This is a genomic window from Exiguobacterium acetylicum DSM 20416 (assembly GCF_000702605.1).
Classification (GTDB): Bacteria; Bacillota; Bacilli; order Exiguobacteriales; family Exiguobacteriaceae; genus Exiguobacterium_A; species Exiguobacterium_A acetylicum.
Genome location: NZ_JNIR01000001.1, coordinates 2,926,593 through 2,984,263, shown reverse-complemented (window position 1 = coordinate 2,984,263; position 57,671 = coordinate 2,926,593). Strand labels below are relative to the sequence as shown.

At 47.6% G+C, this 57,671-nt stretch carries 56 protein-coding genes and 2 riboswitches (2 of these 58 cut by a window edge); of the genes, 20 read left to right on the top strand and 36 right to left on the bottom strand.

Annotated features, from left to right (window positions below; translation table 11 throughout):
• Positions 1-1,292 carry the 5' portion of an HD domain-containing protein gene (locus P401_RS0115860; protein ID WP_029343206.1) on the bottom strand. Its footprint begins 16 nt before the window's first position, so only the first 1,292 of its 1,308 coding nucleotides appear in the window; the start codon lies at positions 1,290-1,292; its stop codon lies off the left edge, out of view.
• 145 nt (positions 1,293-1,437) lie between these two features.
• On the opposite strand from P401_RS0115860, the gene P401_RS0115855 reads away from it, so the two are divergent.
• Both P401_RS0115855 and P401_RS0115850 read left to right on the top strand, forming a co-directional pair.
• Positions 1,438-2,259, top strand: coding sequence for a lipoate--protein ligase family protein (locus tag P401_RS0115855; RefSeq protein WP_029343205.1), 822 nt, complete (start codon positions 1,438-1,440; stop codon positions 2,257-2,259).
• A gap of 16 nt (positions 2,260-2,275) precedes the next feature.
• Entirely contained in the window at positions 2,276-3,124 is an 849-nt protein-coding gene (locus P401_RS0115850) for a DegV family protein (protein WP_029343204.1), read from the top strand.
• A gap of 67 nt (positions 3,125-3,191) precedes the next feature.
• Here the strand turns inward: P401_RS0115850 and P401_RS0115845 are convergent, their stop codons facing one another.
• From P401_RS0115845 to P401_RS0115805, 9 genes are all read right to left on the bottom strand, one after another.
• Positions 3,192-3,407, bottom strand: a complete 216-nt coding sequence (locus P401_RS0115845; protein ID WP_029343203.1) for a hypothetical protein — start codon at positions 3,405-3,407, stop codon at positions 3,192-3,194.
• Positions 3,400-3,810, bottom strand: a complete 411-nt coding sequence (locus tag P401_RS0115840; protein WP_029343202.1) for a hypothetical protein — start codon at positions 3,808-3,810, stop codon at positions 3,400-3,402. The genes P401_RS0115845 and P401_RS0115840 overlap by 8 nt, the downstream gene beginning before the upstream one ends.
• A complete protein-coding gene (locus P401_RS0115835) occupies positions 3,810-5,330 on the bottom strand; it encodes a flotillin family protein (protein WP_029343201.1) in 1,521 nt (506 codons plus the stop codon). Before P401_RS0115835 ends, P401_RS0115840 begins: the two co-directional genes overlap by 1 nt.
• Entirely contained in the window at positions 5,327-5,848 is a 522-nt protein-coding gene (locus tag P401_RS0115830) for an NfeD family protein (RefSeq protein WP_029343200.1), read from the bottom strand. Before P401_RS0115830 ends, P401_RS0115835 begins: the two co-directional genes overlap by 4 nt.
• Positions 5,838-6,065 carry a hypothetical protein gene (locus tag P401_RS0115825; RefSeq protein WP_029343199.1) on the bottom strand — a complete coding sequence of 76 codons (228 nt, stop codon included), beginning with the start codon at positions 6,063-6,065 and terminating at the stop codon, positions 5,838-5,840. The genes P401_RS0115830 and P401_RS0115825 overlap by 11 nt, the downstream gene beginning before the upstream one ends.
• A gap of 152 nt (positions 6,066-6,217) precedes the next feature.
• Positions 6,218-7,420 carry a multidrug effflux MFS transporter gene (locus P401_RS0115820; protein WP_029343198.1) on the bottom strand — a complete coding sequence of 401 codons (1,203 nt, stop codon included), beginning with the start codon at positions 7,418-7,420 and terminating at the stop codon, positions 6,218-6,220.
• Positions 7,417-8,550, bottom strand: coding sequence for a YfbR-like 5'-deoxynucleotidase (locus tag P401_RS0115815; RefSeq protein ID WP_029343197.1), 1,134 nt, complete (start codon positions 8,548-8,550; stop codon positions 7,417-7,419). The genes P401_RS0115820 and P401_RS0115815 overlap by 4 nt, the downstream gene beginning before the upstream one ends.
• A gap of 51 nt (positions 8,551-8,601) precedes the next feature.
• On the bottom strand, positions 8,602-9,366 hold the full coding sequence (locus tag P401_RS0115810; RefSeq protein WP_029343196.1) for a TerC family protein: 765 nt from the start codon (positions 9,364-9,366) through the stop codon (positions 8,602-8,604).
• A 164-nt stretch (positions 9,367-9,530) separates the two neighbouring features.
• Complete coding sequence (locus P401_RS0115805; protein ID WP_029343195.1) at positions 9,531-10,388, bottom strand: TerC family protein; 858 nt, start codon at positions 10,386-10,388, stop codon at positions 9,531-9,533.
• Between the two features lie 329 nt (positions 10,389-10,717).
• Between P401_RS0115805 and folE2 the strand changes: the two genes are divergently transcribed.
• The 4 genes from folE2 (at position 10,718) to P401_RS0115785 (ending at position 16,108) form a co-directional block, all read left to right on the top strand.
• Positions 10,718-11,623: a GTP cyclohydrolase FolE2 gene (folE2, locus tag P401_RS0115800; protein ID WP_023466774.1), complete on the top strand. Its 906-nt coding sequence runs from the start codon at positions 10,718-10,720 to the stop codon at positions 11,621-11,623.
• Positions 11,624-11,732: 109 nt separating this feature from the next.
• On the top strand, positions 11,733-13,499 hold the full coding sequence (locus P401_RS0115795; RefSeq protein WP_029343194.1) for a LytS/YhcK type 5TM receptor domain-containing protein: 1,767 nt from the start codon (positions 11,733-11,735) through the stop codon (positions 13,497-13,499).
• Positions 13,480-14,175: a LytR/AlgR family response regulator transcription factor gene (locus P401_RS0115790; protein ID WP_029343193.1), complete on the top strand. Its 696-nt coding sequence runs from the start codon at positions 13,480-13,482 to the stop codon at positions 14,173-14,175. The genes P401_RS0115795 and P401_RS0115790 overlap by 20 nt, the downstream gene beginning before the upstream one ends.
• A gap of 139 nt (positions 14,176-14,314) precedes the next feature.
• The gene (locus tag P401_RS0115785; RefSeq protein WP_029343192.1) at positions 14,315-16,108 is read left to right on the top strand and encodes a carbon starvation CstA family protein; all 1,794 of its coding nucleotides are present in this window, start codon (positions 14,315-14,317) and stop codon (positions 16,106-16,108) included.
• Between the two features lie 61 nt (positions 16,109-16,169).
• Here the strand turns inward: P401_RS0115785 and P401_RS0115780 are convergent, their stop codons facing one another.
• From P401_RS0115780 to pta, 12 genes are all read right to left on the bottom strand, one after another.
• Positions 16,170-16,994 carry an energy-coupling factor transporter transmembrane component T family protein gene (locus tag P401_RS0115780; protein ID WP_029343191.1) on the bottom strand — a complete coding sequence of 275 codons (825 nt, stop codon included), beginning with the start codon at positions 16,992-16,994 and terminating at the stop codon, positions 16,170-16,172.
• Positions 16,985-18,688 (bottom strand): energy-coupling factor transporter ATPase, encoded by a 1,704-nt coding sequence (locus P401_RS0115775; RefSeq protein WP_029343190.1) that lies wholly within the window; start codon positions 18,686-18,688, stop codon positions 16,985-16,987. The genes P401_RS0115780 and P401_RS0115775 overlap by 10 nt, the downstream gene beginning before the upstream one ends.
• Before the next feature lie 71 nt (positions 18,689-18,759).
• Entirely contained in the window at positions 18,760-19,311 is a 552-nt protein-coding gene (locus tag P401_RS0115770) for an ECF-type riboflavin transporter substrate-binding protein (RefSeq protein WP_029343189.1), read from the bottom strand.
• On the bottom strand, positions 19,308-20,165 hold the full coding sequence (locus P401_RS0115765) for an SAM hydrolase/SAM-dependent halogenase family protein (protein ID WP_029343188.1): 858 nt from the start codon (positions 20,163-20,165) through the stop codon (positions 19,308-19,310). The genes P401_RS0115770 and P401_RS0115765 overlap by 4 nt, the downstream gene beginning before the upstream one ends.
• A 372-nt stretch (positions 20,166-20,537) precedes the next feature.
• Positions 20,538-20,981 carry a GDYXXLXY domain-containing protein gene (locus P401_RS0115760; protein ID WP_023466766.1) on the bottom strand — a complete coding sequence of 148 codons (444 nt, stop codon included), beginning with the start codon at positions 20,979-20,981 and terminating at the stop codon, positions 20,538-20,540.
• A complete protein-coding gene (locus P401_RS0115755; protein WP_029343187.1) occupies positions 20,978-22,165 on the bottom strand; it encodes a DUF2157 domain-containing protein in 1,188 nt (395 codons plus the stop codon). Before P401_RS0115755 ends, P401_RS0115760 begins: the two co-directional genes overlap by 4 nt.
• Positions 22,166-22,334: 169 nt before the next feature.
• Positions 22,335-24,314 (bottom strand): methyl-accepting chemotaxis protein, encoded by a 1,980-nt coding sequence (locus P401_RS0115750; protein WP_029343186.1) that lies wholly within the window; start codon positions 24,312-24,314, stop codon positions 22,335-22,337.
• Between the two features lie 154 nt (positions 24,315-24,468).
• Positions 24,469-24,768, bottom strand: a complete 300-nt coding sequence (locus P401_RS0115745) for a rhodanese-like domain-containing protein (protein WP_029343185.1) — start codon at positions 24,766-24,768, stop codon at positions 24,469-24,471.
• Positions 24,769-24,888: 120 nt separating this feature from the next.
• Entirely contained in the window at positions 24,889-26,265 is a 1,377-nt protein-coding gene (locus P401_RS0115740) for an amino acid permease (RefSeq protein ID WP_029343184.1), read from the bottom strand.
• Between the two features lie 221 nt (positions 26,266-26,486).
• Positions 26,487-27,788, bottom strand: coding sequence for a nucleobase:cation symporter-2 family protein (locus P401_RS0115735; RefSeq protein WP_029343183.1), 1,302 nt, complete (start codon positions 27,786-27,788; stop codon positions 26,487-26,489).
• Entirely contained in the window at positions 27,785-28,369 is a 585-nt protein-coding gene (locus P401_RS0115730; protein WP_029343182.1) for a xanthine phosphoribosyltransferase, read from the bottom strand. Before P401_RS0115730 ends, P401_RS0115735 begins: the two co-directional genes overlap by 4 nt.
• A 75-nt stretch (positions 28,370-28,444) precedes the next feature.
• Positions 28,445-28,544: riboswitch (purine riboswitch) on the bottom strand.
• Positions 28,545-28,614: 70 nt separating this feature from the next.
• Complete coding sequence (gene pta, locus P401_RS0115725; protein ID WP_029343181.1) at positions 28,615-29,601, bottom strand: phosphate acetyltransferase; 987 nt, start codon at positions 29,599-29,601, stop codon at positions 28,615-28,617.
• 345 nt (positions 29,602-29,946) lie between these two features.
• Between pta and hemQ the strand changes: the two genes are divergently transcribed.
• Positions 29,947-30,723, top strand: a complete 777-nt coding sequence (gene hemQ / locus P401_RS0115720) for a hydrogen peroxide-dependent heme synthase (RefSeq protein ID WP_029343180.1) — start codon at positions 29,947-29,949, stop codon at positions 30,721-30,723.
• 92 nt (positions 30,724-30,815) lie between these two features.
• The gene (locus tag P401_RS18715; protein ID WP_169738100.1) at positions 30,816-30,965 is read left to right on the top strand and encodes a hypothetical protein; all 150 of its coding nucleotides are present in this window, start codon (positions 30,816-30,818) and stop codon (positions 30,963-30,965) included.
• A gap of 100 nt (positions 30,966-31,065) precedes the next feature.
• Here P401_RS18715 and P401_RS0115710 read toward each other — a convergent pair whose 3' ends face one another.
• Complete coding sequence (locus tag P401_RS0115710; protein ID WP_029343179.1) at positions 31,066-31,434, bottom strand: DUF423 domain-containing protein; 369 nt, start codon at positions 31,432-31,434, stop codon at positions 31,066-31,068.
• 2 nt (positions 31,435-31,436) lie between these two features.
• A complete protein-coding gene (locus tag P401_RS0115705) occupies positions 31,437-32,042 on the bottom strand; it encodes a trimeric intracellular cation channel family protein (protein ID WP_023466752.1) in 606 nt (201 codons plus the stop codon).
• 165 nt (positions 32,043-32,207) lie between these two features.
• Here P401_RS0115705 and P401_RS0115700 point away from each other — a divergent pair, with 165 nt between their 5' ends.
• From P401_RS0115700 to P401_RS0115685, 4 genes are all read left to right on the top strand, one after another.
• Complete coding sequence (locus P401_RS0115700) at positions 32,208-33,836, top strand: ABC1 kinase family protein (protein ID WP_029343178.1); 1,629 nt, start codon at positions 32,208-32,210, stop codon at positions 33,834-33,836.
• 142 nt (positions 33,837-33,978) lie between these two features.
• Complete coding sequence (locus P401_RS0115695) at positions 33,979-34,830, top strand: GRP family sugar transporter (protein ID WP_029343177.1); 852 nt, start codon at positions 33,979-33,981, stop codon at positions 34,828-34,830.
• A 17-nt stretch (positions 34,831-34,847) separates the two neighbouring features.
• Positions 34,848-35,633 carry an SDR family oxidoreductase gene (locus tag P401_RS0115690; protein ID WP_029343176.1) on the top strand — a complete coding sequence of 262 codons (786 nt, stop codon included), beginning with the start codon at positions 34,848-34,850 and terminating at the stop codon, positions 35,631-35,633.
• A gap of 32 nt (positions 35,634-35,665) precedes the next feature.
• Positions 35,666-36,643, top strand: a complete 978-nt coding sequence (locus P401_RS0115685; protein WP_029343175.1) for a cation diffusion facilitator family transporter — start codon at positions 35,666-35,668, stop codon at positions 36,641-36,643.
• Positions 36,644-36,682: 39 nt separating this feature from the next.
• Here P401_RS0115685 and P401_RS0115680 read toward each other — a convergent pair whose 3' ends face one another.
• From P401_RS0115680 to P401_RS0115670, 3 genes are all read right to left on the bottom strand, one after another.
• Complete coding sequence (locus tag P401_RS0115680; RefSeq protein WP_236627127.1) at positions 36,683-37,393, bottom strand: thermonuclease family protein; 711 nt, start codon at positions 37,391-37,393, stop codon at positions 36,683-36,685.
• A gap of 75 nt (positions 37,394-37,468) precedes the next feature.
• Positions 37,469-38,119 (bottom strand): SDR family NAD(P)-dependent oxidoreductase, encoded by a 651-nt coding sequence (locus tag P401_RS0115675; RefSeq protein ID WP_029343173.1) that lies wholly within the window; start codon positions 38,117-38,119, stop codon positions 37,469-37,471.
• Positions 38,120-38,179: 60 nt separating this feature from the next.
• Entirely contained in the window at positions 38,180-38,446 is a 267-nt protein-coding gene (locus P401_RS0115670; protein ID WP_029343172.1) for a DUF5327 family protein, read from the bottom strand.
• A gap of 57 nt (positions 38,447-38,503) precedes the next feature.
• Here P401_RS0115670 and P401_RS0115665 point away from each other — a divergent pair, with 57 nt between their 5' ends.
• Both P401_RS0115665 and P401_RS0115660 read left to right on the top strand, forming a co-directional pair.
• Positions 38,504-39,472, top strand: coding sequence for a Gfo/Idh/MocA family oxidoreductase (locus P401_RS0115665; protein ID WP_029343171.1), 969 nt, complete (start codon positions 38,504-38,506; stop codon positions 39,470-39,472).
• 32 nt (positions 39,473-39,504) lie between these two features.
• Positions 39,505-41,166: a glycerol-3-phosphate dehydrogenase/oxidase gene (locus tag P401_RS0115660; RefSeq protein ID WP_029343170.1), complete on the top strand. Its 1,662-nt coding sequence runs from the start codon at positions 39,505-39,507 to the stop codon at positions 41,164-41,166.
• 46 nt (positions 41,167-41,212) lie between these two features.
• Here the strand turns inward: P401_RS0115660 and P401_RS0115655 are convergent, their stop codons facing one another.
• The 6 genes from P401_RS0115655 to P401_RS0115630 all read right to left on the bottom strand — a co-directional run bounded on the left by P401_RS0115655 (position 41,213) and on the right by P401_RS0115630 (position 48,892).
• Positions 41,213-42,649, bottom strand: coding sequence for an amino acid permease (locus P401_RS0115655; protein ID WP_029343169.1), 1,437 nt, complete (start codon positions 42,647-42,649; stop codon positions 41,213-41,215).
• Positions 42,650-42,874: 225 nt separating this feature from the next.
• A complete protein-coding gene (locus P401_RS0115650) occupies positions 42,875-44,170 on the bottom strand; it encodes a DUF2252 domain-containing protein (protein ID WP_029343168.1) in 1,296 nt (431 codons plus the stop codon).
• 67 nt (positions 44,171-44,237) lie between these two features.
• The gene (gene msrA, locus P401_RS0115645) at positions 44,238-45,185 is read right to left on the bottom strand and encodes a peptide-methionine (S)-S-oxide reductase MsrA (RefSeq protein WP_029343167.1); all 948 of its coding nucleotides are present in this window, start codon (positions 45,183-45,185) and stop codon (positions 44,238-44,240) included.
• A 69-nt stretch (positions 45,186-45,254) separates the two neighbouring features.
• Positions 45,255-45,437 (bottom strand): hypothetical protein, encoded by a 183-nt coding sequence (locus P401_RS0115640; protein WP_029343166.1) that lies wholly within the window; start codon positions 45,435-45,437, stop codon positions 45,255-45,257.
• Positions 45,438-45,497: 60 nt separating this feature from the next.
• Positions 45,498-47,258 carry a solute:sodium symporter family transporter gene (locus P401_RS0115635; RefSeq protein ID WP_029343165.1) on the bottom strand — a complete coding sequence of 587 codons (1,761 nt, stop codon included), beginning with the start codon at positions 47,256-47,258 and terminating at the stop codon, positions 45,498-45,500.
• Positions 47,259-47,410: 152 nt separating this feature from the next.
• Positions 47,411-48,892, bottom strand: coding sequence for an amino acid permease (locus P401_RS0115630; RefSeq protein WP_029343164.1), 1,482 nt, complete (start codon positions 48,890-48,892; stop codon positions 47,411-47,413).
• 131 nt (positions 48,893-49,023) lie between these two features.
• Positions 49,024-49,212, bottom strand: a riboswitch (Lysine riboswitch).
• 165 nt (positions 49,213-49,377) lie between these two features.
• Here P401_RS0115630 and P401_RS0115620 point away from each other — a divergent pair.
• A complete protein-coding gene (locus P401_RS0115620; protein ID WP_029343162.1) occupies positions 49,378-49,833 on the top strand; it encodes a MarR family winged helix-turn-helix transcriptional regulator in 456 nt (151 codons plus the stop codon).
• Positions 49,834-49,970: 137 nt separating this feature from the next.
• Positions 49,971-51,062, top strand: a complete 1,092-nt coding sequence (locus P401_RS0115615) for a diguanylate cyclase (RefSeq protein WP_231925676.1) — start codon at positions 49,971-49,973, stop codon at positions 51,060-51,062.
• A gap of 43 nt (positions 51,063-51,105) precedes the next feature.
• Here the strand turns inward: P401_RS0115615 and P401_RS0115610 are convergent, their stop codons facing one another.
• A complete protein-coding gene (locus tag P401_RS0115610; protein ID WP_051656326.1) occupies positions 51,106-51,711 on the bottom strand; it encodes a TetR/AcrR family transcriptional regulator in 606 nt (201 codons plus the stop codon).
• 192 nt (positions 51,712-51,903) lie between these two features.
• Between P401_RS0115610 and P401_RS0115605 the strand changes: the two genes are divergently transcribed.
• The 4 genes from P401_RS0115605 to P401_RS0115590 all read left to right on the top strand — a co-directional run bounded on the left by P401_RS0115605 (position 51,904) and on the right by P401_RS0115590 (position 55,634).
• Complete coding sequence (locus tag P401_RS0115605) at positions 51,904-52,560, top strand: HlyD family secretion protein (RefSeq protein ID WP_029343159.1); 657 nt, start codon at positions 51,904-51,906, stop codon at positions 52,558-52,560.
• 12 nt (positions 52,561-52,572) lie between these two features.
• Complete coding sequence (locus P401_RS0115600; RefSeq protein WP_029343158.1) at positions 52,573-54,264, top strand: DHA2 family efflux MFS transporter permease subunit; 1,692 nt, start codon at positions 52,573-52,575, stop codon at positions 54,262-54,264.
• Between the two features lie 130 nt (positions 54,265-54,394).
• Complete coding sequence (locus P401_RS0115595; RefSeq protein ID WP_023466728.1) at positions 54,395-54,952, top strand: hypothetical protein; 558 nt, start codon at positions 54,395-54,397, stop codon at positions 54,950-54,952.
• A 70-nt stretch (positions 54,953-55,022) separates the two neighbouring features.
• The gene (locus P401_RS0115590) at positions 55,023-55,634 is read left to right on the top strand and encodes a nitroreductase family protein (RefSeq protein WP_236627126.1); all 612 of its coding nucleotides are present in this window, start codon (positions 55,023-55,025) and stop codon (positions 55,632-55,634) included.
• Between the two features lie 120 nt (positions 55,635-55,754).
• Here the strand turns inward: P401_RS0115590 and P401_RS0115585 are convergent, their stop codons facing one another.
• On the bottom strand, positions 55,755-56,957 hold the full coding sequence (locus P401_RS0115585) for a CDP-glycerol--glycerophosphate glycerophosphotransferase (RefSeq protein WP_029343157.1): 1,203 nt from the start codon (positions 56,955-56,957) through the stop codon (positions 55,755-55,757).
• Positions 56,958-56,988: 31 nt separating this feature from the next.
• Positions 56,989-57,671, bottom strand: the 3' portion of a protein-coding gene (locus P401_RS0115580) for a ribitol-5-phosphate dehydrogenase (RefSeq protein WP_029343156.1). 343 nt of this gene lie beyond the right edge of the window; 683 of the gene's 1,026 nt are visible here — the last part of the coding sequence; the start codon falls outside the window, past its right edge; its stop codon occupies positions 56,989-56,991.

Below are 57,671 nucleotides of genomic sequence, written 5' to 3'. Positions count from 1 at the left end.
CCAGTCAATAATTGGTCGATTTGCATCTTCTCGTTCGCATGTTCGCGCAAGTCGTGCAGAATTTCTTGCGGGAAGAACAGCTTCTCATCAGTCTGGCGTGATGTGGCGATGGCTTGAACGAGTGGTGAGACTTGCGAAATTTCTTTCATCTGTCCATCCTTCATCTGTAACATGATCGGTTGTTTGCTGATTTCCCCGTTGTCTCCATATAAATCGTAAGGAAGACGACTGAGTTTATCTTCAAGCAGATAATAGGTCGGATTCAAGCCGATCGCCTCAAACAACTCACACAGTTTATCGTGGACGAGTTCACGTTTTTCAGCCGGATAATCAACATACTTGAACAACTTCCGGTCAACGAATCGCCTCGAGAGATCAGCAAGGATTGGATCCTGCTCATTCGCCCACTGCTGAAAATAAAAGTAGACGATCGTCTCATCGAGCCCAAGGAAATCACGCAACTCCATCTTCTGATCAAACAACGGCATCAAATGGACCGGTGCAATCGCAAACGGATAACCGGACAGGTACAACTCCTGCGCCCGTTCGAGAATGGCTTTTAATAGGTAATCACTCGATCGTGTTACCGGATGCAGGTAGACTTGCCAATACATCTGATACCGGCGCATGATGTAGTCTTCGATTGAATGCATCCCCGACTGTTTGACGACCATCTGATTCGGCGCCGGACGCAATACACGAAGCATCCGTTCGAGATCGAATTTTCCGTAGCTGACACCAGCAAAGTGCGCATCGCGCAATAAGTAATCCATCCGGTCGACGTCGAGTTGTGAACTAATCATCGTGACAAGCAATTGATTCGGATGCGTCTTGTTGATGATCGACGCTACTTCTTCCGCGAATCCGTCTCCGACTTGGTCGAGGACTTTTTTGATTTCCGTGTCCCCGAGGATGATCCGCTCCGTCCACGTCTCGTGGTCAACACCAAAGACATTCTCAAACGCGTGCGAAAACGGCCCGTGTCCGACATCGTGTAAGAGGGCTGCAGCCAGTGTCAACTCCCGGTATTGATCGTCCCAGTCGGCGCGACCGTTGAAGACGTCGATCAGTTGCCGCGTGATTTCGTAAACACCAAGCGAATGATGGAACCGTGTGTGTTCCGCCCCGTGAAACGTCAAAAAGGATGTCCCCAGTTGCTTGATCCGGCGTAGTCGCTGAAATTCACGTGTCCCGATTAATTGCCAAATCAACTGATCGCTGACATAGATATACCGATGAACGGGATCTTTGAAGACCTTCGTTTCCTTTAATTGTCCTAATGATTGATACATATGTTTCTCTCCTTTAAATCGAGTCTATGTCGTTGTTGTTCGGTTTTGTTTCCTGGGATTCCTGTCTCCCGCGTCGCTTCGCACAGAAACTTTACACACCCTGTGCTATAATGATGTCGCAAATCTACAATAAAGGAACGAGCCTATGGGAATCGAACTCTTAAAACAAGAACATTATCGTATTTTTGATCAAACGTCACTCGGAACTGCTTTCCATGCGACACAATCGTTTGCGATGGACGACACATTATGTGCTTCCGTTGCGACAGAAGGAGCAGCACTCCGCTCTTGGATTCACCACGAAACTGTCGTCCTCGGCATCCAGGATGCCCGTCTTCCTCATCTTGCTGACGGTGTATCCGTTCTGCATGAACATGGTTTCTCGCCCGTCGTCCGTAATTCAGGTGGTCTTGCCGTCGTCCTCGACGCCGGTGTTTTAAATATTTCACTCGTCCTACCGGAACGCGGCGGCATCGATATCGACAGTGGTTACGAAGCGATGCTTGCGCTCGTCCGTCGTATGTTCGCGCAAGAAACAGACGCGATCGTCGCTGGTGAAGTCGTCGGATCGTATTGTCCCGGTTCTTATGACTTATCGATTGCCGGTAAAAAATTCGCTGGTATCTCCCAGCGTCGTGTTCGTGGCGGAGTTGCCGTTCAAATCTACCTTTGTGTCAACGGAAGTGGAAGTCAACGCGCCGCTTTAGTCCGTGACTTTTACGCGGCAGCGCTTCAAGGTGAGTCGACGAAATTCGTCTACCCGACCGTCGTGCCGGAAACAATGGCGTCACTCGAGGAACTGCTCGGTACCTCCTTGACGGTCGAGGAGTGCTTACGTCGTGCATATGAAGCGTTACTTGCGCTCGGCGCTGCTTTGACGCCCGCGACGTTGACGGAACTCGAGAACGAACGATTCGGCGTCAACTTGAGTCGAATGCTTGATCGAAACGAAAAAGCCCTAGGTTAAGAAAGGAGAGAACGTGATGATCCGATTGATCACAGACAGTGGTGCTGATGCACCAAAAGACATGTTAGATGCATATGATTTTACGGTCATGCCGTTCGGCGTATTGATCGACGAAGACACGTTCTTCGATGGAGAATCGATATCTCCGAAGCAACTGTATGATAAGATGCGTGACGGTGCAGCACCGAAGACATTCCAGGTCGAAGTCAGCCGGATGGTCGAGGTGTTCACGCGTCACTTTGAACAAGGGGACCCCTTCCTCTACCTCGCTTTCTCGAGCGAATTATCAGGAACGTATCAAACAGCGAAGATGCTCGCAGATGAACTCGCCGAAAAGTATCCGAACGTTCCTTACCTGGTACTCGATACGAAAACAGCTTCAACAGGACAAGGATTGTTCGTTCTCGACGTCGCAGAATACGCACAAACGCATTCGTTCGAAGAAACAGTGGCTTACGCTGAAGCCAAGGTAAATACGATTCGTCATCTGTTTACAGTCGAATCACTTGAATATTTGATGCGCGGTGGACGCGTTTCTCGTGCCAGTGCCTTTATTGGTGGTCTCTTATCGATTTTGCCACTCTTGACAGTCGAAGACGGAAAGTTGATTCCAAAAGAAAAAATCCGCGGTCAGAAAAAAGTCATGAACCGGATCGTCGAGTGGATGGAAGAAGCACGTCCAGCGATTGACGGACACCGGATCATGATCGGTCACGGGGATTCGATCGAACGGGCAGAACAGTTAAAACAATTGATTGAAGCTCATTTTTCACCAAGCGAAGTCATCTTGACGATTGCTGGCGCGGCGATCGGTTCACATACAGGTCCGGGACTCGTCGTCATTGGGTATGACCTTCCACGTTAATGGCACTCATTCCTATCCTATAGTACGACAAAACGGGCAGACTCTGTTTAGAGCCTGCCCCGTTTTTTTATGAATTGTATCCGAAAAACAGCAGTGCCATGCTCAATCCAAGCGAAGAGACGATGAACACGATCGCCATCCCACCCATTCCGAAGACTAACAGCTTCGGTAAATCACGTCGCTTCTTCAGAAGGGCAGTCAATAGCCCGACGTTAATCAAGAAGACGACGAGGAACGGAAGCAACAGCATCCAACGCTCTTGCAGTAGAAATAAACTATCCATTTCTTTGCTCCCTTCTTTCAGACTCCAAGAATGGTCGAAATAGATTCAGACATAAGAAACGGAATAAAACATAAGCGAACAGAAGTGTCGACACTACTTCGAACCCAACGTATCCGACGTCACGCCACGTGATTCCTGTCGTCACCCCAGCGAACCAATACGGGAAGTCGACCGTCAACAGACTGCACATCAAAGCGAGAACGGCTTCCTGACGTGTTTGTCGATTGTAAAGTGAGTAAGATACCTTCTTTATATTGAATATATTCGCGATTCCGTCATCTGATGTGTACCCTTTGATGATGCCGATGACGCCGCCTAATACCGCCAGTGCATACCATGGAAGTGGCCGTACGACATGAAAAAGCAGGAGTGCGAACACAATCAATAAGACGCGGATCGCCATCAGTCTTCTGTTTTCGACGCTGCCACCGCATCATGGGAATTCAAGTTGACCGTCAACGGTTTTGCTGTTCCTTTACCGGAGAAGTTCTCAATCAACTCTTTGACATCTAATCCTGACGACGCCTTTAATGTCTCTTGCAGTGATGCCATCAAATCCGTTGCGTAACCGGTGACACGGTTCGCACCGCCCCCTTCACCACTACCTGTATCAACGACTGTGATTTTATCGATGTTGCCGAGTGGTGCTGCAATTTCTTTTGCGTACTCTGGCATCATCCGAATGACCATGTCGAGAATCGCCGCTTGTCCGAATTGCTCGAACGCTTGCGCGATTTTTTCTTTTGCTTCTGCTTCCGCAAGACCCTTCAAACGAATGATGTCCGCTTCCGTTTCCCCTTGTGCCCGCTCCGCGTCCGCTTTCGCAAGACCATCCAGACGAATTCGTTCTGCATCCGCTTTTGCTGATGCCTCGATCCGGTATTTCGTTGCATCTGCTTCCGCATATTGCTTCGCACGATCCGCTTGGGCAGCCTGCTCAATCGAGTAACGATCGGCATCGGCGCGTTTTTTGACTTCCGCGTCGTATTGTTTCTCACGACGGAGAATCTCGCGTTCTTCAAGCTCGATTTGTTTTTGACGCTCGATGATTTTGATCTGCATCTGTTGCTCCGTGACTTCTTGTTGCGCACGTGCGTTTTCGAGATCATACGCTTGGTCGGCTTTCGCCTTCGCGATATCTTGTTCGCGGCGATAATCTGCCATCTTCAACTGATTTTCTTTTTCCGCTTCAGCGATTTCCGTTGCACGTTCGAGTTCTGCTTTTTTCGCATCTTTTGAAGCTTCCGCCCGTTTGATGCGTGTCTCTTTTTCCGCGTCTGCCGTTGCGATGTCGGCATCACGGCGAACCTGTGCGATCCGCGGTTTCCCAAGTGATTCTAAGTATCCGTTCTTGTCACGGACGTCTTTGATCGTAAACGAAACAATGACGAGTCCCATCTTCGCAAGATCTTGTGATGCGACCCGCTGGACTTCTTGCGAGAACTTATCCCGGTTCTTATAGATTTCTTCGACTGTCATCGATCCAAGAATCGAACGCAAGTGTCCTTCGAGGACTTCACGTGCTTCTCCTTCGCGCTCTTCTTTCGATTTTCCGAGGAACTGCTCCGCTGCCGTCGCAATTTCAGAAATTGAGCTACCAATCTTGATGATCGCTGTACCGTCTGCCATGACCGGTACACCTTGCTCCGTGTAGACTTCGGGTGTCGTGACTTCAAGCTTACTTGATAACAAGCTTAGCGGTGTCGCTTGTTGGAAGACAGGTAACACGAACGTCCCGCCACCACGAATGATTTTTACCCGGTTACCGGACTCATCGGTATTGACGTTGCGTCCTCCGAGATAACTCCCCGATACGATCAGCGCTTCTTCCGGACCAACTGTTCGGTACTTCGTAATGAATAAGACGATCAACGCAACGATCAATGCGACCGCGACGATTGATACGATTAACACTGGATTCATGTAAACATCTCCTTTTTCCATTGTTGGGGGTACGTCACGACAGACGCGACGCCTTGTTTGATCTCGATGACGAGCACCTTCGTGCCTTGTGGTAGGGCAGGTCCTTCAAACAGAACGGCTGACTTTGATACGCGTCCTGAGACGTCATCAAGTAAGATTTCACCATATCCTTCAGTCGGAATCGGCACGATAACGGTTGCACTGCGTCCTTCTAGCATCTGTTCCGAAAATCCAAGCGACTGTTCGGCTTGTGCCATCGGAACGAATAAGAAAATATGCATCAGCGTCGTCACTAATAACGCAATCACACTGCTGATGATTAGAATCAACAGCGAACCAAGCGGACTTAGCTGTTCGAGCCCGAATCCGATCGCTGACGTGATGATGACAAAAGATAAGATCAACGTGGGATGAAAAATTTGATCGACGCCTGGAATGACGTCTGAGAATAGGATGGACACAAACACACCGCAAGCAGCAGCCGCTAACGCATATAAATAAAGTGTACTAACGTCCATCTTTGTTCACCTCGATGTAAGGATGTGAGCCATACAGTTCGTGGTAAGCCCTTTGATAAGCAGTCCGGTTTTCCTCAAACAATAAACGAGCCAATTCTTTGTCTCGTTGATCGATTGCCTCTTCTTGACGGCGTAAGTATTTTTTCTGTGCGGCAAAATGACGGGCTAATCTTGCCTCAATCGACGGTTTTCGTTCACGCTGCAACTCCTGTTTCATCGCTCCACTCCTTTCTGAAGTACTGGCTTTCTTTCTCTTCTACGCTTATTTTTTAGAAAATGTTTCAAAATGAATTCCATTTATTTTCCTTTCATTAAAAGAAAAAAACGTTCGTCCCATACAGAGGACAAACGTTTTTGAATAATTAGCGTTTATGAACGATTCGGTCGACGAACAATCAGACCGTAATAGAGGATGAGCGCCAGGCAATCTAAGGTCATGATGATCAAACCCATCGGAACAGCCGATTGCTCCCCCATGATCCCGACGAGTGGTGACACGAGCGAGCCGACAAGCATTGGCAAGAGTCCTAGCAGTGCCGAGGCACTGCCTGCCGTTGCTCCGTAATTTTGCATCGCTAAGGTAAAACCGAGCGTCGAGATCAAACCAACGCTCGAAACGACGAAGAACAGTGGAATCATGACGAAGATCAGCTGCTCCGTTAACGTCAAGGCGAGGAACAATAAGATACTCGCACTCGCAACGATCGTCAAACTGATTCGCATCAGCCGCTCTGAATCGACACGACCAGCAAGACGACCGGCGATTTGTGCTGCTAGGATGATTCCGATTCCGTTTAAACCGAACAAAAAACTGAACTGTTGCGGCGAGGCGCCATAAATATTTTGTAAGACGAACGGTGAACCGGAGATGTAGGCAAACATCGCGCCCATGACGAATGCTTGTGCGAACGCATAGCCGATGAAGACGCGGTCCGTCAACAAGCGTCCGAACGTCTTCAACGTCGTCGTCAGGTTTCCTTCGACTCGTCTCTCAAGCGGGAGCGTTTCCGGTAAACGAAGTGCGACGGCAAGCAACATCATCGTGCTTAAAATTGCAAGCAAGTAGAAGACGAAATGCCAGTCACCGAACCGAAGCAACTGTCCTCCGATGACGGGTGCGAGAATCGGTGCTGTTCCGTTGACGAGTGACAAGGCAGCAAAAAACCGCGTCAATTCGGGTCCATCAAACAAGTCACGAACGATTGCCCGGGAAATGACGATTCCTGACGCTCCGGCTGCTCCTTGAATGAATCGAAGCGCGATCAATACTTCGATCGTCGGTGCCATCGCACAGGCGAGAGAAGCGAGCAGATATGCGAGCAGAGCAAACATCAGCGGTCGTTTACGACCGCGAACGTCACTCAGCGGACCAACGATCAATTGTCCAAGCGCCATTCCAAGCATACAAGCCGTCAAACTCAATTGGATTAGTGATGCACTCGCATCAAACGAGCGTGACATATCCGGAAAAGCAGGTAGATACATGTCGATCGAGAGTGGTCCGAGTGCAGCGAGTGAACCGAGGATCAAGATCAACGTTAAGCGGCGTGGGGTCATCGTTGTCTTCGTCATGACGTCACGTAATCCAAATCATGCAAGACATACGCGAGGAAAAAGACGACCGATGGGTTTTCATATGTCATCTGAACCTTTTTGAGTTGTGCCCGATAACCCGTCTCATACTCGACCCCATTTAATTTACGTTCCATGTTCATCTTGATCAGCGCATCGAGTTTATCGATCACGTCGACCATCTGTCCCTCGTATGTCTCGTCTTTTGCTTCAACGACGAACCGACGGAACGGTGCTCGAATGTCTTTCGGTAAATTATTGATCAACATCTCTCCTTCTGCCCGTTCGTAAGCTTCGAAGGCTGCTGCTGTGACCGGTGTCGCATGTTTGACAGGTCCAAGAACATCCCCTGTCGTTCCTTCGACGAGATCATGACACAAGAGCCGCGAGACGACTTCTTCGATGTCGATCGTGACGCCGTATTTTTCTGATTCAATCAGACCATTGAAGATACCAAGCGAGGCTGCTCGAAACGTATGTGTCGCGTCGTTATCATCAATCGTATTGAAACGTCCTTTCCAGCGCCGAATTGTATCCATCATCAAGACATTTTCAATGAAATGAGACATCTCATCCTCTTCCATGACCGACTGTGTCAAGCGCCGGACCGAAACAAGTGGGTGTCGTTCCAGAACATCCTGTAATTCCGCTGCTTTTTGTTCGAAAAAGACGGACTCCGTCATCCGTGCTTCTCGGCGCGCGTACAACATCGCATCGAACGTATCAATCGCTTCGACGATTCGTCCCTCTGGCGATTCATCTTCTGCATGCACGAGGTATGTCGTGAACGCTGGTTGAAGCGATTTTGAGAGTAAGGCAACGAGCTGTTCACTTGCTTGTTGTTCCATTGCCTGAATGTGTGCATGTAACGTTGGCTCTTTTTTTGTCCGGTGTTTAATGGGTCCAGTAATGACTTCGTTCATGTCATGGAATAGGGCTTTTCCGAGCAATGTCAGGCGATCGACTGGTCTTTGCCCGTCTACTTCTTCTAAATAGCTTGCCATCAAACTGAATAAGGCAACACGAAAGCTGTGACTGGCTGCGTTATCCGGAAAACGTGGTGCATATTCATCCCACCGTGGAACGTTTTGCATCCGCGTCAGCATCCGAATGAAATTACCGTTTTGCATGAAATCTCTCCTAACGAAAGACGGACAGAGAGTACCCTGCCCGCCATTGTATTATTTTGCTGATTTGGTTGAACTACTTCCGCTACGGAACCAACCAATGATTAAAATCAGGGCAAGTACGACCCAGAAGATCGTTTGCCATAGTGTACTCTCTGGAAACTCATGCGGCAAGACGTCGATCGACGGATGCGCAAGTGTCATGACGACCAGTTTTACACCAACCCATGCGACGAGCCAAAAAGCAGCTTCTTCGATACCTGGTCGCTTTTGGAGCAAGACGACGAACCAGCTCGCGAAGTAACGCATGATAACGAGACCGATGATCCCACTGAAGAAGACGACCCAAAATTGTCCTGTATTTAGACCACCGATTGTTCCACCAATCATCGGTAATGTCGTCGCCATGGCGACAGCGGCAAGTGTCGAGTCGACAGCGAACGCCAAGTCAGAGAACTCGACTTTAACGACCGTCCACCAAAAATTCGGCGAGGCTTTTTGTGAGGCAATCGTGTCCGGTACTTGGTGTTTATTCGATCGTGCCTCGACGATTCCTTTAAACGCCACGTAAAAGAGGTATATCGCCCCAAGTGCTTGAAGCTCCCAAATCGTCGCTAAGTACGAAGCAAAGAAGATTGCGACGAAACGTAAGACGAGTGCTCCGACCAGACCATAGAAAAGTGCTTTTTTGCGTTGATCGTCCGGTAACGGTCGGACCAGGACTGCCATGACCATTGCATTATCAGCAGAAAGTAACCCCTGCAAAATGATCAGTACGAGCCCGACGGTCGCATACTGTGTAATTAATCCAATATCCATACTAACGAATCCCCTTTTTTGTTCAGTCTATTCATTATATGCCGGTCGACCGGAAAGAAAAAGATACAAGCTCAGCTCAAGTACTTAACCTTGTGTTTTATTCCCATTGTTTAAGAAAACCTAACACAAAAAAACGACCCGTCATCGACGGATCGTTCCATTTCTTATAAGTTTTGATCGACTTTCTTTTCAGCATCTGGATTTGGTTTTGTTTTTGGTGAAGAGAACCAACCCCAAAGAGCAAGACCGACCATGACTGTCCAGAAGAATGCCTGCCACGGTGTACTGTGGGCGAATCCTTCAGGAAGTTTTAAGGCTTCAAAGATTGTTCCTTCGATCGATGCATGGTATTTCGGGTGCTCGAGCGCAAGAACGGCTAACTTTACACCGACCCAGGCAACGATTGCAAAGGCTGCTGTCTCAAGACCTGGGCGATCTGCAAGTAACTTAACGAAGACACGTGCTGCGAAACGCATCAAGACGACCCCCATCAAACCACCTGTTAAGATGACGATGAAGTGACCCGTGTTCAAACCACCGATTTCGCCTGATCCCCAGTTTGGAAGGGCAACGGCAAGGGCAACGGCAGCAAGAATCGAATCGACAGCAAACGCTAAGTCTGCGAATTCGATTTTCGCGACTGTCCGCCAGAATTCACCTTTTGAAACTGGCTCTTCCGACTTCGGTTCTGCATCTAGCTCATTTTCAGCGCCATGATTTTCACCGAGCTTTCTGGCTTTAACGGTCTTATAAATATGCCGTAGTCCCATGATGAGCAAGTACGCTGCTCCAAGTGCTTGGATTTGCCAAATATCGACGAGGAACGAAATCGCGAACAATGCCGCGAATCGTAAGACGAATGCTCCAGCTAGTCCATAAAAAAGTGCTTTCTTTTGTTGTTCTCCTGGTAAGTGCTTGACCATGACCGCGAGTACGAGTGCATTATCCGCTGAAAGTAATCCTTCAAGCGCGATCAAGACGAGTACGACCCAGGCATACTGTAATAGTAACTGCCAATCCATCTCTGTCATCCCTTTCTTTAACTACCTGTAAAATAAAAAAACTTCAATTATTGACCATGACGAAAAAACAGTGATTACACGTTCACCTGAACATATAGTATAGGATAGTATACCCGATTGCAAGTAAGTTATTCCTCTAAATATGGAAACTGTCGATTTTGAGTCGTGCGAGTTTCGTTTATCGGATGTTCGTGATAAAATTCAAGACAATACTTCTATCGATGAAAAGATGAAACACATTTGCGGAATCATCAGACTTGCTCGTCTCTAGCATTCCTGTCATGTTATTACTATTGAAACACTACAAAAGGACAAAGGGGCCAATGAATATGTCTACCTACCCGATTACGTTACCAACAAAAGAAGAGCGCCATAAGCTGTTCGGTTCGGTACCACCGATCAAAGGAACAAAACCGACTGAAAAAGATAAGATGGTCGACTTGCAAAATACACCAAAGAACTTCCTGTTCGCACTAGACGCTGTTGGAATCTCAAACGTCAAACATCCTGTCGTCATCCAAGACGGAGACAAAACACAAGCGACAGTCGCGACGTTCGAACTGTCAACGTCACTCGTGCAAGACCGTAAAGGGATCAACATGAGCCGTTTAACGGAACAACTTGATCAATACCATAATGAAGGTTGGACGGTCACAAACGAGTCACTCATTCAATTCGCGCGTGATTTAGCAGACCGCATGGAACAAACGGAAGGTCAATTGACGATCCGTTACCCATGGTTCTTCACACGTAAAGCACCTGCAACAGGTCTTAGCGGCTTGATGAATGCCGAAGTATGGCAAACAGTCAGCGTCAACACGGAAACAGACGAAGCGACGTTGTCTGTCGGCTTGACGATCAACGTCACGACACTTTGCCCATGTTCAAAAGAAATCAGCGAATACAGTGCTCACAACCAACGTGGTTACGTCACGATGGAAGCATCGTTACGTGATGAAGCAGAAGACTTTGACTGGAAACAATCATTGCTTGATGCTGCGGAATCCAATGCCTCAGCGCCACTTCACCCAGTACTCAAACGTCCGGATGAAAAGCGCGTAACAGAGATGGCATACGAAAACCCACGTTTCGTAGAAGATATGGTTCGTTTGATTGCTGCTGACTTGTACGAAATGGACCCAATCGCTTCGTTCTACGTCGAATGCCGTAACGAAGAAACGATTCACCAACATGACGCGATCGCACGGATCACGTTCGATAAAGACGCACAATAAGTAAGTCTGCCGTACTCCCTCTTAAACCGAGTGAGTACGGCTTTTTTGTGTGCCGGCATTGCTCTCCGTTTTGCGAGCGTTTACACTTAACTCGAATGGAGGAATGCACATGTTGGAACTGATTCCTTTTTTACTCGAACGACTCGGTATCATGATCATCTTAGTGTTCATCCTCGCCCAGTGGGGACCAACACGACGGCTGCTGCGTCAACCGGAAGCAGGCTGGCAATTTCGTGTCCTCGTCCTGTTTTTTGCAACGTACGGCATTTTAAGAAACTATACAGGGGTCAAAGTCGACTTAGCTGAATTCTTACCTCATGCTTGGCTCGAAGAAGTCGACGGGACATCAGCGATTGCGAACACACGAACGATGATCGTCGTCATCAGCGGATTGCTCGCTGGTCCGCTCGGTGGATTGATGACCGGATTGATTGTCGGGGTTCACCGGTATTCCCTCGGTGGATTCACAGCGTTCGCTTGCGCGCTTTCCACCGTCATCGCCGGTGGTGTCAGCGGTCTCTTACGCTCCTATTGGCGCGACCGCCTCAGTAGCCAAGCGTTATTGCCCGTGTGTCTGACTGCTTTTTTAATGCTGTTTGAAATGTCATTAATTTTACTATTCGCCCGCCCCTTTGATGCGGCAGTCGAACTCGTCCAGTTCATCTTCGTACCGATGACACTGATCAACGTCCTCGGTGTCTGGTTGTTCTTATCGATCATCCGTCTTGCTGCGCGAGAAGAGGAAACGGTTCGGGCACGAGAAGCAGAACGGTCGTTGCATATCGCCGATTTGACGCTTCCGCATCTGACGCGTGGTCTACATATCCATACGGCAGAAGCTGTCGCGGAAATTCTGTTGCAGCAAACGCGAGCCGAAGCCGTCTCACTGACAGATCGTTCCGTCATCCTGGCCCATATCGGTATCGGGAGCGACCACCATCAAGCTGGGAGTCACTGGACGACGAAACCGACCGAGCATGTCTTGCAAGACGGACAAGTCCGTCTTGTGACGGAACGACTGGATATCGGCTGTCCCGTACGTGATTGTCCACTCCAAGCAGGAATCATTGCTCCGCTGATCGTCGGAGAAACGACGATCGGGACGTTGAAAGTCTATTATCCGCATGCCGAATTACTCGACGCGGTTGAAGTCGAACTCATCGAAGGATTAGCGAAACTGTTCTCGACACAACTGGCACTCGGGAACGCAGAGCGTCAAGCCGGTTTACTGAAGGATGCCGAGATTCGGGCACTTGAAGCACAAATTCATCCCCACTTCCTGTTTAATGCGATTAATACGATTTATGCACTGTGCCGGACGGATGTCGAACAGGCACGCACCTTGTTGCTTGAATTGTCGACCTTCTTCCGTAGTAACCTCCAAGGCGCACGATCGACAAAAATTCCGCTCCAAAAGGAACTCGAACACATCGAAGCATACACATCGCTTGAAGCCGCTCGTTTTCCGAATCGTCCGTTTCTTGATATCGATTTAGCAGACGAGACGACGGCTTTACTCGTTCCACCGTTCATCTTACAACCGTTGATCGAAAATGCATTCCTTCATGCGTTTTCTTCAGAACAGACAGGATATGTCGGTGTGACGGCATGGTGTGAGGCAGACCAGCTGTGTCTCGAAGTCGTCGATAACGGACGCGGCATTGACGCTTCGCGCCTTGCTCGTCTCGGTCGAGAAGTCGTTCCGTCCTCGGGCACCGGTACCGCATTATTTAATACGGCAGAACGGATTCGAAGTTTATATGGTGAAAAGGGACAGTTTACGATCACGAGTGACGGTCAAAACGGCACAACGATCGCGATTCGTCTCCCGATTGAACTCAGAAAGGAGATCCAGCATGCGCACCTTGTTGATTGAAGATGAACCGCTCGCACGCGACGAGCTCCGTTATCACGTGACCGCAGCCGGTCTTGAAGTCGTCGGGGAAACCGGCAGTGTCGAGGAAGCCGAACGACTCGTTCGCTCCCTTCAACCCGACTTAGTCTTTCTCGATATCGAGCTAACGGACGGAAGTGGTCTTGAAGTCGCCAAACGCTTGAAATCGATGCCACGTCCACCAGCTCTTTTGTTTGTGACGGCATATGATGCTCATGCGCTTGAAGCGTTTGAGCTCAATGCCTATGATTACATCTTGAAACCGTATGATCCGGCACGGATTGTCCGTGCGATTGAAAAAGTTGCGCGACCGCTTCCGAAAAAAGCACCTCGACTTGAACGTTTAGCCGTTGAGACGGGCGAACAACTGAAATTATTGTCTCCTCAAGATATCGATTACATCGTCGCTGAGAACGGGAAGACGAAGATCGTCACGGAACATGAGGCGTATCCATCGAACGAGACTTTACTCGAACTCGAACGAAAGCTTCAAGATCATCGCTTTTTACGGGTTCACCGCTCGTACCTCGTCAACTTATCAGCAATCGATGCAATCGAACCTTGGTTCAACGGAGCCTATAATTTAAAAATTCATCAGATTGATGTGCCAGTCAGTCGGACGTATGTCAAACTACTGAAAGAAGCGCTCGGTATTTGAGCGCTTCTTTTTTGTGATTCAAGGTCCATTTTCAACCTTTCATCGAACGAAACCGACAACTCATCTAAAAATCAAAGAAAGCGCTTCCATAACTTGTATACTAAATCCATCATAGTTCATTCAAGAGGAGGAATTTTAGATGAGCGCTACTCCAATCGTTATTGCTGTCATCTGTATCTTATTAATCGCGTATCGTCTCTACGGAACGTTCATGGCTGCGAAAGTCTTAAAAATCAAAGATGATCGCGAAACGCCCGCTCATAAATTAGCGGATGGAAAAGATTACGTCCCAACGAACAAATGGGTCTCGTTCGGACACCATTTTGCGGCAATCGCTGCTGCCGGTCCACTCGTCGGACCTGTCCTTGCTGCTCAGTTCGGATATCTCCCCGGCTTACTGTGGCTCTTAATCGGTGCCGTCATCGGTGGAGCGGTCCATGATATGGTTGTTCTTTTTGCCTCGATGCGCCAAGACGGTCAATCGCTGTCTGAAGTCGCTAAAAAAGAGCTGGGACCAGTCGCTGGTTTTTGTGCCGGTCTGGCGATGCTCTTCATCATCACGATCACGATGGCCGGTCTATCGATGGTCGTCTTGCACGCACTTGAACATAACCCATGGGGTACATTCGCTGTCTTCTCGACGATTCCGATCGCGATGTTCGTTGGGATTTACTTACGTAAAGGTGGCAATCTAGCACTTGCTTCAACAGTTGGTTTTTTACTTATTCTAGCTGCGATTGGTTTCGGTCCTCAGTTGACGGAAACATTCATCGGTGACTGGTTCGACCTTTCATCCCGTCAACTCGCGATTGCTTTACCGATTTATGCGTTCTTTGCTGCTGCACTGCCAGTTTGGCTCTTACTCGCACCTCGCGACTATTTATCGAGTTTTATGAAAATCGGTGTCTTTCTTGCTTTGATCGTTGGTGTCTTCATCATCAACCCGGACATTCGATTCCCAGCATTCACGAAGTTCGTTGATGGTGGTGGTCCAATCATCGCTGGTCCAGTCTGGCCATTCATCTCGATCACGATTGCCTGTGGTGCGATATCTGGTTTCCACGCCTTCGTTGGTTCTGGTACGACACCGAAGATGATCAATCGATGGAGCGACATCAAACCCGTTGCCTTCGGTGCTATGCTTGTCGAATGTCTTGTTGCCGTCATGGCATTGATCGCTGCGACATCGCTTGAAGTCGGTGATTACTTCGCCATCAACTCAACACCAGAAGTATTCGCGACGCTTGGTATGAGCACGGTCTATCTTGATGATTTATCCCGTGAAATCGGTCTCGATCTGGCAGGTCGAACAGGTGGTGCCGTCTCACTCGCCGTCGGTATGACATTCATCTTCCGCGCCATCCCGTGGTTCAAAGAGATTGCCGGATTCTTCTTCCAATTCGTCATTCTATTCGAAGCGGTCTTCATCTTAACCGCAATCGATGCAGGAACACGCGTCGCCCGTTACTTGATTCAAGATTTCTTCGGGGAGTTCTACAAACCACTCAAACGTGTCGACTGGATTCCAGGTGCGATCTTCGCTTCGGCACTCGGGACGTTCTTCTGGGGCTATCTCCTGTTTTCGGGTGACATTGGTTCAATTTGGGCATTATTCGGGGTATCGAATCAGCTGATGGCGTCGATTGGCTTGATCATCGGAACGACGATCATCTTGAAAATCGCCGACAAAAAAATCTATGCCCTGACGACGTTCATCCCGCTCGTCTATCTTCTGATCACAGTAACGTTCGCGGATATCTGGATGGTCGCAAACGTCTATGCGAATCCCGATTCTCCAGGTTTCAGCATCTTGAATACGGTCTTGTCCGTAACGATGGGACTGCTCGCGATCGTCATCACGATCTCAGCCGTCAAGAAATGGATTGAACTGTTGAATTCACCACGTTGGGAAAATCAAAAACGATCTGCGTAAGCGGATTGGTCATATGACAAAAGGCAGTGGACGCATCCACTGCCTTTTTCGTATCTCATTTTTAAAACGGATTATAAAAGCGATTACCATCATAGAAAGTGACGACGAATGACAAAACCGTCAAAAGTAGCACACAGCCAATCGCGACATAATCGATTCGTGTCATCGTCTGTTGGTTGTACCACGTCCGCTTTCGTCCGGCACCGAATCCACGGAGATCCATCGCATTACTGACGGTCTCAATCCGCTCCAAACTCGTAAATAGCAAGGGAAGTAAAATCTGGATACTATTACGTGCCCGTTGCCAAAGGGAGCCGTGTGAGACAGCAATCCCTCGTGCTTCTTGAGCATTCGCGATCGTCCGAAAATCCGCTTGTACGTCTGGAATGTAACGGAGTGCTAAGGAAACTGCAAAGGCGATTTTATACGGAACACCAATCCGATTCAATGAAGAAGCGAATTCCGTCGGATGGGTCGTGACGAGAAACAACACGGCAATCGGAACGATCACACTGTATTTTAAGATGAGATTAAACAGATAAAACAACTGTTCTGCCGTTACCGTAAAGCGCCCGATGCCTTCAAATAAGACGTGGCGCGATCCGTAGATTGCCACGCCCTGCTCTGGTTCGAACAGATAAACAGCGAGCGCATTAATCAGGACGAAAATCGCTGTAAAGATCAAGACGAAGCGGACTTCCCGAAACTGGATACGCGACAATCGGAATAACACGATACTGACTAACCCCATTACAAGTAAGACACGTGTATCATAGGTGAACATCGTTGCTGTCGTAAATAATAAGAATCCGATCAGTTTCGTCGTTCCCGTCAATCGATGAATCGGTGACGTTTTTTCAATATAGCCAAGCATTTCTACAGCCATTGTTCCCGCTCCTTTCGCTCCGCCGTAATCACGGACTCGACGAATCGTTCCGGATCGACTTCGAGGTGTTGCGCTAGCGTAAAGAGCGATGTTTGTTTTAAATGGGCATGATGCAGCAATTGTTCTTGATTCAGCAGTCCAAATGATGGTCCAGCATAACGGATACGCCCAGCTTGCACGAGGCAGACTTGATCGCTGTATTCTAAGACGAGATGCATGTCGTGCGTGATGATGAGTAACGTCATTCCGCCCTGCTTCAATCCTTCTAAAAAGTCCATCATATCCGAATAATGCCGATAATCTTGACCGGCTGTTGGTTCATCGAGAATCAAGATATCCGGTCGTCGAACGAGAATCGAAGCAATCGTCACTCGTTTCTTCTGACCAAAACTCAGTGCTTGGATCGGCCAATTACGAAACGGATATAATCCGCAACGACGTAATGTCTGCTCGAGACGCTCGTTTTCTTCCGCCTCACTCAGTCCGAGCGCCTGCATCCCGTAGCGGATTTCCTCCTGCACGAGGTGCTTCGAAATCATATGATTCGGATTTTGCAGAACGAATCCGATCGTTCCTGCTCGCTCTGCGATCGATTGGTTCGTGATGTCGATTCCGTCAAGCAGGATCCGACCACCTGTCGTCCGTTGGTAACCACTCAACACTTTCGCAAGCGTGGATTTTCCGGCACCATTCTGACCAACGATCGTCGTCAGTGTTCCTTTTTGAAAAGTCGCCGTCACATTCTCAAGCACCGGCGTTCCTTGACGATAATGAAACGCCAACTGATTGAGTTCAAGCAATGAAGTAGAGGTTGCAACCTCTTTTTGGGGTGCTTTCTCTAAACGCTCTAACACGTTCGTCTGGTTGAATCGCTTTAAAAAGGGATCGATGCGGCTCGGCTGATCTGAAGGTTGAACGGCAAGCCCAGCCCAGCGTGCGGCACTGACATAGAGAGGTTCACGCAAGATCGCTTCTTGCAGTTTTCCGTTACTTAAGATGACATCCGGATGATCATCAGCGATGATTTCGCCATCGACCATGACGATGATGCGGTCAAACGGAATGACGAGTACATCCTCGATCCGATGTTCGACGACAATCAATGTGCGATTCGTATCACGTTGCAGTCGATCCATAAGCGTCATCGCCTCTTGTCCCGCTACTGGATCGAGATTCGCGAGCGGCTCATCAAACAGTAAGATGTCCGCATCTTCCACGAGGACTCCGGCTAATGCCGCCCGTTGTCGTTGTCCTCCTGATAGATCATTCAATCGTGCTTGCAAGAGCGTCTCGACATCCGTCATCCGTGCGACACGTTCGACGATCTCCTGCATTTCCGGTCGCCCAGTCTGTTTATTTTCGAGCGCAAAGGCGATGTCTTCGCCAACCGATAAACCAACGAACTGCGCATCTGGATCCTGTAACACCGTTCCAATATGCAGCGAACGATCAAATAACGATAACTCCCGGGCATCCTGATCCTTGATCAGGACCTGTCCTTCCCACGTTCCCGGGTACGAGAACGGAATCAACCCATTGATGCACTGGGCGAGCGTACTTTTTCCTGAACCCGACGGTCCCACGATTAAGATGCGTTCGCCTGCTTGAATCGTTAACTGAATCTGTCGGAGTGTCGGTTCCGACTGACTCCGATATGTAAATGAAAAATCCTGAAATTCGATTACGTTTGTCATGTCCTTCTCCCCCCCAAGCTAAATGAGCTATGATCCTGCCGTCTCTTCGCACAGGATCATAGCTCATTCGGTCAAGCTTCGCGTTTCAAGCTGCCTGCTTTACTTCTTGTTTTCGCATAGGTGACGAGCAACAACGTTCCAATGTCACCGACCGTCAAGATGTTCGATGTCGCAGCGACAGCCCCTTGGACGAAGACTTTGTTCGCTGGCTCCGTGTAAATTAAGATATCGAGTACCGGTGCAATGATGATCCAACCGATCGCTTGCACGATGGCTTGTGTGACATTGAATAAGACGATTTTACGTGTCGTCAATCCGCCTTCTTCTAGACGAATCCGGTTAGCGATCAATCCGATGCCAAAGCCGACGAACCCGGATACGATGACCCAGCTCCACCACGGGGATCCATATAAAATCGCATCTTTTAATCCATGACCGATTAAACCAATCAAACCGGCTGTGACTGGTCCGAACAAAACTGCCATGAATGCGAGAAATGCATAGGATGTCTCGATTGACGTGTTCGGTACGCCTGTCGGAATCACAGCGAATCGACTTAAAATGATGAATACTGCTGCTCCGATCCCGGTTGCGACGATCTGTTTTGTCGTAAATCCTTTCATGTTCGATCTCCTCCTTTAATATGTTGTACGTTAACACTCCAATCATTTCCGATTCCAACCTCAAATGCATGCGCAAACGAACCTTGATTCAAGGCAAGAGCAATCTGATCCAGCGAGTTGATGTAGACGACGCCTGAACCAACCGGCACATCGGCGAACGAATGACCAAAGAGCAGTGTTTGTTCGTAAACAATCCGTTCTCGGTACGAAATCGTTACCTTGACGTGGCTACCGATGTCGAGACCCGCCTGACGAACGAGAGCGACCGGAATATTCGTCCAGACATTTCCGAAGCGAACATCGAGAATCTCGACGATACCGGTAACACCGGTATCTGACGACGAGGCAAGTGTCCGGTCGAGCAAGACGATGTCCGAAGCAGGTAAAACGGGTCCTACTTCCTCGAAGGTGATGACATGGCTCGATAACCGAGCACCCGTGAAGGCAAAGATATCTCGTCCGTGAAACGTATACGATTCACCCATTCGAGGTAAGCGATGCCGTCGATCATCGAGTTGCCTCACTTCAGCAATGTATCCGGCTTGCCAAAGATGCGTCAACGTTCCGTTATCTGGTGTGATGATGTATTGATTCGCATGCGTCCGCGCGACGACACTCTTTCGACTCGATCCGACACCTGGATCAACGACAGAAACGAACACCGTTTGCTCCGTCCAGTACGGTACCGTCTGCAGTAACCGATAGGACGCTTCCCAAATGTGGAAGGGCGGAATGTCGTGCGTCAAATCAAAAATCCGAATCTCTGGATTGATGCTATGGGCAACCCCATACATCGCACTCACTGCCCCGTCACTCACGCCAAAGTCTGATTGCAATACCAATGCTTCTGCCATCTCGTCATCCTCCTCCTGCGCGGACGTCCCCACAAAAAAGACACCACGCCCTTATCTCTCAGGACGTGATGTCTGATCACGTGGTACCACCTTCGTTCATGGCTCAACTCACGTTCAGCCACCTCTAGGAGTACGAGACTCCCTGGAATGCTAACGGTATCCGTCCTACCGGTCGGTTCTACTGATGAACACGGTTCACGTTCTTCCGACTGCTCCGGGACCATCTTCAAATGACGAAATCGTCTCATTTCCAGCAACAGAGACTCTCTATCGATTTCTGATCACTTTACTCTTCCCGTCTACGCATGCAGATTTAGTTGTCTGAAAATTTAAATTAATAGTACAACCGTTTCATTCCTGACGCAAGGTTTTTTACTCAGAAATTTTTAAATTCGTCGTCCGGATCGTTCCCCATGGTGACACATCCGCACGGACTTCCAGTGCTTTTGCTTTTTCATATTGTTTTCCGCTTCCCTGTTCGACATAATACTGCGTCAATTGTGGAATCGACACGTATTGATCGTAATAGTCGCCGGCGACACTTCCGAAGAATCGTTCATTCGAAATCCGGTCGATTTGAGCATAACCAGAAGCATCGGTCTTGAAGCTGACATAGACACGCCCATTTTGAATCGTCGGACCTGGTTTTAAATCCGGATACTGCAGCATCACGTATTCGCCGTAAACGGGATCAAACGGATCAAACGGTTCTGCCCGAAAACGGTACGATGTTCCGAACCAGGAGGTCGCAAAAAAACTGACAATCAACAGACCGACGACGCACGTCTGCAATACGGGCATGAGATAGCGTTTCATGACGCCACACCTCCTCTACGGCGTAACCACCATAAGATACCGGATAATAGGAAGATGAGTAGCGCACCGATGAGGAAAAATAAGGACATGTTCAACCGATCCCACGCATAGATGACGTATATCGCGATTTGAACGAGAATGAAATAGAGAAAGGCTGGCCAGACGACCGCATGACGGCGTTCTTGATACAACAAATAGACTAGCGCCGATAGTTCAACGAGGATGGCGAGTAGAATTGCCTGTTCATCGAGCCACAGGACTCCGACGAATCCAAGCGGAACGATAAACAATAAGGAGCGACGTTTTTGATAGAGGAAAATTCCTAATCCGATGGATACGATAGCTAGCAGAATCGCTTCTGTCATAGATGGTAATGCGGCATTTGATTCCGCACGTACAGACAGATAGACGATCGAACTGATGGCAGCAACGACCAGATAGACCATTTCGACGATCCGACGATTGGACTCCTCACGAACAAGCCAAAGAACTGGAACGAGTAAAAATAGCGTCCAGACCGGCCACAGGAATCCGTCATATGATACAAGGAGAAACAAGGAGAGACCACTGAAGAAGAGAAACAGCCAGCTAAACAAAAGCGATGGCAGACGTTGGCTGAAGTAAAACCAACTGAACGACAGCACGACCATCAGACCGAACGATATCCAGTCGAGATAACTCGCCTGTTCTTGACCAAAACCACCGAGACTCGTGAAGATCGTCCATCCGGAAAGGAAGGCGACGACACCGTATGCTTCATGACGCCAAAGCACATAATGCGCTAACGCGGCGACAAACACACACCATCCGAGTAATGATCCTTCCATCGGCAAGTGGAAACTTTGAACAACGACGAGAATCGAGGCGCCAAACGCTAGGATTCCACCGATTCGGAAGACAATCGGATGCAACATACTCCGACGTTCCGAAAGATCCGCCATGACGTAACAGCTCCACATGAGTGCTACGACAAGTCCGATTTTCCATCCGACCGGCATGACTTGCCAGTTGGCGGCTAAAAAGCTGAACACAGCCAATACGACGAACGTACCCCCTACAATCAACAAGAGCGGTAGACGTTGCTTTTCCTTACGATTGTTCTCGTAATCGACGATTCGTTTGACGGTTGCTTCGTCCAAAAGCCCCGCTTCACTCCACTCTCTCATCTTGCGTAACTGCTTCATCGCACCCACCTCCTTCGAAGTGTTTAGATATTTATTAAATTCCCGATTTAGTACCATCTCAAGCCCGGATTCACAAGGATTCCAAGCTATTTGTTCAGTTCGTCACAAAATGGTGACAGACAAAAAAAAGCAAGGAAGACTAGCTTCCTTGCTTTGTATAATCGATGGCTTAAACACGGAAACGGGCAACGAGAACCTGTAATTCTTCCGCCATATCGGATAATGCTTTGGCTGATTGCGAAATCTCTTCCATCGCACTCAACTGTTCTTCTGTCGTCGCTGCGACTTGTTTCGACGCCGATGAATTCTCTTGCGCGATATGTGCGATTTCGGTTGCAGAGGCAGAAACCTCTTGAACGTTCGCTGCGATTTCCTCGACAGTTGCTGTCACATCTTCGATTCGCGGTGTCATCTCTTGCGTCCGTTCGAGAATCTTCTGGAATCGTTCTGCTGATGCTTCTGTCGTCGATAAACCGGCTTTCGTCTGTCCTGATACTTCTTTCATCATCGTGACTGACTGATCTGTCTCCTGCTTGATGTTTTGAATCAGCTGTGCAATCTGCTTCGTTGAATCCTGTGACTGCTCTGCTAGTTTACGCACTTCACTTGCAACGACGGCAAAGCCTTTTCCGTTTTCGCCTGCCCGTGCTGCTTCAATCGCCGCGTTCAGTGCCAATAAATTCGTTTGTTCGGCAATGCCGTTGATGACATCGACGATTTTCCCGATTTCATTCGAACGATGTGCGAGTGAGCTGATGACACCACCAAAGTTTTGAACGGAGGCATCGATTTCTTTCATCTGCTGGACATTCTGCAGGACAGCAACTGTTCCGTTCTCGGCTTCTGTTGCCGTTGAACGTGATAGCTCTGACACATCGGTCGAGCTCTCAGCGATCCGCATGATGCCGGCTGTAATCGACTGTAACGAAACAGCGTTCGCATCAAGTTGACGCTTCGATTGATCCGCCCCTGCTGCGACCTGTTGAATCGATCCCGCAATTTGTTCCGATGCGGACGTCGTCTGGGCAGAGTTCGCCATTAATTCCTGCGACGAACCGGCCACTTGTGTGATCGACTGATCAAGATTGATGATGATCGAGCGGAGTGAGTCGACCATGACGTTAAAGCTTTGCGCGACTTGCCCAACCTCATCGTTTGATTCAACGATGACTGGTTCCGTCAAATCACCAGATTGAATCCGTTCTGCTCCACGTGTCAAATGACCGAGTGGGCGGAGGATCGAGCGAAGAATGAAGTAAATGAAGACCGCCGCAATGAGTAACATCCCACCGATGACAGCAAGCGTCGTCCAAAGAATACTTGACGTCGCATCTGTGATTTCTTGATCGTACAGGGTTCCGGCAACCTTCCACTTCGTCAGGTCGTTCGTCATGAAGTCCATCTGTTTGCCTTCATTTTCAAATTCATAAGAAAATTGTCCGGCTGGCTCCGCATAGAGGGGGGCGACCCAGTTCCCTGTCGCCTTCTCACCTGGTTTCAGTGTCGGATGAGTGACGAATTTTTTATTCGAATCGAGAATCGTGACATAACCTTCTTTACCGATTTTAATCTTTTTTGCGATTTCCGCGATCCGGTCGACATCGACATCAACCGCCACGACACCTTTCCCGTTGCCGGTCGTCTGCGACAGTGTCACCATCATCTTGTTCGAGGCAGCATCAACGTACGGATCGGTGATGACGACTTTTCCGCCAGCAGCTTCCGCTGATTGATACCACGAGCGTTCACGTGGATCGTAATCCTCTGGCATGACCTGTTCCGGGAAAATGTTCATATCCCCTTCCGTCGTCGCGAAGTAAATGTTCGCTGCTTGCGGATGCATGTCGAGATATTCTGTCATTTTTTCTTTTAACGCTGCATTCGGTTTTCCTTTTTGATAAAGCGTGCCGTCAATCCGGTCCGCAAAAAAGGCGACATCGCGTCGCATCGGATCAATGATGTTCTGGATCTCATCGTTCATCCGATCGACTCCACCATGTGCCGATTGCAGAATTTGCTCCGTCATCGTTTGTTTCGCCTGATTGTAGGCAACAAATCCGATCACGAGCGCTGGAATTACTAATAAGAGAATCGATGTCAGAATTAATTTTTGTTTGATGCTCATCGTTCGTTTGATCTTTTGTTCCATGTGTCACTCCATTCTCGAGTGCAAGGACTCGCTATTCTACCTTCTCTATCGGAAGAATAACGAAAAATGTTCATAGAAAAATCGATAAACGTGTACTCGTTCACATGAAAAAAGACGACTCATTTCGAGTCGTCTTCCTTGATAACGCTTACCCTTATGCTTCTTGATCGCCTTTCCAGTTCATCATACCGCCTTCGACGTTGACAATATCATATCCGTACTGCTCGAGGAAACGACCGACGTTTTCGCTCCGTCCGCCTGCTTTGCAGATCAAGTAGTAGGTTTCACCTTCTTGCAACTCCGTATAGCGTTCGCCGATCTCAGACATCGGAAGGAAGCGGACGTTCGGAATGTGTCCTGCATCGTATTCATCCTGCTCACGGACGTCGACGACGTGCAACGCTTCGCCTGCCTCTAATCGCTCTTGTAACTCGTCTACATGAATCGTTTTCATCTCGTATGACCTCCTGTATGGTTCTGTCGTAAGTGTAGCAAATCTATCGTTAAAACAAAACGAAACCGTTTGATACGAAGTGATGAAAAAGCGAACCCGTTTCCGGATCCGCCCGTTTTATTATTCTCCTGATGCTTTCCGAATCGACTGACGTGTCTCCTTATGCATTCCCCGTGCATAATAGACAGCAATCAGAATTGCGTACCACAGTGGTCCAACGACCAAAGCAATGCGCGTACTTGCATCAAATGCCATCAAGACGATGACACCGGCAAGTGCCGCGAGGGCAATGTAATTGGCAATCGGGAAGAACGGAACAGCAAATTCTGCTGAACCATGTACCTTCCGTGCCCGCATCTGAGCGATCAGAATCATCGCCCACGTCCAGACGGCTCCGAACGTCGCGATACTCGTTACGATTGCAAAAACATCTTCCGGTAAGAAGTAGTTCAAGGCGACACCAACTAGCAATGCGACACCTGAAAGAATCGTCGCCAGTGCTGGAACACCGTTTTTCGAGATTTTCGAGAAGCGACGTGGTGCTTCACTGTTCTCGGATAAGTTCATCATCATCCGGGCTGTCGAGAAGATACCCGAGTTACATGACGAGAGTGCTGCCGTTAAGACAACAAAGTTGATGATGCCGGCTGCTGACTCAATACCGAGCGATTGAAATAGTAATACGAACGGACTACTGTTATTTGCACCAACTTGATCCCACGGATAAATCGATAAAATGACGAAGAGCGCCCCGATGTAGAATACTAAAATCCGAAGGAAGACGTTGTTAACGGCTTTTCGAATCGTTTTCTTCGGGTTCTTCGCTTCCCCTGCTGTGACCCCAATCACTTCAATTCCTAAGAACGCAAACATGACCATCTGCATGGCAAGAAGTACACCAGTGAACCCGTTCGGTAGGAATCCACCATGTGACCACAGGTTCGAAATCCCAACTGGTGTGCCGCCGTTCCCAAGACCAATGACGATCGTCAAAGTTCCTAAGATGATCATGGCGACGATCGCGACGATTTTAATCAACGCAAACCAAAATTCGAATTCACCATAAAATTTAACAGCAATGAAGTTGATGCTCGTCATCAAGACAAGTGCTGCTAGTGCCCATACCCAGCCCTGGGAATCCGGGAACCATACTTTCATGTAAATACCGACTGCTGTGATTTCCGCCATACACGTAAAAATCCAGAGTAACCAATAATTCCAACCTGTTAAAAAACCAGCTAATGGACTGACATACTTCCGGGCATACTCCGCAAAACTACCAGCTACCGGCTCCCGCACCGCAAGCTCCCCAAGTGCTCGCATGATGATGAAGATGATAATACCACCGATCAGATAACCAAGTAAGATCCCTGGACCTGCCAGTTGGATCGCTTTCGCTGACCCGAGGAAGAGTCCGACACCGATTGCCGCCCCCAGCGACATTAGTGTAATATGACGTTCTTCCAGTCCCCGATTCAACTCTGTCTGTTGTTTCATTTTTACGACGTCCTTCCCGTCTCTGTTTGTTTCTTAGCAGTTCCCCGTACCGCTACGTTGTCAGTATAAAGAAGATGTGTCGATTTTGTAAACGTTTTCATCCAATATTTCTCACCAAATCCACATACTCGGAATATTCTGATTACAATAGCAATATAAAAAAAGGAACCATCTGCTACTAAATAGTATACAGGATGGCTCCTTTCGGAAAGTTACAATTGTTAATCAACTTTAGCAAGTGGTACATCTGCTGTCTCGGACTTCCCGGTCAATCGGAAGATGCCATTCAGTAATAATGCCGTCAGCGATCCCGCGACGATTGGGCTATCCGTCAAGACACGGATTTGTGACGGGAGACCGGCTACGATCTCCGGATTCATGCTGATTCCTAAACCAATTCCGAGCGCGAGTGCCACCGTGATGACGTGTTCATTTTTCGAGAAATCGACCCGGGACAGAATACGAATCCCGCTCGCTGCGACTGTTCCGAACATGATCAACATTGCCCCACCCAGGACGGGTTTTGGAATCAATGTCGTAAACGTCGCCACTTTTGGTAAGAAGCCGAGCAAGATTAAAAATCCGCCCGCAAATAAGATGACTTTACGTGTCTTCACGCCAGTCAACTGAACCAGACCGACGTTTTGGCTGTAGGTCGTATACGGGAAACTATTGAAGATACCGCCAACGATCGTTGCAACCCCTTCTGCCCGGTAGCCACGCGCTAGATCCTTATCCGTCAAGCGACGATCCGTGATCTCACCAAGTGTCAAGAATACACCTGTCGATTCGACCATCGAGACGAGACCCACGAGCGTCATCGTCAAGATAGCGGTCGCATTGAATGTCGGTACACCGAAGTAAAACGGTGTCACCATTTGGAACCATGACGCTTCCGCCACCGGACTGAAGTCGATCATCCCCATTCCGAACGCAACGAGTGTACTGATCATCACAGCAATCAAGACGGCTGCTGCTTTTGAGAAAACAGTTCCATAGCGATTCAAGATTAAAATCAAGACGATCGTCAGTCCAGCGAGTCCGAGATAACGTGCGTCACCAAAGTCCTTCGCGCCCTGTCCGCCTCCGATGTCATTGATCGCAGCCGGAATCAAGGAAATGCCGATGATCGTCACGACAGAACCAAGGACGACTGGCGGAAACAGGACTGCAATCTTACTGAACCAGCCTGAGATGACGAGAATGATCAGCCCACTCGCAATCAAAGCACCGTAAATCGCCGTGATCCCTTGAAGACTACCGATCGCGATCATCGGACCGACTGCCGTGAAGGTACAACCGAGCACGACAGGAAGACCGACACCTGTGTATTTCGTGACGAGTACTTGTAATAAGGTCGCTACGCCACACATGAAAAGATCAATCGCCACTAAATAAGCGAGTTCTTCTCCCGACAATCCGATCGCACTCCCGACGATCAGCGGAACAACAGCTGCTCCGGTGTACATCGCAAGCACATGCTGAAGTCCGAGACTAGCGGCTTTGAAGTTTGATAGTCTCATATGGTCACCGAATTGACGAACGTCGCTTTTCCGTCCTTCAACGACTCCACGCGAGCGAGTGACTCGACGCGGAATCCAGCGTCGATCAGTTTTTGACGTCCCGGTTGGAACGACTTTTCAATGACGATTCCAAAACCGGCAACTTCTGCACCTGCCTGTTCAACGAGGCGAGCAAGACCAAATGCCGCTTCCCCGTTTGCGAGGAAATCGTCAATGATCAAGACACGCTCACCTGGTTGCAGGTATTTTTCTGCAACCGTAATCGTACTCGTCTGTTGTTTCGTAAACGAGAAGACTTCAGCTGAAATCGTCCCTTCATTCAAGGTGACGGATTTCGTCTTACGGGCATAGACCATTGGTACACCTAAACGGAGCGCCGTCATCATTGCCGGGGCAATACCACCTGCTTCGATTGTCAAAATCCGCGTGATCCCGGCATCTTGGAAGCGGTCCATGAACTCATAGGCGATTTCCCACATCAAGGTCGGGTCGACCTGGTGGTTTAAAAAGGCATCCACTTTCAATACTTGATCCGATAAGACGATTCCCTCTTGATTAATCATGTCGTGTAGACGTTTCATACATGCATTCTCCTCTTTAAAAACGAAAAAACGTACAGCCGCTACCCGGGGGCAGCCACTGTACGTCAAAAAAGAGAGCAGTAACTCACCACCCGTAGTCGGACCGTTACGGCGATCCGGTAGAGACTCGTGGGCCAATTCCCACTATTATACGAGCGTTGCTATACGTTTACGTTTCGTGATTTTCGTGATGTGTACCATTGTACGGGGTTTAGCGAAAAAGTAAAGACTTTTTCACACCATGCTTAGGCTTGGCGTTCTTCGACCGCTTGTGCTGCCGTGATGATCGCGAGTTTGTAGACATCCTCTTCGTTACAACCGCGTGAAAGATCGTTGACCGGTTTGTTCAAACCTTGAAGGATCGGACCGATTGCTTCGAATCCACCAAGACGCTGGGCGATTTTGTAGCCAATGTTTCCAGCTTCAAGACTTGGGAAGATGAAGACGTTCGCTTGACCTGCGACATCTGATTCTGGTGCTTTTGATTTCGCGACGCTTGGAACGAATGCAGCATCGAATTGAAGTTCGCCATCGATTGCAAGCTCCGGTGCACGTTCTTTAGCAATACGAGTTGCTTCAACGACACGCTCTGTCTCTGGTGATTTTGCTGAACCTTTTGTCGAGAAGCTAAGCAATGCCACTTTCGGATCGATACCGAATGTTTTCGCTGTTTTCGCAGATGCGATTGCGTTCTCTGCTAGATCGTTTGCATCCGGTGCGATGTTGATCGCGCAGTCTGCAAAGACGTATTGCTCTTCGTCACGTACCATGATGAAGACGCCTGATGTTTTTTTATAGCCTTCTTGCATTTTGATGATTTGAAGTGCTGGACGAACTGTATCGCCTGTTGCGTGCATTGCTCCCGATACAAGACCTTCTGCTTGTCCTGTGTGAACGAGCATCGTACCGAACGTGTTCACGTCTTTTAAGATGACAGCACGTGCTTGCTCTTCAGTTGCTTTCCCTTTACGGCGCTCAACGAACGATGCGACGAGCTCATCAATTCCAGCGTAAGAAGCAGGATCAATCGTATCAAGTCCAGTGACATCGATTCCGTTTGCTGTTGCTGTTTCTTCGATTTGTACACGTGGTCCGATGACGACCGGTGTGACGAGACCGTCTTTCTTCAAACGGACAGCTGCGCCAAGAACACGCGCGTCAATTCCTTCTGGGAAGACGATTTTCGGTTGGTGCGCTTTAATCTTTTGTTCTAACATATCGAATAATTGCATGAGTTTCTCTCCTTTTTAGGTAAACACGACGTCGTCGATTTGATCGATTTTCTTTTCCATCGTTTATTATACACAGTTCTCAATCGTTATTAAAACAATTTGCAAAAAAGTTATCTAACAAAAGCACTGAAGCCATATTAATCGACTATTACAGTCATTTTCAAGAATGATACAGAGACTATTTCCAAGCAAAATAATCTCCCCTTCCCCTTTTACCCACTCTCTGCTTTTTTCATGTGTTACGACTTCATGGACAAAGACCTTTTTGGGCGAAGCCCATCCATAGAATGTGATAAGATAGGATATGGAAAAAGACAACTTATTTCAGACTCAGGAGGTCATCCCATGCAACATCAAACATCTGAACCGACTGCTACGCAACAAGCCGCTGAAACACTCGACGGCTGGTATACATTACATGATTTCCGCCGGATCGATTGGTCACGCTTGAAACAAATCGACGCGACAGACCGCGCGCGCATGATTGAAGAGTTCCAAGCTTTCCTCTCAGAGCTTTCTGATGTCGAAGCGACAAAAGACGGAAGCCACGCACTCTATACAATCATCGGTCAAAAAGCTGATCTCGTCTTGATGGTTCTTCGTCCAACGATGGAACAAATCCAAGACGTCGAAGTCAAAATGCAGAAACTTGATCTCTATGATTACTTGATCCCGACGTACTCTTACGTCTCTGTCGTCGAACTCGGTACGTACCGTGGTTCAGGCGAAGGGAACCCATACGAAAATCCGTACGTGCGTGATCGTCTCTATCCGATTCTGCCGCAAGCGAAGCACATCTGCTTCTATCCGATGAGCAAGTCACGTCGCGATGGCGACAACTGGTACACGCTCTCGATGGAGAAACGTAAAGAGCTCATGTATCGTCACGGGATGATCGGTCGGAGTTACGCTGGAAAAATTCAGCAAATCATCGGTGGATCAACTGGATTCGACGATTGGGAATGGGGCGTCACGCTCTTCTCAGACGATATTCTTCAGTTTAAGAAAATCGTCTACGAAATGCGTTTTGATGAAGTCAGCGCGAAGTACGGTGAGTTTGGTGAGTTCTTCATCGGCAACCGTCTTGAAAGTGAACAATTAAATACTCATTTTGCACTTTAATGTGTTGAATGACGTTTGATTGAAATATCTCATGGGAATATACTCCTTGCGGCTATAAAACAGTAGGTTGAATGACGTAAGGAGGAATTACCATGGGGAATGCTATGAACCGATCGACACGATCGCGTGAATTGCAATTCGCTGTGCTTTCAAAAGAGCTGAAACCGGTTGCAGATCGCGTACTGGATCGCTATGAGCAAGCATTATCGAAGCTAAATAAAACACAAACGGCAAAACGGTGAGTCCGTTTTGATACCTTCGCCTACTCTGAACTGAGTAGGCGTTTTTCGTATGAAAAAAAACCGTTTTTCTTCAGATCAACTGAAGAAAAACGGTTTATCCTCATAACCCTTTGTATGCGCCGATTGCGACAAAAATCCATGCTGCGATGAATAAGACACCACCGATTGGTGTGATCGCTCCAAGTTTCGTCACATTCGTCAATGCCATGACGTACAGACTACCGGAGAAGAAAACGATACCGGCAAGCATCAGCCATGCTGCTAATGACCATTGTGGAATCGATACCTTTAACAAGAGTCCCCCGAGTGCTAGGATGCCGAGCGAGTGTACCATCTGGTAAAGTACGCCTGTCTGCCAGTTCGCGAGCATCCGTTCCGTTAGCATATCTTTCAAAGCGTGTGCACCGAATGCACCTAGTGCGACCGATAACATCATCGAGATCGCGCCAATCATAATGAAAACTTTCATGCTTATTCTCCCCCTAACCGTCGTGCTGGTAAATTCCATTCATAATAATACGATAGCATACGTAAAACCGTGATGAGTCCAAGCAATGTGAACAAATGTAGAGGATTCGTCAATTGGAAGCGATCAATCACGAGAGCTGCCATGACGGCCCACATCGCATAAATTTCTTTATGCAAGACGAGTGGTTTCCGACCTGCGAGTAAATCCCGAATCACTCCACCACCAACACCAGTCAGCACAGCTGCTGAAATCGTCGCAGACAACGGCAATCCTTTTGCTGTCGCCATCAAAGCACCTTGAATCGCAAACGCCGACAACCCAAGCGCATCCGCGAGGACGCCCCAACGTGTCCAGTGCGGCAAAAACAACTGGGGTAACATGAAGATCAACAACGCAACGAGAATTGCGACTAAGAAGAGACCACCTTGCGACCAAAGAGCGGATACCGGTACACCAATCAGTAAATTACGAATGGCACCGCCGCCGAATGCTGTGATCAAAGCAAGTAACCAAACACCGAATAAATCATATTTTTCTTCCATCGCAACAATCGCACCACTCATCGCAAAAGCGACCGTGCCGATGATATTCAATAAGTCCCAGGACATGCGCACATTTCACCTTTCTACAAAGAAATTCCAATACTTACTATACTCTCTTTTTAGTTTCCGTAAAGCATTAATTTTCTGTCACCGTTTCGACCGTTTGCGAGTGACGTTTTTAGGTAAAGTAACCTATACTGAAACAAACTGTACAGGAAGCTAGGTGACCGTATGAAACGTTGGGCGTTTTATCGCATCGTCGTCATCGTGACGATGTTCGCACGTTACATTTTTACGATCTATCGATTCACCCGGAAAAACCGGCCAGGTACGAACAACGAAGAGTTTGAGCGCATCATGATCCGGATTGCGCGTGACTATAAGAAAAAAGCATTACGGCTAGAAGGATTACTGATCAAGCTCGGCCAGTTCTTATCGATTCGAGCCGATCTGTTCCCACCATCCGTCTTGATGGAACTGACCGAACTGGTCGATAAAGTACCTTCAAGCAAACTCGGAGAGTCACGAAAGATCATCGAAGAAGATTGGGGCATGCCGATTGAAGAGATCATCTCGGACATCAGTCCCCGTCCTGTCGCTTCTGCCTCGATTGGTGAGGTGTACAGCGGAACCTTAAAATCAAACGGTAAAAAAGTCGCGATCAAAGTCCAGCGACCGAATATCGAACAAATCATCAAGACCGATTTCCGTGCCATGCGCATCGTCATCGCCATGTTACGTCGGACGTCATTAAACAAATCGACTGATCTACAAAGTCTGTACCGCCAAATGGTCTTCGTCATTGGTGATGAATTGAATTACCGAACTGAATTAAAAAACGGTCTCTACTTTAAAAAGATGTACGAGACGAATCCTGTCATCTATATTCCGAGTTATTATGAAGAACATTGTACGAATCGGGTGCTCGTCATGGAATGGATTGACGGGACACGTATCACCGACCTCGATTATTTAGCAGAACATCAGATTGACCGTGACGAACTAGCGCGTAATTTATTCTTAAACGCTGGTGAGCAATTACTGTTCGGTGGGAAATTTCACGCCGATCCACACCCAGGTAACGTCCTTGTCCAGTCTGATGGCAAAATTGTTTTGCTAGATTTCGGTATGATTGGAGCGACGACGCCTGATGACATGCGGGCGATTCAACGAATCCTCCAATCTTTCGTCACCTTGGATTACGATGCGATCGTCGATGGTTTAGAAGATTTACGATTCCTGTTGCCGAATGCGAATAAGCAAAACATCCGACAAGCGATTGAAAAAGCGGTCACGTTTTATCTCGAGAGTGATATGGAAAACGTCGATACGAAGCTGATTGAGAAGGTCTTATCCGATATCGAATTGCTCGTCCGAAACGAACCGATCCAGCTTCCTGCCGAGTTCGCGTTCTTCGGTCGTGCTGCCTCGACGATTCTTGGGATCCTTCAGATTCTTTCACCACAAATCAATCTACTCGAGTTAGCCAAGCCAATGGTTCGACGTTGGCTCGATGACGAAGGGAAAAACCAAAACCGTTACCTACAGATTGCCGGATCCTACGGTGCGCGATTGCTTGCCTTCCCGCGCCTTGTCAACGACGCTCTCAGCGAACCGACGCGTTGGCGGATCATGGAGCAACAAAAGTTCTCTCGCGTCGCGAACATCGAATCACTCAAAATCCGGCAGTGGACGAGTTCACTCGTCGGAATCATCAGCCTACCTTTTAGTTATCTCGGCTATTATTTTACGCAGTACGATGTCATGGGGATTTCCTTGACGATTGCGGTCATCGCTTTATGGAATGGTCGCCGAATCGGACGACAAATCGTTCGGATTGCTGACGAACCGTTCCGATAAACGAAATACCAGTAAACGTTCACTTCGGTGGGCGTTTTTTTATTTCAGAATAACTCTTCTTCGCGCTTCGAGGTTTTTCCTCGCGTCTCGCGGGGTACAGCTTCAAGTAGAGAGATAATAGTAAGGAGAGGTGAAACACTTGATTGATATTTTAATTGCCATCGTTCCTGCATTGATGTGGGGATCGTTGCCGCTCGTCGTCTCGAAAATCGGAGGTTCAACGGCGCAACAAATTATCGGTACGACTCTGGGTGCGTTGCTTTTCGCGATCGTCACCTTCTTTTTTGTCAGCCCAGAGCTGTCGACGACTGCTTGGATCGCCGGATTCTTTTCTGGTGCTTTCTGGGCGCTCGGTCAAAAAAATCAGTTTGCTGCCTTTCGTCAGATGGGTGTCTCAAAGACGATGCCAATCTCAACAGGAATGCAACTCGTCGGAACATCATTGTTCGGTGTTCTCGCTTTCGGAGAGTGGTCAACGACAACTGCGTTGATTCTCGGAATCAGTGCCCTTGTATTGATCATTGCCGGAGCAGCTTTCACGTCTTACAAGGAAGATAAGAGTAAAGAAGATGAGAATATAGGAAAAGGTCTGACGCTCCTCCTCATCTCGACTGTCGGGTATGTCGGCTACGTCGTCATTGCCCGTTGGTTCGATATCAATGGCTGGGAAGCAGTCTTACCACAAGCTGTCGGGATGGTCGTGAGTGCGATTCTTCTTTCTTTACGAGAAGGAGATCTCTTCACGAAAAAAACAGCCGGCAATACGGTTGGTGGACTCATGTGGGCTGTCGGGAACGTCGCTTTACTGTTTGCCACAGCAAAAGTCGGGGTCGCGACGAGCTTCTCCCTCTCCCAAACAGGGGTCGTCATCTCAACGATTGGCGGTGTCCTCTTACTGAAAGAAACGAAGACAAAGAAAGAGATGACCTTTGTCATCATCGGTTGTATTTTAGTCGTTGCCGGCGGAATCATGATTGGATTTACGAAACAATAATGAAGGAGTGAAGCATCATGTATGAAAGTTTAAAAGGAAAAGTCGCCATCGTAACAGGTGGATCAATGGGAATCGGTGAAGCTGTCGTTCGCCGCTATGCAGAAGAAGGCATGCGTGTCGTCATCAACTACCGCAGTCACCCGGAAGAAGCGAAGAAAATCGCTGAATCGATTAAAGAACAGGGTGGCGAAGCCCTGATCGTCCAAGGAGATGTCTCGAAGGAAGACGATATGATCAACCTCGTCAAAGAGACTGTCGCACACTTTGGTCAGTTGGATGTTTTCGTCAATAACGCGGGAATCGAGATGCCGTCAGCATCTCATGAAATGTCACTCGAAGACTGGCAAAAAGTCATCGACGTCAACTTAACAGGTGCATTCCTCGGTGCGCGTGAAGCACTGAAGTACTTCGTCGAACACGATGTCAAAGGTAGCATCATCAACATGTCGAGTGTTCATGAAATCATTCCATGGCCAACGTTCGTCCACTACGCTGCGAGTAAAGGTGGCGTCAAATTGATGACACAAACTCTTGCGATGGAATATGCACCAAAAGGCATTCGGGTCAATGCGATTGGACCTGGTGCGATCAATACACCGATCAATGCTGAAAAATTCGAAGATCCAGAACAACGAAAAGAAGTCGAGAGCATGATCCCAATGGGCAACATCGGGAAACCAGAAGAGATTTCTGCCGTTGCCGCATGGCTTGCGTCAGACGAAGCAAGTTATGTCACAGGGATCACACTCTTTGCGGACGGTGGGATGACACTTTATCCGTCTTTCCAAGCAGGACGCGGTTAACCTATTTTGAATAGACAAGGAGAGAACCGCTCATGGCCACTTTTTTCTCATTGATCCGTCGCGGCAATAAGTCAGCCCTTGCTGCTGCTGTCGTCAATACAATCATTGCTATCATCAAGTTCGTCGCTTATATCTTGACTGGGAATGTGGCGATGTTTGCCGAAATGATGCATACAATCGGTGATGCGGCGAATCAGTTTTTCGTCTATATCGGTTCTGCTCTCAGTAAAAAAGCACCGACGAAACGGTTTCCGAACGGATTCGGTCGCCTTGTTAACCTCGTGTTACTGGCTGCAATCATCGTCGTCGCGTTGCTTGCGTATGAGACGATCCGGGAAGGCATCTTGCATATCACACATGGTCCTGGCGAAGAGACGACTGGGCTTTGGATCATTTTGACGGCACTTGGAATTGGTGTTGTACTCGAAGTCGGCGTCTTTTATAAAGCGATGATCGAGATTGCTCATGAAACCGGGCTTAAGTCTAGAGGGTTGACACTTGTTGGTCAAAGCTTCACCCATCTTGGGCAGGCAAAACCAGCTACACGTCTTGTCTTCATGGAAGATCTTGTTGCGACTCTCGGTGGTATCATCGCAATCATCGCTGTTCTGATTTCACACTACACATCGTTTTATCAAGCAGAGGGCATTGCATCGATTTTGATTGGTCTGATGATGTTTTACGTCGTTTATAATGTCTTTATTCAAAACGCTGCCGGTGCGCTCGGTGAAATTGATGAAGTACTGACTGCTAAAATTGGTGAAATTCTCTTACGTGATGAGGCCGTTCGGGATATCGAAAAACTTGAAGTCATCAAGGAAGGGGATCACTTCCATGTCGAGACAGAGATTGAAGTGGATCCTAACTTAACGATTGCCCAAGCGGACGACATCAAGGACCGGCTTGAACTGCAAATTCGAATTCTTAAAGGGGTCACCGATGTCACGATCTCCTTTGATGAAGATGATAAAGTACAACAGTATCAATCTCCCTCACCACCTGTAGAATAAACAAAAAGCCATCGGTAGATGGCTTTTTGTTTGCATTCATTAGCGTGTAGCGCGGACGAATCCGGCTTCTTCTGCTTCTTTTTCCGTACAGAATCGTTGCTCCGGCTTCACTTCATCGTAGGACTGCCCTCCCGGTACATGGTAGATTTTTTTACCTGACCGATTGATGTTGCCTTTGATTTCGCAGGATTTCGTTTCTGTAATCGCTTGAGCGTCAAAGCCACGATTTGTGACGTAGCCATCGTGCTCCCAAATCTTTTTCTTCGACTGCTTGGCTTCCTGTTCGATCTGTTCGAACATATCGACATAACGTGTATCCGGCTCATAGACGAACGCTACACGTGCGAGCCCTTTTCGAAGTAACTCCTGATTCAACATCTTATCACCGTACCAGACGTATGCGAGTAATCTTCCGTATCGATCGGTCCGGGAATGGTCACGCTCGACCCGAATAGCTGTTCCGCTCGGTAAGGTCTCTTTCGTAAACGCTGACGCTTCCGTTCCATATGGTTGAACCGGTGTATCCGGTTTGACGGTTTCTGGTGTATCGACAAGGAGTAGACGAACGTCCTCCGTTTTTCCATCCGCCAACTTTACTTTTAACGTATCCCCATCGATGACGCGCTCGACCGTCGCCTTCGTGACCTTTTCGTCATCCGGTTGTTTGATGCCAAGCACATCGGTTTCTTCTGGTGCACAACCGATGAGAACGAATAGAAAAAGTAGACTCATCATGGCGTATCGTCTCACTTTTGTTTCGCTCCTTTCCATGAAAATACGGATCCGGTCAAAGCCCGAACCCGCATATGCTATCTTGGTTATTCGTTAGTCTGCTGATAGAACCGTTTCGACTTCATTTCGGTTCGTATAAAGTTGATAGAACGCTTCCGCTACATTTTTTGGATCAAGTGCCGTGCCACGCTTCACTTCTCCGGCAATCGTGACAGTTCCGACGTAGACACCGTCTTCCTTCAATGTATCATGTAACATATGCGTCACTTGTCGAACGCCTGCCTTCCCGATTGAAAGCCCTGGCAACGATTTGATCGCTTGCATCGCAGCGCCGCCTCCAGTAATCAGGATCGCGCCGTCTTTTCGTTCTTGCATCGACGGAGCAACGAGTTGTGCGGCATGCAGTGCACCGAGCACATCGATTTCGAACTCTTTCGTAATCTGTTCTGCTGAGACTTCAAGGACAGACGCTTGATGTAAAATCGAAGCATTATAGACTAAGACATCAACTTGTCCGTACTGCTCCTCTGTCCATTCGATGAGTGATGCGATATCGGCTTTTCGAGAAGCATCACATTCCACTCCGACCGCTTCCACACCCGCTTCTTTTAGTTCCGTGATAACGGCTGCGAGTGTTTCTTGTGTCCGCGCCGCACAAACGACTTGAAAGCCTTCTTGTCCGAATCGTTTGCTGATCTCATATCCATTCCCTGGTCCTGCTCCAATGACGATTACTGTTTTCATGACGTATCTCCCCTTCTCATTTCAACTGTGATGGTTATTCCCTGAATCGCGTCATTTCATTCAAAAATCGAGCAAGGAAGTGCCTTTTTCTTCTTTATCCTGCGAAACACCCATGAAGCGCGCTAACATCGGATCGACTGTTGGTGTTGCCTGAGGTGTTGACGTAGGTAGCGATATCGTTGAACTTGATGTCGCCTCAGATTCAAGTAATAGTTCACAGTACGCCTTCATCGCTGCAATCTGCTCTTTCTGGGCGGCTCCTGTCGTTTGCTCAATGCGTTGCATCGCTTGACGCATCTTTTCAATGATATGTTGTTCCGTAATCATCTTGTATTCCTCCTTGTGGTAGATTGAGGGTATGAACTTGAAAGGGATGTGTTTTCCATGATTCGTATCGCTTTAGTTGGTTTTGGTATTGCCGGTGAACATTTACATGCTCCTTATTTACACGCACCTGATTATCAGTTAGTTGCTGTTCAGTCGAGTCGTCCGGAAGCAGTCGCTGCTTATGACGTGACGCTACCTGTTTATTCGACACTTGAAGACTTGCTCGCTAAAGAACAGATTGATTTAGTCGTCATCGCGACAGCAAATGAACTACATTATCCACTTGCGCGCCTCGCTTTGCTATCAGGCTGTGATGTACTCGTCGAGAAACCGTTCACTGTCACGCTTGAAGAAGCCGAAACGTTGACAGAACTAGCACGTATACACGATCGGTTACTGACAGTTTATCATAATCGTCGGTATACGAAGGACTTTCGAACGCTGATGACCTTACTCGAATCCGGACGTCTCGGCACTCTCCAAACGTTCGAAGCGCATTATGATCGCTATCGTCCAGACGTTGAAGATCGTTGGCGCGAACAGGACGTGCCCGGTGCCGGTCTACTGTATGACCTGGGGTCACACTTGATTGATCAAGCACTCGTCGCCTTCGATGAAATTCCGGATCGCGTCTTTTGTGACCAAACGATTCAACGGCAAGGTGGGATCGTTGATGACTATACACATCTGATTTTAGCATTCGGTACGCGACGCGCTATTTTACACATCGGTTCCATCGTTCCGGCTGTTGGTCCTTCGCTAATGGTACACGGGACACAAGCAAGCTATTTTGTCGATGAAGTCGATACGAAACGAACGACTTATCAGTTGGCTGAAGCAAACGGACCCATTGAAGACTTTCCTTTTGTCTCCGGGCAATTTGGCGATTATTATACAGATCTCGCGCCAGCTATTCGTAAGCGGACAACACCACCTGTCTCTCCGAAACAGGCTGAACTCGTCATGAAAATCATTGATCGTGCTCAAAAGAGTGCAAAATCGGGTACATGGATAAAAGTAGACTAACTATCCATTCAGACGAACAGGGGGAAGACAAGATGTTTTCAAGTACAGAACGGACAGCTTGGTTAGAAGAGATGGGACAAGAACTTTTAGATGTGCTCGTTATCGGGGGCGGTATCACGGGAGCCGGTATTCTGCTTGACGCACAAAGTCGAGGCATGCGGACAGGATTGATCGAGATGCAGGACTTCGCCGAAGGGACATCGAGCCGATCGACGAAACTCGTCCATGGTGGATTGCGTTATCTAAAGCAGTTTGAGATCAAACTTGTTGCCGAAGTCGGAAAAGAACGTGCCATCGTGTATGAGAACGCCCCACACGTGACGACGCCGGAGTGGATGATGCTTCCACTCGTCGAAGGCGGGACGTTTGGCAGCTTCTCGACCTCGATTGGCTTACGCGTCTATGACCAGCTCGCAGGCGTCAAACGCCATGAACGCCGGACGATGCTCAGTAAAGAAGAAACGTTACGTTACGAACCACTATTACGTTCGGAACACTTGGTCGGTGGCGGTCGTTATGTCGAATATAAAACGGATGATGCCCGACTGACGGTCGAAGTCTTAAAGGCAGCCGTTGGTTACGGTGGACGTGCCGTAAACTATACGAAGGCTGAATCGCTCGTCTACCACAATGGAAAAGTTGTCGGTGTCGAAGTCCGTGACGTCTTAAGTGAAAAAACGTATACGATTCGGGCGAAGAAAATCATCAATGCAACCGGTCCATGGGTCGACGAACTACGCGAAAAAGATGGTTCGAAAGCTGGGAAATCACTTCACCTGACGAAAGGGATTCATCTCGTCATCGATCAAGCGCATTTCCCACTCCAACAAGCCGTTTATTTCGACGTTCCAGATGGTCGGATGATTTTTGCGATTCCACGCGAAGGGAAAACCTACGTCGGAACGACCGACACGAATTATAAAGGAGATATTCTTGAGCCGGGTGTCACTGTCGAGGATCAGGACTATATCTTAGAGGCGACGAATCAAATGTTCAACGTCGAGTTACGACCTGAACACGTTGAATCGACATGGTCCGGACTTCGTCCACTCATTCATGAAGATGGAAAGGATCCGAGTGAACTGTCCCGAAAAGATGAAATCTTCGTCTCGAAATCCGGGCTGATGTCAATCGCTGGTGGTAAGTTGACCGGGTACCGGAAGATGGCAGAACGAATCATCGATATGGTCGCAGACCAATTCAAGACAGAAGAAAATCGGATTTACCTCGCTTCCCGCACGCACGATATCTTGCTTGGTGGTGGTCATCCACAAGGAAGTAAAGGATTTGCCCGCTACTTGAAAGAACAACAACCAAAAGGAGAAGCACTTGGATTGTCACCGAATGAGGCGACATGGCTCATCCAACGTTACGGTACGAACGTCGAACGTGTCTACGAGTTGATTCGGACACGTGGCGACGAGGCAGCTCGTTATCAATTACCGTTACACTGGTTCGGCGCCCTTCTATATGGATTAGAAGCTGAACTCGTCATGCAACCCGGCGACTTCTTGAACCGTCGTGCCTCGGCCGTCTTCTTTGATTTCCCTCACGCTGAACAGTACGCAGATGGTGTTCTCGCCTTAATGCGTAGCGAACTCGGCTGGTCGGCAGAAGATGAAGCCAAAGCCAATGAAAGTATTCGTCGTGAATTCGATGCGGTCCGCGTCAAAGGACCTGTTCCACTTTCATAACATCAAAAGACCCGATCGCCTTCAGGCGACCGGGTCTTCTTGTGTGTTACTGTTCTTCTTTCGAAGCAGCGAGTTCCGCTGCCGGCATATTTCCTGGGTGTAAATTCGAACTCTTACGTGCAAACGTAAAGTAAAGGACTAAACCGATGGCAAGCCAGATTCCGAATGCAATCCATGTCTCGAGTTTCAAGTTGAACATCAAGAAGAGACATGCAGCGATTGCTGCGATTGGCACATATGGCATACCTGGACATTTGAACGCACGCGGGAGATCCGGCTGTGTCTTACGAAGAATCAAGACAGCGACAGAGATCAAGACGAATGCTGCGAGCGTACCCATGTTGACGAGGTTTGCGATGACATCGAGCGGAACGAAACCAGCAACGAGTGAGCTTCCCAGTCCGATCATCCAAGTCGCCTTGAATGGTGTTTGGTACTTCGGATGCACTTCAGAGAACACTTTCGGGAACATTCCGTCACGCGAGATGGCGAATGCAAGACGCACCATTCCGTAAGTCATGACGAGAATGACCGTTGTGATCCCGAGGATCGCACCGAGATCGATGAATCCAGCTACCCAGCTTTGACCCGCCATTTGAATCGCAAGTGAGACTGGATGATCGACACCAGCGAACTGTTGGTACGGTACGATTCCTGTCATGATGGCTGCGACGATGACGTAAAGGACTGTACAAACAGCGAGTGAACCGATGATCCCGCGTGGCAAGTTCTTTTGCGGATCACGGACTTCTTCAGCTGCTGATGTGACGGCATCAAAACCAATGTACGCGAAGAAGACGATCGCGGCACCTGAGAAGACACCTCCCCAACCAAATGGTGTGAACGGTGTCCAGTTCGATGGCTCAACGTAGCCAACACCAACAACGATGAAGAGAATGACGACTGCAACCTTGATGAGGACCATGATGTTGTTGACACGTTTCGTTTCCTTGATTCCCATCGACAACAATGCCGTAATGGCAAAGAGGATTAAGAACGCTGGAAGGTTGAAGTATGTCTTGGCTCCTTCGACTGCTCCAGGAGCTGCTGATAAGGCTGTTGGCACATGGATGTTGAATCCTGCGAGTAAGGACTGGAAGTACCCAGACCAACCTGCTGCAACGGCACTGGAGGCAAGTCCATATTCGAGGATCAAGTTCCAACCGATGATCCAAGCGAATATCTCTCCCATCGTTGCGTACGTGTACGTATAGACGGATCCACTGACCGGAATCGTTGATGCGAATTCAGCGTAAGCAAGAGCGGCTAGACCACAGGCGATGGCAGATAAGATGAATGATACGATAAGTCCTGGTCCTGCGGTCAATGCTCCTGTTCCCGTCAAAACGAAGATTCCGGTTCCGATGATGGCGCCAATTCCTAAAAACGTTAAATCCATCGCGCCAAGATTTCGAGCAAGTCCACTGTTTCGTTTACTTGCAGCAATCATAGCGGAAACATCTTTTTTCCGCGTCAAACTCATGATGTATTTCCCCCTGTACCTGTTATGATTCGTCCTACGGAGCGAGTCGTCCGCAAGAACTTAATCAAAAATTTACGAAGTTTTCTGATAAATTGATATAGGTCATTATACCTATTTCTATTTTATTGAACGCTTTCATTCGTTAAACAAAAAAATCCGTACAAAAAAGATGGCTGTGTAACACATGTTACACAGCCATCTGACAAGCCTCAGTTTGTTAGGTTTTTAATTTGTTTTTCGAGTCTTCACCCACTCCAAAAACACTTGGTAATCCAGCTTTGTTCGTGTCACGTAGGCTTCTGACCAACGCTCGATTTGCTCTAAAAAAGCGGTGTCCGAAACACCAATGGCTTGGATGATTTCAACATCCGCATGATGTGTCAAAATTTTTTCTTTAATCCCGGCGTCCTGATCCGCCCGCGCATGGATTTTCGCGGTGATTTGACCTTGAATACACAATACGTTCTCAAGGTCTTCCTGACTTTTGATATGCTTTGCTTTTAGTTTTTTCTTATATGGCGAGCGCTCACGTACATAATATTCCTTTTTCCCAATCGTCAGGTAGCCAAGATATGGATCCTCATGTGCCTGCATCGCTTTTTGGGACGTGATGATCCGGCGTCCTTGATGAACTGTTTCTGCTTCTGGACGATGGACGGGAAGGAACAACGAAGGGACAGAAGTCTGAGCTTGTTTCATCTCTAGAATCAAATCCTCTTCCCCTCCCTCCCCCTCAATCAAGATGTAATAGCGTTCAAGACCAATCGATGCCGTTCCACTGTCTAGTTTCCGGACGATATCCTTGATTGTATAGAACGCTTCGTCACGACGATCCTCTGCGTCAATCGTCTCGATATAGGAGGACCAAGCAGACTCAATCGCTATTCGCGTCGGATCATCTACCGCTGCCATATCCGGTAATGTACAAAAACGTCTCACGCCATCCACCAGTTCCGTCCGCTCTCCCATTAATTCTTCACGTTTCTTTTCTGCTTTTTTAATCAACTTCTTGATTGGTCCTTTCGTATTATCCCGAGTAAAACAGACATCACTCGGATCTTTTCCGAGAGCGTACTTTTTTAAATCGTGTAAGTATTCCAGGACATAATTTCGAATCGCAGGAGTCGGATCGTATCCTGCCTCTTCAGCGAACAACCGGACGGAGACCGCCATGCGAATCAAATCATATAAATAAGATCCTAAGTACCCTTCATCAAAATCATTGATATCGTAGATGATCTCTCCCTTCGCATTGCCATGAACACCAAAATTCTCAAAGTGAAGATCGCCTTGAATCCACGTCGGTTTATCACGAGGTGTATCAAAACCAAGAGGGATTCGCGTCACGTCATAATAAAACAGATGTGAACTCCCGCGGAAAAAGCGAAATGGACTCAAACTCATCTTGTCGTACTTTTCCTGACGTGCTTGCTCATTGAGCTGACGAATTTCATGATCGTAAAAATCAAGTACCTTCGCAATCGTCATTTGTCGAATCTCTTCATATACGGGTCGAAACATTCGATTCTCTCCCTTCCATTTGAAAAAAGAGCAGTCAAAACGAAATCGTTTGACTGCTCCTTACATGTTACTCGAAATGTTTTTTATATTCCCCATATCCTGCCGAATCAAGCTCTTCAAGCGGAATAAATCGTAACGCTGCTGAGTTGATACAATAGCGAAGACCACCAAGTTCGGTCGGACCATCATCGAAGATATGACCGAGATGACTATCTGCATTCGCAGAACGCACTTCCGTCCGCGTCATCCCGTGACTCGTGTCGAGTTCGACTTCCATCTTCTCTTCTGAAATTGGTTTAGCGAAGCTCGGCCAACCACAGTTCGACTGGAACTTATCTTTCGATGTGAAGAGTGGTGTGCCATCGACGATGTCGACATAAAGACCTGGACGTTCTTCATCCCAGTATTCGTTACGGAAAGCGGGTTCTGTCCCGTTCTCTTGTGTGACTTTATACTGAATTGGTGTCAGACGTTCTTTCAGTTCTTTTTCCTTACCGTGATCCTTCCACGCTTCCTTGATGAATTTCGCGCGACCTGAGCCGACACTATACATCTGATAACGGAACGGATTTTTTTTATAATAATCTTGATGATACTCCTCGGCTGGCCAAAACGGCTTTTCTGGACGAATCTCTACCGCGACCGGACGTGAGAAGCGTCCTGATGCGTCAAGCTCTGCTTTCGAACGTTCAGCTGCCTCACGCTGTGCTTCATCGACATAAAAGATAGCCGGTTGGTATGATTCACCACGGTCATTGAATTGACCTCCGCCATCCGTAGGGTCGATTTGACGCCAGAAGATCTCGAGTAATTCTTCGTACGTAATGACGGACGGATCGTACGTGACTTCAACCGCCTCCAAATGACCTGTCGTTTCCGAACAGACCTCTTTATAAGTCGGGTTCTCTGTATGACCACCGGTATATCCTGAAATGACCTGCTCTACACCATCATATTTATGGAATGGCTTGACCATGCACCAGAAACAACCACCTGCAAATATTGCTTTTGCCATCTATCTTCCCCTCCTCTGTATGTGTCTATTTTACCTCGTTCAGAGAATGGACTCGACTTTCCTGCTCATTCAATCCTCTGGGTTCGCTTTTAGACGACGCATGACGAAGTAAATCGCAGCAAAGACAAGAAGAAGTCCTCCAAACGAATACCAGATGTTATTCAAACGATAAATCATTTGGTACAAGGCAAGCGTCACAAGCAATAATGCGATCGGTAGGAAGGCACGCTTAAAGTGGTACCAGTAATTCAAGAAGATCGCCTCCTGTTTTTCTTTCATCTTACCTGATATGTCATGCCTTCTGCGAGAGGATTATTCGGCTTGACGGTACTCTTCTTCGAGATAGGTCCGGTACTTCACCTCCCAAGCGTTTAGCGACACACGCCATAATACGATCGTCGCAATGACAAGTCCTAACGTGACCGGCCAGAACCAACTCGACACGACACCTGCTGTCGAAGCCAGTCCGATCTTTGAAAACAGAACGTACGTCCAAATGATTGATGTACATAATAGGATCGATACTGGAATCGCGAACTTCCATGGAGTGAGCTCGACAGACTGTCGTCGATTGACCTTTCTTGACTGGACGGCTGGGTAACGATACCCCATGAATACCATGAATAGCACTTCAATCACGAGTAGAATACCGTATCCATGAATATAGCTAATGCCATGATCCCAGCCAAACAGTTGTTTGAAACCGAAGACGAATAAGTAATACGCGAAAACGTGAAAGACAATGACGATTTTCGCCGCAATCGCCGGAATTCGTTTCATGAAAATCCCCATTAATACGATGACGAGAATTGGAATGTTGAAAAATCCTGTGAATTGCCGGATCAAACTCCATAAGCCGTCCGGCGCGTACATCAAGAACGGCGCAATGACGAAAGAAATTAAGGCAACGATCGTTCCAAACCATTTACTGACGCGAATCAAATGTTCATCACTCGCCTCTTTCGCAAACACCGGCTGATAGATATCGAGTACGAAAAGTGTCGCAATACTGTTGAGCAACGAGTTAAACGAACTGAAGACAGCTCCGAGTAAGACAGCCAAGAAAAATCCCATCAGCGAGACCGGCAACAACTCCGTAATGAGTCGAGGATATGATAGATCACCGCTCGTTAGTGTGTTCCCATATAAGTGATAGGCAATGATCCCAGGAATCAGCATGAAGATCGGAACTAATAACTTCAAGAAGCCTGTCATCAAGACGCCCTTCTGTCCTTCCTTCAAATCTTTTGCCCCGAGCACACGTTGAATGACATATTGATTGAGTGACCAATAAAATAAGTTCGCAAATAGGATGCCCGTGAAAATCGAAAAGAACGGAACGGCATCGGTTGAGCTTCCGATTGCGTTCAGCTTCTCCGGTTGCACAGTCGCAATCGTCTTCATTCCTTGAAGCAAATTCCCGTCACCCAGCGCGATAAAGCCAAGCACCGGAACTAGGAATCCAACGGAGACAAGCCCAATCCCGTTCAAGGTATCGGAGACAGCCACCGCACGTAGTCCTCCAAAAATTGCATAAATCGCTCCGATGATTCCAACGACCCAGACGACTAACCAAAGGGATTGCGTATAACTGAGACCAAATAATTCCGGAACATCGAACAGCTGCAAGACAGCAATTCCACCCGAATAAAGCATCGAAGGAATCGTGACACACATATATCCAAGTAAAAAGAGTAAGACTGTCATCCGGCGAACCGTCTCATCATACCGGTGACTTAAGTATTCCGGTAATGTCGAGATACCTAGCCCGAGAAATTTCGGGAGCAGATAGATGGCCATGATGATTGCAGCAAATCCCGCCGTAACTTCCCATGCCATACTCGACATATTCCCCATGAAGGATTGTCCATTGAGTCCAATCAACTGTTCTGCCGACAAATTCGTCAGTAGTAATGATCCGGCAATGAAAACGCCACTTAGACCTCGCCCCGCTAAGAAGTATTCATCGACGCCTTGTGTTTTCCCACGCGTCAATCGATAGGATATGTAGGCAACGAGCAACATGAAAAACGCTGCAGAACCTAATGTGAAAAATAATTCAGATGTAGTCATGCGTCTTCCCCCTATTCTTCATTCATGTTTTCTATTCTTGTAATATGTATTCATTGATTCCTTTTTTATACTTTTCCAAAACTATATTTTAGAAAACGTTTTCATTTAAAGAAATAAAAAAACCACCTTCATTATAGAAGGTGGTTCACACATTACGATTGACGCGGATGTTCTGGGAAGTCCATCTCGTCATAACGAACGATCGACGTCCGGTTTTTGAATTTATGTCCTAACCAGAAGGCAAGGAACAATGGAATACCGACGTACGTCGCAGCAATCCCGACCCAATCGATTTGATCAGCGAGGAATGCGGCATAGTTTTGACCAACGATGACAAGGAAACAAAGACCGAATGCGAACAGCGGACCGAACGGGAACGCTGGTGCAACATATGGTAAGTCTTTCAACGAGTGACCTTGTGCAACGAATCCTTTACGGAAGCGATAGTGACTGATCGCAATCCCGAGCCATGCGATGAATCCTGTCATCCCGGAAGCATTGAGTAACCACAGGTAGACTTGTCCACCAAACATCGACGTCAAGAAACAGAGCGCACCGACTGCACCTGTTGCAAGCAAGGCGTTACGGGGTACACCGTTTTTCGAGACTTTCGCGAATAACTTCGGTGCATCGCCTTGGCGCGCAAGTGTATACAGCATCCGTGTCGAAGCATACATGCCTGAGTTTCCGGCAGATAGAACAGACGTCAAGATGACAGCGTTCATGAGTGCTGCTGAGAACGCAAGACCTGCTTTTTCAAAGACGAGCGTAAACGGACTAACCGCTACGTCCGTAATGTCATTCGAAACCAAGTTCGGACTCGTATACGGAATGAGCATTCCGATGACGAAAATCGCGAAGACGTAGAAAAGTAAGATACGCCAGAAAACTTGTTTGACTGCTTTAGGAACGTTCTTTTTCGGGTCTTCTGACTCACCCGCGGCAATCCCGACGAGCTCCGTTCCTTGGAAACTGAATCCAGCAACAAGAATGATTCCGATGACGGCAGGAATCCCACCGACGAACGGTGCATCGCCAAGAGCAAAGTTTTTAAAGCCAACCGGTGGCTCCGATGTAAAGACACCGAAAATCATCGCAACACCGACGACTAAGAAGACGATGACGGTAACGACTTTAATCATCGCGAACCAATACTCCGCTTCCCCGAATCCTTTAACGGAGAAGTAGTTCAAGCCAATCATGAGTAAGAGGAACAAGGCACTGAAATAAAATCCAGGAACATCCGGGAACCAATACGTCATGACGATTTGTGCTGCGACGAGCTCGACTGCGATCGTGACTGCCCAGTTGTACCAGTAGTTCCAGCCGAGTGCAAAGCCGAATGATGGATCGACGAATTTCGTTCCATATGTCGAGAAGGATCCAGCGACCGGCATGTACGCTGCCATTTCACCAAGACTTGTCATTAGGAAGTAGACCATCAGACCAACGATTGCATACGATAGGAGCGCACCACCTGGTCCTGCTGCTGCGACGGAAGCACCGGACGCAATGAAGAGTCCTGTTCCGATCGCTCCACCGATGGCGATCATTGACATATGACGGGCTTGTAATCCACGTTTTAATCCTTCTGCTGTCGAATCTGTTGTTTGTTTCACATCTAGATTGTTCATTTCGTTCGCTTCTCTCTTTAATAAATTTTTGAGAGGACACTTTTTGAATGAAAAAACAAAAAGCGCCCTCATCTTCCAGATGGAAGATGAGAACGCAACATAATAAAATGGATGCGCCTCATTCTACCGTCGTGAAAGATAGCTCTCCACAAGTAGGTGATACCCGACTTGTGACAGTATTAGACCTATTTGATCTAATCCCAATCGATCATCTTCAAAGCGATGATTGATTTCGGCAATTCTTCCTTTCAGGTCACCTCATCTGTCGCTTGACGACATCCGTAACCGTACTCTTAAGAACTGCAACCTCCATCCCACTGGTTGAGTGAGAACTGAATTAAGTTAGTTATTACTACGCCATATTACACAAAACGCCACGAAATTGTCAATTGCCTTTTTCGAATCTGGGGTAGTCGATGGTAAAAATCCGATATGTTTAGTACACTAAATGGTAGAAGTCCACTGAGAGAAAGGATGCTGCTTGCATGCCACAGGAACGTGATTTGCTAACTTATCGACTCGAGGAACAAATGCGTGTCATTCTTCGTACCCTGCGACGTGAACTTAACCGGCTATTTGAAGGAACGGCGACCCGGAGTGAGTTTTTCATCTTACGAAGCCTTTCAGAAAATGGTCCTCAACGCCCGACGCTTCTTGCGGAACAATTTGAGCTCGCGACGAGTCAAGTCACTGCTTTGACGGATAAGCTGTATAAACAAGGATATGTCACCCGAACACGTTCGACGGAAGATCGTCGTTCAATCGTCCTCGCTTTGACGGAGGACGGTGAACGTGCATTTCGGGATCTCGAAATCGTCCGGAAAAACTATTTACAAGATCGCTTCGGCACATTGACAGAAGAAGAGCTTGAAACGATGGTTCATGTTTTTAATAAAATTTTACAGACGATGGATGAGGATACACTTACTTCGTCTTCTTAAAAACGGTAGATTTTCTACCGTTTTTTCTATTTTATCTAAAGATTTCCCTCTGTCTAACCGTTATCTACTTGAGTATACTGGAAGTATATATATGGAAATCTGTTAGCTGGGGGAGTTGGGAGGATTTGTTGTCCATCATGAATCAATTCATCATTAACTTTTGTCTACTGTTTACAACGATTACTCTCTTGTTCTTACCGTTTCGAAATCAACCGCGTATTTCATTGAACTCCAAATGGAGCATTCGACTTATACTCGGAGCGATCTGTGGTCTGATTGCGGTTTTATTGATGTTCAATGGGATCCAAATCGATGTCGCCCGTGTTGATTTACGTATCGTTCCCGTCGCGATCGCCATGCTGTTCGGTGGTTTTCCAAGCGCCATCGTTGCGGGTGCGATGATCATTGGGACACGTTACTTTTTAACACCAGTTGATCAAATGGAAGGTTTTTATTTATCTACGCTGATCATCGTCTTGTTCATCACGACAATCGGAATCATTCGTCGATTCGTCCATGTCTCGATGCGTCATTTTCAGCTTATGGTGTTGGTCGGTATTCTCTATTCGTTACCCGCCATCTACATCCTGACGCACAGCTGGTCGACATTCTTTAAAATCTCGATTGCGTACGTCTTCTTTAATTTATTAGCTGGCTTTGTCGCTTTTCGATTGCTAACGGAATTACGCCGTCACTTCGAAAACATCCAGTATCAGCAGAAACTCGCCATGACGGATGCATTGACAGGGCTCGCCAATCGTCGTCGTCTTGATGACTCCCTTTCGCTTGTCGGTTCGACCGACCAAGGCTATTCGCTTGTACTCATCGATATCGATTTCTTCAAGCATGTCAATGATACATATGGTCATGATGCGGGCGATGATGTGTTACGCCAACTCGGCATGACTCTTGCTTCCTTGACGCGTCCAGACGACCTCGTCGGACGGTACGGTGGTGAAGAATTTTTAATCATCTTACCAAGTACTTCGGCGAAAGAAGCGCAAAAAATCGCAGAACTAGCTCGGCTGACGGTCGCACGTAACCTGTTCCCGACAGCAGATGTACCTGATCTACAAATCACGATTTCGCTTGGAATCGCGCATTCTAGTGGTTCTCATACGTCACTTGAAGCATTACAACAGGCAGATAAAGCGTTGTATTACTCAAAAGAAAGCGGACGGAATCGGAGTACGATCTACACGAAAGAACTTGCATTCCGACAAGCTTAACCTGACTGGACACTTCCGTAGGGAAGTGTCTTTTTTTACGTCTTCATTCCGGCTCTTTAGGAAAACCGATGCTTTCTACTGTTCCAAAGACGATCATCCGACTTAATTGTTCTGCCATATACTCTGATGAATACGGTCGACCGTTTCGTAACCAAGAAATCAACAATCCCAACTGTCCACCAATGACATAGTTTAATAATAAGTCCCGATCGACGAACGTAGCTTCTTCTGTGATTTGCGGTCGAAACATTAGTCGGTAATTCTCTTTCAACGTATCGAGAAAGCGCGAGATGAACGTTTTGATCGGTCCTTGAACAAGCATCGTCTGATAGAATAATTCATTTTCTTCGATATGAATGAACAACCGAGCAAAATAGCGACTCACCTGCTCGACTGTCGGAAAGGCAGTTCCTGTACCGGTGATCCGAATCGCTTGTTCAAGTGCCTTCATTTGCTCCTCAACGATTTGGTCAAGCAAATCATACTTATCCGTATAGTGTGCGTAGAAGGTCGAACGGTTCACACCGGCTCCATCCGTCAACATTTTGACCGTAATACTTGAGAAGCTGTGCGTCTTCAGTAAACGAAATAATACCATTGTAATACGGTCACGTGACCGTTTTGGTCGAGGATCACGGCTCTCATTCATCCATATTTCACTCCTTTTTCATCATCTTTTCATTAATGAATCCGTTATCATCTATTTTTCCGACATTTTGTCGGAAATTGTCGGTTGTTTGTTACCTAACTATCCATATAATTAACTATATTAATTACTCCTCCCCCCAGAGGAGTACTTTTTTTGAATCGATTGTACACAAGAAAGGATGCAAACACACCCATGAGTATGAAAAAACTATTAATCATCAATATCGTGACACTCATCGTTTTGATTGGTGGTGGTGTTGTCGGATACTACTATTACGATCAAGCAACGAGCTATGTCAAAACAGACAATGCAAAAATCGATGGCAAAATGATAACGATTGCGAGTCCAAGCGCCGGTAAATTAACAGACTGGTCGGCAAAAACAGGCGAATCGCTCGACAGCGGTGCAACACTTGGTCACATCATGACTGCACAAGCTGGACAAAAACCGACAGATCTTTCTGTTTCGATGCCTGCGAAAGTAACAATCGTTCAGTCGATGGCGACAAAGAATGGCTTCGTCGCAGCAGGTACACCACTTGCTTACGGATTTGACTTAAACGACCTTTGGGTCACAGCGAACATCGAAGAAACAGAAATCGATGAAATCAAAGTCGGACAAACAGTAGATGTCTATGTCGACAGCTACCCGGACACGACACTTTCTGGTGAAGTCGAGCAAATCGGGATGACGACGGCTTCTACGTTCTCAATGATGCCTTCTTCAAACGGAAACGCGAACTACACGAAAGTCGCACAAGTCATTCCCGTTAAAGTATCACTCTCGCAAGAAAAATCACTCGACATTCGACCTGGTATGAATGTGACCGTCCGCATTCATAAGGATTAAGGAGGGACGTTCATGTCTACTACCTTCTTGTTCGGATACAGTGCGTTCACGATTCTGATCATCATCGGCGTCAACTGGATTGCCCGTCGAAGTCGCCCATCCGACATGGCACTGGCGACTGACGGACCAACACTTGAGGAATCCCTCGAGACGGAACCGACGATGACCGTGACACCACCAGTCGCAACACCTTCAAAACAGGTATCGACTGAAAACGTCAGTATTCCGAAAGTACTGACGGTCTTACTAATCGGTATGTTCATTGCTATTTTGAACCAAACGTTGATTAATGTCGCGTTACCGGTTCTAATCAATGATTTCAACGTATCGACTTCCACTGCCCAGTGGTTGACGACAGGCTTCATGCTCGTCAACGGGATTTTGATTCCGATCAGTGCCTTTTTGATGCGAAGCTATACGTTCCGCCAGCTGTTCCTCGCTTCGATGACGCTCTTTTTCTTCGGATCCATCATTTGTTCGATGGCAATGAACTTCCCGGTCATGATGATCGGTCGTGTCGTTCAGGCAGCGGGGGCTGGTATTTTGATGCCACTCGGATCAAACGTCTTCATGACGTTGTTCCCACCGCATAAGCGCGGAGCTGCCATGGGGATGCTTGGAATCGCGATGATTCTCGCTCCTGCTGTCGGACCTACGATCACGGGATATGTCATCCAAAACTATGATTGGCACGTCATGTTTTACGCGATGTCGTTCTTTGGATTAGTGACATTGTTACTTGGTGCTGCCTGGTTCCGACTGACACAGCCCCTCTCGAAACCTTCTTTTGATGCACTGGGCGTCTTATTCAGTACGATCGGATTCGGGAGTCTCCTTTACGGATTCAGTGAAGCCGGGAATGACGGCTGGGATAGCCCGATCGTCATCAGCACGATCGTCATCGGCTTAATTGGAATTGCCGCTTTTGCGATGCGTGAGCTGTCGATGGAAGATCCGATGTTGAATATTCGCGTGTTAAAGGTACCGGAATTTTCGTTCACCCTCTTCATCAACGTCATCGTCACGATGGCTTTGTTCGGCGGGATGTTACTTTTGCCGATTTACCTTCAAAGCATTCGCGGTTTTTCACCGGTCGACTCCGGTCTGCTCCTCTTACCCGGATCACTGATCATGGGAATCACCGGACCGATTGCCGGTCGGTTATTTGACCGTTTCGGTATTCGTCCACTTGCCATCTTCGGTTTGACGTTAATGACCTACGGAACATGGGAACTGACGCAATTGAACATGGATACGTCGTATTACTCCATCATGGGGATCTACATGCTTCGGTCATTCGGTATGGCGTTCATCATGATGCCGATCATGACTGCCGGTATGAATGCCTTACCGATGAAGATGATCCCACACGGAAACGCGACGCAAAACACACTCCGTCAAGTCGCTGGATCTATCGGAACCGCGATTCTCGTCACCGTCATGACCCGTCAAACGACGGCTCATTTGGCAGACGACGCGAATCAGTTCACGACGCTCGACCCAACGCTTTCGCAACATTTAAACGATCTTGGACAACAGCTGGGTAGCTCACAAGCCGCTTCGACGAGTTGGTTTACGATGCTGACGAAACAAGCAACAATCCAAGGGATCACCGATGCGTTCTGGATTGCGACCGTCTTATCTGCGCTTGCACTGATTCTGTCCTTCTTCTTGCACGGAAAAAAAGAACCGAATCTAGATTGATTGACGACAGACCAGTTGATGTCCTATCAGCTGGTCTTTTCTTATACTTTACGAAAAGTTCTTCTTTGCACTTCAGCCTTAAAATCGATACACTAGGGACAATGAGTTTCATATCTAAAGGAGATGCTTTATGGTTGCCTTTCTGCAATTTTATGCGTTCATCTTTGCTTGTTGTTTTGCTTGGCAAGTTGGTCGACCATCCCCTTGGTCACAAAAGATCGTTCGTGCCTTTTTAACAAGTGTCAACGGGCTCTTCGTATTCGCACGTGCCTCGATTTCAATCTTTTTATTAGTTGGACCACTATTACTCGTCACTTATCTTGTCTTCCCACGGTTAATCGCTTTTGAAAATGGTTTAGCGATGGTGATCAGCGTCCTCGTCATCGGACTGGTTGATCGTCTCGTCAGTCTCGTCGTCCTGCCACTTATGCGTTCCTTTTTCTTAAAACGTCAACGCGTCATGCCACAATCGGTGGAAATGGTGCTTTATACGATGGCAATGGCTGTCTTGCTCTTCATTCAGCTTCATGCTGTTCCCGGCGTTCAAATTCATGTAGCACTGACGATTTTCCTTGGTTTTACGATCTATTTCGCCCATTATCTATTTGCCCTATACCGGATTCGTCTTATGAAAAAGAAACTAACGACTGTTGCTCAAGATCAAGACGAGGAACGAAAAGCTTCTTAATCCGAATCTAACGAAAGATGATTTCCTCTTGGGAATCGTCTTTTTTGTTTTCTGACAAATAACATTGACAATGATAATCGTTATCATTTATAGTGAAAAAGTACTCAGTGAGGAGATGAAACGGATGCATGCCCAACAAGTGATTGAAACACGCCGGTCGATCCGGTCCTATACGGAACAACCCGTTCCGGTCGAATTGGTAGAAGCATTACTCGACACGGCGATTTATGCCCCGAATCATAAATTACGAGAGCCTTGGCGCTTTGTTCTCGCAATCGAAGACGGACAAACACGGTATGTCGATGCCTTGATGGAATTGCTGACAGCACGTGGTCAATTCGAGACGAAAACGTCTGAACAACGTCAACAGGCTGAACAAAAATTACGGGAAGTCCCGGTTTATTTAACGGTACTTTGTCAGGTACAAGGGACACCAGATCAACAGCTAGAGGATACACTTGCAACAGCTGCGATGATTCAAAATCTGCAATTGGTAGCAACAGAACGAGGTCTTGGTTGTTGCTGGAAGAGCGGGAAACACTGGTTCACACCAGAGTATGCCTCACTCGTTGACGCTTCTGAAAACGAACGCGTTCTCGGTGTCATTCAAATTGGTTGGCCTGCCATCGTTCCACCTGTCAAACCGAGAACGTCCGCAAAGGACAAGTTGACGCACTTTTAAGAGGTGCGCATTCTGCGAGCTACCCCTGCTCGCGCCAATCAAGCCCCAATTCAAAAATAAAAACGTTCCGATGACGTCTCTCTCCCCAAACGGAGACGCAATCGGAACGTTTTTCTGTATTCACACTGGCGTTTTCGTATAGACAGGCGCCTCTGGAATCGTGTCATATAACATATGATCGACGATTCGTTTGGTCGCTTCTCCGTCCTGATACGTAAAGAACTGATTCGCGAATGTCTCAATTTTATGTGTATCGAATTGCCCACGTTTAATCCAAGCAATGACGTCTTCGAACGTCGACACGATTGGTCCCGGTACAAAAGTTTCATATGGGAAATAGAAATCGCGTTCTGCTTTATACGACTGCAGATCGTTGACGAGGAAAATCATCGGCTTTTGCAACAAGGCAAACTCGAAGATGACAGACGAATAATCCGTAATCAGAATATCCGCAATCTGCATCAGATCATTGATGTCCGGATAGTCTGTCATGTTAATGATTTGATCCGCATACGCGTCCGGTACGACTGGTGGATTGAGAACAAACGGGTGCATGCGAAGCAAGAGAACCGTATCCGGTCCAAGCTCCCGACGAAATTTCTCAAAATCGAGCTCTTGATCGTAATGTGCCGTTGTCTGTCCATTTCCTCGGAATGTCGGCGCGAGTAAGATGATTCGTTTCTTACGCCATTCTGGATATCGATCATACAACTTTTCTCGAACACGGGTTTGACGTGCTGTGTTCAGTAGCTGATCTGTCCGTGGAACCCCTAATGGATAAATCCGTTTCTGCTCCATTCCAAAAGCATCCGCATATGGGGCGATACATGCTTCACCGGAAACATAGACCTTACTATAATTCCGGTGAATCTGGACCATCTTCAAATAATCATCATCCGGTGAATAGGATTTATCAAGCACACTATAGCCGAACTTTTTAAAGGCTCCACAAGCATGCCATAGCTGAATGACTTCTGTCCCTTCCCGTAAGGATGACACATATACAGGGTAATAATAATCATCGATGATGAAGTAACGGGCAGTCGCTAATTCATACGTCGCTCGCATCATATGAAAGACGTATTGAATTTGTCCCGCCAACGATTGAGGGAATCGCTTTAACAAAAAAACGTATTCATACCCTAAGTCGCGTCGTTCTAGTTCATCGTAGACGGCACGAAAGTTATCGACAAGACGATCGGAACGGTACGTTGCAAAGACGACTTTTTTCGGTTGAATCGGTAACCGTTTCGTCAACCAGTACGTCACAGCAAGCAGATAGTGGACCGTCCGTCGTTGTAGTAACCGAATTTTTTGTTTCATAGACGATTCTCCTCTTTTTCAATGCATCTCGTTACATGCACCATTCCATGACCGTCTTTCCGAACCGATTCGTCAAATCATTTTCAAACGCTTTATGAATATCCTCGATTTGACGAATTTGGAATACACCTGAGACAAGGTTTGATAAATAAGCTGGAATGTCAGGATGTGTTTGGTATAACTCCATCGTCCGTGCGAAATCAGCCGGCGTACTCCGACTTGAACCGTAGACACGAAGACCTTTTTCAAGAATCATCCGTGTGTTGATCGCGACGGCATCTTCTGATACGCCGAGCAATGCCATCGTGCCTTCCGGAATGATGTAGTCGATCATCTGATTAATCGCGTATTGACTGCCAATTCCCCCAACACATTCAAAACCGTGGTTGAAGGAGACATCGGCTGGAATCTGGTCGATGTGGTACGTCTCGTCTGCAAACGAGAAATAGTCAAGCTTCGACTGCGTTTTACCAAAGACGAGTAATTTTGCTTCCGGATACAACTTACGTAGCAAAAGTGCTGTGATGAAACCAAGGTTTCCGTCCCCCCATACTCCAAATGTCTCCCGACGAGGATGGGCAATCTTTTCAAAACGAGTCAAGGCATGGACCGATACACTGACGAGCTCGGTGAATGCCGCGACTTCAGGGTCAAGATCAGCCGGTACTTCGACAAGACGATCTGCTTTCAGGAACACATAGTCTTGCATATATC

Excerpts from the sequence above, each read along its gene's own strand:
- P401_RS0115855 (WP_029343205.1), top strand. The coding sequence starts at position 1,438 with ATGGGAATCGAACTCTTAAAACAAGAACATTATCGTATTTTTGATCAA.
- P401_RS0115850 (WP_029343204.1), top strand. The coding sequence starts at position 2,276 with ATGATCCGATTGATCACAGACAGTGGTGCTGATGCACCAAAAGACATG.
- P401_RS0115845 (WP_029343203.1), bottom strand. The coding sequence starts at position 3,407 with ATGGATAGTTTATTTCTACTGCAAGAGCGTTGGATGCTGTTGCTTCCG.
- P401_RS0115840 (WP_029343202.1), bottom strand. The coding sequence starts at position 3,810 with ATGGCGATCCGCGTCTTATTGATTGTGTTCGCACTCCTGCTTTTTCAT.
- P401_RS0115835 (WP_029343201.1), bottom strand. The coding sequence starts at position 5,330 with ATGAATCCAGTGTTAATCGTATCAATCGTCGCGGTCGCATTGATCGTT.
- P401_RS0115830 (WP_029343200.1), bottom strand. The coding sequence starts at position 5,848 with ATGGACGTTAGTACACTTTATTTATATGCGTTAGCGGCTGCTGCTTGC.
- P401_RS0115825 (WP_029343199.1), bottom strand. The coding sequence starts at position 6,065 with ATGAAACAGGAGTTGCAGCGTGAACGAAAACCGTCGATTGAGGCAAGA.
- P401_RS0115820 (WP_029343198.1), bottom strand. The coding sequence starts at position 7,420 with ATGACGAAGACAACGATGACCCCACGCCGCTTAACGTTGATCTTGATC.
- P401_RS0115815 (WP_029343197.1), bottom strand. The coding sequence starts at position 8,550 with ATGCAAAACGGTAATTTCATTCGGATGCTGACGCGGATGCAAAACGTT.
- P401_RS0115810 (WP_029343196.1), bottom strand. The coding sequence starts at position 9,366 with ATGGATATTGGATTAATTACACAGTATGCGACCGTCGGGCTCGTACTG.
- P401_RS0115805 (WP_029343195.1), bottom strand. The coding sequence starts at position 10,388 with ATGGATTGGCAGTTACTATTACAGTATGCCTGGGTCGTACTCGTCTTG.
- folE2 (WP_023466774.1), top strand. The coding sequence starts at position 10,718 with ATGTCTACCTACCCGATTACGTTACCAACAAAAGAAGAGCGCCATAAG.
- P401_RS0115795 (WP_029343194.1), top strand. The coding sequence starts at position 11,733 with ATGTTGGAACTGATTCCTTTTTTACTCGAACGACTCGGTATCATGATC.
- P401_RS0115790 (WP_029343193.1), top strand. The coding sequence starts at position 13,480 with ATGCGCACCTTGTTGATTGAAGATGAACCGCTCGCACGCGACGAGCTC.
- P401_RS0115785 (WP_029343192.1), top strand. The coding sequence starts at position 14,315 with ATGAGCGCTACTCCAATCGTTATTGCTGTCATCTGTATCTTATTAATC.
- P401_RS0115780 (WP_029343191.1), bottom strand. The coding sequence starts at position 16,994 with ATGGCTGTAGAAATGCTTGGCTATATTGAAAAAACGTCACCGATTCAT.
- P401_RS0115775 (WP_029343190.1), bottom strand. The coding sequence starts at position 18,688 with ATGACAAACGTAATCGAATTTCAGGATTTTTCATTTACATATCGGAGT.
- P401_RS0115770 (WP_029343189.1), bottom strand. The coding sequence starts at position 19,311 with ATGAAAGGATTTACGACAAAACAGATCGTCGCAACCGGGATCGGAGCA.
- P401_RS0115765 (WP_029343188.1), bottom strand. The coding sequence starts at position 20,165 with ATGGCAGAAGCATTGGTATTGCAATCAGACTTTGGCGTGAGTGACGGG.
- P401_RS0115760 (WP_023466766.1), bottom strand. The coding sequence starts at position 20,981 with ATGAAACGCTATCTCATGCCCGTATTGCAGACGTGCGTCGTCGGTCTG.
- P401_RS0115755 (WP_029343187.1), bottom strand. The coding sequence starts at position 22,165 with ATGAAGCAGTTACGCAAGATGAGAGAGTGGAGTGAAGCGGGGCTTTTG.
- P401_RS0115750 (WP_029343186.1), bottom strand. The coding sequence starts at position 24,314 with ATGGAACAAAAGATCAAACGAACGATGAGCATCAAACAAAAATTAATT.
- P401_RS0115745 (WP_029343185.1), bottom strand. The coding sequence starts at position 24,768 with ATGAAAACGATTCATGTAGACGAGTTACAAGAGCGATTAGAGGCAGGC.
- P401_RS0115740 (WP_029343184.1), bottom strand. The coding sequence starts at position 26,265 with ATGAAACAACAGACAGAGTTGAATCGGGGACTGGAAGAACGTCATATT.
- P401_RS0115735 (WP_029343183.1), bottom strand. The coding sequence starts at position 27,788 with ATGAGACTATCAAACTTCAAAGCCGCTAGTCTCGGACTTCAGCATGTG.
- P401_RS0115730 (WP_029343182.1), bottom strand. The coding sequence starts at position 28,369 with ATGAAACGTCTACACGACATGATTAATCAAGAGGGAATCGTCTTATCG.
- pta (WP_029343181.1), bottom strand. The coding sequence starts at position 29,601 with ATGCAATTATTCGATATGTTAGAACAAAAGATTAAAGCGCACCAACCG.
- hemQ (WP_029343180.1), top strand. The coding sequence starts at position 29,947 with ATGCAACATCAAACATCTGAACCGACTGCTACGCAACAAGCCGCTGAA.
- P401_RS18715 (WP_169738100.1), top strand. The coding sequence starts at position 30,816 with ATGGGGAATGCTATGAACCGATCGACACGATCGCGTGAATTGCAATTC.
- P401_RS0115710 (WP_029343179.1), bottom strand. The coding sequence starts at position 31,434 with ATGAAAGTTTTCATTATGATTGGCGCGATCTCGATGATGTTATCGGTC.
- P401_RS0115705 (WP_023466752.1), bottom strand. The coding sequence starts at position 32,042 with ATGTCCTGGGACTTATTGAATATCATCGGCACGGTCGCTTTTGCGATG.
- P401_RS0115700 (WP_029343178.1), top strand. The coding sequence starts at position 32,208 with ATGAAACGTTGGGCGTTTTATCGCATCGTCGTCATCGTGACGATGTTC.
- P401_RS0115690 (WP_029343176.1), top strand. The coding sequence starts at position 34,848 with ATGTATGAAAGTTTAAAAGGAAAAGTCGCCATCGTAACAGGTGGATCA.
- P401_RS0115685 (WP_029343175.1), top strand. The coding sequence starts at position 35,666 with ATGGCCACTTTTTTCTCATTGATCCGTCGCGGCAATAAGTCAGCCCTT.
- P401_RS0115675 (WP_029343173.1), bottom strand. The coding sequence starts at position 38,119 with ATGAAAACAGTAATCGTCATTGGAGCAGGACCAGGGAATGGATATGAG.
- P401_RS0115670 (WP_029343172.1), bottom strand. The coding sequence starts at position 38,446 with ATGATTACGGAACAACATATCATTGAAAAGATGCGTCAAGCGATGCAA.
- P401_RS0115665 (WP_029343171.1), top strand. The coding sequence starts at position 38,504 with ATGATTCGTATCGCTTTAGTTGGTTTTGGTATTGCCGGTGAACATTTA.
- P401_RS0115660 (WP_029343170.1), top strand. The coding sequence starts at position 39,505 with ATGTTTTCAAGTACAGAACGGACAGCTTGGTTAGAAGAGATGGGACAA.
- P401_RS0115655 (WP_029343169.1), bottom strand. The coding sequence starts at position 42,649 with ATGAGTTTGACGCGGAAAAAAGATGTTTCCGCTATGATTGCTGCAAGT.
- P401_RS0115650 (WP_029343168.1), bottom strand. The coding sequence starts at position 44,170 with ATGTTTCGACCCGTATATGAAGAGATTCGACAAATGACGATTGCGAAG.
- msrA (WP_029343167.1), bottom strand. The coding sequence starts at position 45,185 with ATGGCAAAAGCAATATTTGCAGGTGGTTGTTTCTGGTGCATGGTCAAG.
- P401_RS0115635 (WP_029343165.1), bottom strand. The coding sequence starts at position 47,258 with ATGACTACATCTGAATTATTTTTCACATTAGGTTCTGCAGCGTTTTTC.
- P401_RS0115630 (WP_029343164.1), bottom strand. The coding sequence starts at position 48,892 with ATGAACAATCTAGATGTGAAACAAACAACAGATTCGACAGCAGAAGGA.
- P401_RS0115620 (WP_029343162.1), top strand. The coding sequence starts at position 49,378 with ATGCCACAGGAACGTGATTTGCTAACTTATCGACTCGAGGAACAAATG.
- P401_RS0115615 (WP_231925676.1), top strand. The coding sequence starts at position 49,971 with ATGAATCAATTCATCATTAACTTTTGTCTACTGTTTACAACGATTACT.
- P401_RS0115610 (WP_051656326.1), bottom strand. The coding sequence starts at position 51,711 with ATGAATGAGAGCCGTGATCCTCGACCAAAACGGTCACGTGACCGTATT.
- P401_RS0115605 (WP_029343159.1), top strand. The coding sequence starts at position 51,904 with ATGAGTATGAAAAAACTATTAATCATCAATATCGTGACACTCATCGTT.
- P401_RS0115600 (WP_029343158.1), top strand. The coding sequence starts at position 52,573 with ATGTCTACTACCTTCTTGTTCGGATACAGTGCGTTCACGATTCTGATC.
- P401_RS0115595 (WP_023466728.1), top strand. The coding sequence starts at position 54,395 with ATGGTTGCCTTTCTGCAATTTTATGCGTTCATCTTTGCTTGTTGTTTT.
- P401_RS0115590 (WP_236627126.1), top strand. The coding sequence starts at position 55,023 with ATGATAATCGTTATCATTTATAGTGAAAAAGTACTCAGTGAGGAGATG.
- P401_RS0115585 (WP_029343157.1), bottom strand. The coding sequence starts at position 56,957 with ATGAAACAAAAAATTCGGTTACTACAACGACGGACGGTCCACTATCTG.